Source organism: Pseudomonas sp. 10-1B (assembly GCF_000935045.1).
Classification (GTDB): Bacteria; Pseudomonadota; Gammaproteobacteria; order Pseudomonadales; family Pseudomonadaceae; genus Aquipseudomonas.
On the sequence record NZ_JYKS01000001.1, the window covers coordinates 113,120 to 170,790 of the forward strand.

Annotated in this window: 48 protein-coding genes (2 of these 48 running past the window's edge); 42 read left to right on the forward strand and 6 right to left on the reverse strand. The window is 64.7% G+C overall.

What is annotated here, in order from left to right; all coding sequences use genetic code 11:
* Nucleotides 1–418: the start of an enoyl-CoA hydratase/isomerase family protein gene (locus TZ03_RS00495; protein WP_051094958.1), read on the reverse strand. It extends 653 nt beyond the left edge of the window; the window shows 418 of its 1,071 coding nt (coding positions 1–418); its start codon is at nt 416–418; the stop codon falls past the left edge of the window.
* 384 nt (nt 419–802) lie between these two features.
* Here TZ03_RS00495 and mdcA point away from each other — a divergent pair, with 384 nt between their 5' ends.
* The 35 genes from mdcA (at nt 803) to TZ03_RS00665 (ending at nt 41,290) form a co-directional block, all read left to right on the forward strand.
* Nucleotides 803–2,464, forward strand: a complete 1,662-nt coding sequence (gene mdcA / locus TZ03_RS00500; RefSeq protein WP_051094959.1) for a malonate decarboxylase subunit alpha — start codon at nt 803–805, stop codon at nt 2,462–2,464.
* On the forward strand, nt 2,464–3,420 hold the full coding sequence (locus TZ03_RS00505) for a triphosphoribosyl-dephospho-CoA synthase (RefSeq protein WP_051094960.1): 957 nt from the start codon (nt 2,464–2,466) through the stop codon (nt 3,418–3,420). Before mdcA ends, TZ03_RS00505 begins: the two co-directional genes overlap by 1 nt.
* A 1-nt stretch (nt 3,421) precedes the next feature.
* Nucleotides 3,422–3,721, forward strand: coding sequence for a malonate decarboxylase subunit delta (locus tag TZ03_RS00510; protein WP_051094962.1), 300 nt, complete (start codon nt 3,422–3,424; stop codon nt 3,719–3,721).
* On the forward strand, nt 3,714–4,562 hold the full coding sequence (locus TZ03_RS00515; protein WP_051094964.1) for a biotin-independent malonate decarboxylase subunit beta: 849 nt from the start codon (nt 3,714–3,716) through the stop codon (nt 4,560–4,562). Before TZ03_RS00510 ends, TZ03_RS00515 begins: the two co-directional genes overlap by 8 nt.
* The gene (gene mdcE, locus TZ03_RS00520; protein WP_051094967.1) at nt 4,559–5,350 is read left to right on the forward strand and encodes a biotin-independent malonate decarboxylase subunit gamma; all 792 of its coding nucleotides are present in this window, start codon (nt 4,559–4,561) and stop codon (nt 5,348–5,350) included. Before TZ03_RS00515 ends, mdcE begins: the two co-directional genes overlap by 4 nt.
* Nucleotide 5,351: 1 nt before the next feature.
* Nucleotides 5,352–5,966, forward strand: coding sequence for a malonate decarboxylase holo-ACP synthase (locus TZ03_RS00525; RefSeq protein ID WP_051094969.1), 615 nt, complete (start codon nt 5,352–5,354; stop codon nt 5,964–5,966).
* The gene (mdcH, locus tag TZ03_RS00530; RefSeq protein WP_051094971.1) at nt 5,963–6,883 is read left to right on the forward strand and encodes a malonate decarboxylase subunit epsilon; all 921 of its coding nucleotides are present in this window, start codon (nt 5,963–5,965) and stop codon (nt 6,881–6,883) included. Before TZ03_RS00525 ends, mdcH begins: the two co-directional genes overlap by 4 nt.
* A 237-nt stretch (nt 6,884–7,120) precedes the next feature.
* Nucleotides 7,121–7,543: a malonate transporter subunit MadL gene (madL, locus tag TZ03_RS00535; protein WP_051094974.1), complete on the forward strand. Its 423-nt coding sequence runs from the start codon at nt 7,121–7,123 to the stop codon at nt 7,541–7,543.
* 2 nt (nt 7,544–7,545) lie between these two features.
* The gene (gene madM / locus TZ03_RS00540; RefSeq protein WP_051094975.1) at nt 7,546–8,310 is read left to right on the forward strand and encodes a malonate transporter subunit MadM; all 765 of its coding nucleotides are present in this window, start codon (nt 7,546–7,548) and stop codon (nt 8,308–8,310) included.
* A gap of 372 nt (nt 8,311–8,682) precedes the next feature.
* Nucleotides 8,683–14,535, forward strand: coding sequence for a manganese-oxidizing multicopper oxidase MnxG (gene mnxG, locus TZ03_RS00545; protein ID WP_051094976.1), 5,853 nt, complete (start codon nt 8,683–8,685; stop codon nt 14,533–14,535).
* Nucleotides 14,536–14,553: 18 nt separating this feature from the next.
* Nucleotides 14,554–16,530, forward strand: a complete 1,977-nt coding sequence (locus TZ03_RS00550; RefSeq protein WP_051094979.1) for a cytochrome D1 domain-containing protein — start codon at nt 14,554–14,556, stop codon at nt 16,528–16,530.
* Nucleotides 16,527–17,183, forward strand: a complete 657-nt coding sequence (locus tag TZ03_RS00555) for an SCO family protein (protein ID WP_051094982.1) — start codon at nt 16,527–16,529, stop codon at nt 17,181–17,183. The genes TZ03_RS00550 and TZ03_RS00555 overlap by 4 nt, the downstream gene beginning before the upstream one ends.
* Nucleotides 17,180–17,845, forward strand: a complete 666-nt coding sequence (locus tag TZ03_RS00560) for an SCO family protein (protein WP_051094985.1) — start codon at nt 17,180–17,182, stop codon at nt 17,843–17,845. The genes TZ03_RS00555 and TZ03_RS00560 overlap by 4 nt, the downstream gene beginning before the upstream one ends.
* A gap of 5 nt (nt 17,846–17,850) precedes the next feature.
* Nucleotides 17,851–19,560, forward strand: coding sequence for an ABC transporter substrate-binding protein (locus TZ03_RS00565; protein ID WP_051095384.1), 1,710 nt, complete (start codon nt 17,851–17,853; stop codon nt 19,558–19,560).
* Between the two features lie 12 nt (nt 19,561–19,572).
* Entirely contained in the window at nt 19,573–20,223 is a 651-nt protein-coding gene (locus tag TZ03_RS00570) for a SurA N-terminal domain-containing protein (protein ID WP_051094987.1), read from the forward strand.
* Between the two features lie 239 nt (nt 20,224–20,462).
* Nucleotides 20,463–20,996 carry a response regulator gene (locus tag TZ03_RS00575; protein ID WP_051094989.1) on the forward strand — a complete coding sequence of 178 codons (534 nt, stop codon included), beginning with the start codon at nt 20,463–20,465 and terminating at the stop codon, nt 20,994–20,996.
* 183 nt (nt 20,997–21,179) lie between these two features.
* Nucleotides 21,180–22,853, forward strand: a complete 1,674-nt coding sequence (locus tag TZ03_RS00580) for a GspE/PulE family protein (protein ID WP_051095387.1) — start codon at nt 21,180–21,182, stop codon at nt 22,851–22,853.
* On the forward strand, nt 22,837–23,616 hold the full coding sequence (locus TZ03_RS00585; protein WP_051094991.1) for a hypothetical protein: 780 nt from the start codon (nt 22,837–22,839) through the stop codon (nt 23,614–23,616). The genes TZ03_RS00580 and TZ03_RS00585 overlap by 17 nt, the downstream gene beginning before the upstream one ends.
* A gap of 1 nt (nt 23,617) precedes the next feature.
* The gene (locus tag TZ03_RS00590) at nt 23,618–24,160 is read left to right on the forward strand and encodes a PilN domain-containing protein (RefSeq protein ID WP_051094993.1); all 543 of its coding nucleotides are present in this window, start codon (nt 23,618–23,620) and stop codon (nt 24,158–24,160) included.
* A complete protein-coding gene (gene pilO, locus TZ03_RS00595) occupies nt 24,147–24,710 on the forward strand; it encodes a type 4a pilus biogenesis protein PilO (protein ID WP_051094996.1) in 564 nt (187 codons plus the stop codon). The genes TZ03_RS00590 and pilO overlap by 14 nt, the downstream gene beginning before the upstream one ends.
* Nucleotides 24,710–25,219 carry a hypothetical protein gene (locus TZ03_RS00600; protein WP_051094998.1) on the forward strand — a complete coding sequence of 170 codons (510 nt, stop codon included), beginning with the start codon at nt 24,710–24,712 and terminating at the stop codon, nt 25,217–25,219. The genes pilO and TZ03_RS00600 overlap by 1 nt, the downstream gene beginning before the upstream one ends.
* Nucleotides 25,216–27,081: a secretin N-terminal domain-containing protein gene (locus TZ03_RS00605; RefSeq protein ID WP_051095000.1), complete on the forward strand. Its 1,866-nt coding sequence runs from the start codon at nt 25,216–25,218 to the stop codon at nt 27,079–27,081. Before TZ03_RS00600 ends, TZ03_RS00605 begins: the two co-directional genes overlap by 4 nt.
* Nucleotides 27,078–27,557 carry a type II secretion system protein gene (locus TZ03_RS00610; protein WP_051095003.1) on the forward strand — a complete coding sequence of 160 codons (480 nt, stop codon included), beginning with the start codon at nt 27,078–27,080 and terminating at the stop codon, nt 27,555–27,557. Before TZ03_RS00605 ends, TZ03_RS00610 begins: the two co-directional genes overlap by 4 nt.
* 5 nt (nt 27,558–27,562) lie before the next feature.
* Nucleotides 27,563–27,937 carry a type II secretion system protein gene (locus TZ03_RS00615; protein ID WP_016713967.1) on the forward strand — a complete coding sequence of 125 codons (375 nt, stop codon included), beginning with the start codon at nt 27,563–27,565 and terminating at the stop codon, nt 27,935–27,937.
* Nucleotides 27,912–28,439 (forward strand): type II secretion system protein, encoded by a 528-nt coding sequence (locus TZ03_RS00620; RefSeq protein WP_051095005.1) that lies wholly within the window; start codon nt 27,912–27,914, stop codon nt 28,437–28,439. Before TZ03_RS00615 ends, TZ03_RS00620 begins: the two co-directional genes overlap by 26 nt.
* A complete protein-coding gene (csgE, locus tag TZ03_RS00625) occupies nt 28,436–28,837 on the forward strand; it encodes a curli production assembly/transport protein CsgE (RefSeq protein ID WP_051095007.1) in 402 nt (133 codons plus the stop codon). The genes TZ03_RS00620 and csgE overlap by 4 nt, the downstream gene beginning before the upstream one ends.
* Nucleotides 28,834–29,247 carry a curli assembly protein CsgF gene (locus TZ03_RS00630; RefSeq protein WP_051095010.1) on the forward strand — a complete coding sequence of 138 codons (414 nt, stop codon included), beginning with the start codon at nt 28,834–28,836 and terminating at the stop codon, nt 29,245–29,247. The genes csgE and TZ03_RS00630 overlap by 4 nt, the downstream gene beginning before the upstream one ends.
* Before the next feature lie 34 nt (nt 29,248–29,281).
* Complete coding sequence (locus TZ03_RS00635; protein WP_051095012.1) at nt 29,282–30,130, forward strand: CsgG/HfaB family protein; 849 nt, start codon at nt 29,282–29,284, stop codon at nt 30,128–30,130.
* A gap of 701 nt (nt 30,131–30,831) precedes the next feature.
* Complete coding sequence (locus tag TZ03_RS28060; protein WP_082056496.1) at nt 30,832–31,896, forward strand: RHS repeat-associated core domain-containing protein; 1,065 nt, start codon at nt 30,832–30,834, stop codon at nt 31,894–31,896.
* Nucleotides 31,897–32,410: 514 nt separating this feature from the next.
* A complete protein-coding gene (locus tag TZ03_RS28065; RefSeq protein WP_082056497.1) occupies nt 32,411–33,421 on the forward strand; it encodes an RHS repeat-associated core domain-containing protein in 1,011 nt (336 codons plus the stop codon).
* 578 nt (nt 33,422–33,999) lie between these two features.
* Nucleotides 34,000–35,298: a hypothetical protein gene (locus tag TZ03_RS00645; RefSeq protein ID WP_152645339.1), complete on the forward strand. Its 1,299-nt coding sequence runs from the start codon at nt 34,000–34,002 to the stop codon at nt 35,296–35,298.
* A gap of 394 nt (nt 35,299–35,692) precedes the next feature.
* Nucleotides 35,693–37,603, forward strand: coding sequence for a sigma-54-dependent Fis family transcriptional regulator (locus tag TZ03_RS00650; protein ID WP_051095017.1), 1,911 nt, complete (start codon nt 35,693–35,695; stop codon nt 37,601–37,603).
* Between the two features lies 1 nt (nt 37,604).
* Nucleotides 37,605–39,338 carry an ABC transporter ATP-binding protein gene (locus TZ03_RS00655; RefSeq protein ID WP_051095024.1) on the forward strand — a complete coding sequence of 578 codons (1,734 nt, stop codon included), beginning with the start codon at nt 37,605–37,607 and terminating at the stop codon, nt 39,336–39,338.
* Nucleotides 39,328–40,005: a peptidase S8 and S53 subtilisin kexin sedolisin gene (locus tag TZ03_RS00660; protein ID WP_051095026.1), complete on the forward strand. Its 678-nt coding sequence runs from the start codon at nt 39,328–39,330 to the stop codon at nt 40,003–40,005. The genes TZ03_RS00655 and TZ03_RS00660 overlap by 11 nt, the downstream gene beginning before the upstream one ends.
* Nucleotides 39,998–41,290, forward strand: a complete 1,293-nt coding sequence (locus TZ03_RS00665; RefSeq protein WP_051095028.1) for an NAD(P)/FAD-dependent oxidoreductase — start codon at nt 39,998–40,000, stop codon at nt 41,288–41,290. Before TZ03_RS00660 ends, TZ03_RS00665 begins: the two co-directional genes overlap by 8 nt.
* Before the next feature lie 236 nt (nt 41,291–41,526).
* On the opposite strand, the gene TZ03_RS00670 is transcribed toward TZ03_RS00665, so the two are convergent.
* On the reverse strand, nt 41,527–42,840 hold the full coding sequence (locus TZ03_RS00670) for a hypothetical protein (protein WP_051095031.1): 1,314 nt from the start codon (nt 42,838–42,840) through the stop codon (nt 41,527–41,529).
* A 134-nt stretch (nt 42,841–42,974) separates the two neighbouring features.
* The gene (locus TZ03_RS00675) at nt 42,975–44,468 is read right to left on the reverse strand and encodes an aldehyde dehydrogenase family protein (protein ID WP_051095033.1); all 1,494 of its coding nucleotides are present in this window, start codon (nt 44,466–44,468) and stop codon (nt 42,975–42,977) included.
* A 590-nt stretch (nt 44,469–45,058) separates the two neighbouring features.
* On the opposite strand from TZ03_RS00675, the gene peaA reads away from it, so the two are divergent.
* The 5 genes from peaA (at nt 45,059) to TZ03_RS00700 (ending at nt 51,395) form a co-directional block, all read left to right on the forward strand.
* Nucleotides 45,059–46,624, forward strand: coding sequence for a quinohemoprotein amine dehydrogenase subunit alpha (gene peaA / locus TZ03_RS00680; RefSeq protein WP_051095393.1), 1,566 nt, complete (start codon nt 45,059–45,061; stop codon nt 46,622–46,624).
* A 49-nt stretch (nt 46,625–46,673) separates the two neighbouring features.
* Nucleotides 46,674–48,104 carry a quinohemoprotein amine dehydrogenase maturation protein gene (gene peaB / locus TZ03_RS00685; protein ID WP_051095036.1) on the forward strand — a complete coding sequence of 477 codons (1,431 nt, stop codon included), beginning with the start codon at nt 46,674–46,676 and terminating at the stop codon, nt 48,102–48,104.
* Between the two features lies 1 nt (nt 48,105).
* Nucleotides 48,106–48,429, forward strand: coding sequence for a quinohemoprotein amine dehydrogenase subunit gamma (gene qhpC / locus TZ03_RS00690; protein WP_051095044.1), 324 nt, complete (start codon nt 48,106–48,108; stop codon nt 48,427–48,429).
* Nucleotides 48,430–48,461: 32 nt separating this feature from the next.
* Nucleotides 48,462–49,583 (forward strand): quinohemoprotein amine dehydrogenase subunit beta, encoded by a 1,122-nt coding sequence (peaD, locus tag TZ03_RS00695; RefSeq protein ID WP_051095046.1) that lies wholly within the window; start codon nt 48,462–48,464, stop codon nt 49,581–49,583.
* 138 nt (nt 49,584–49,721) lie between these two features.
* Complete coding sequence (locus TZ03_RS00700) at nt 49,722–51,395, forward strand: fatty acid CoA ligase family protein (protein WP_051095049.1); 1,674 nt, start codon at nt 49,722–49,724, stop codon at nt 51,393–51,395.
* 129 nt (nt 51,396–51,524) lie between these two features.
* On the opposite strand, the gene mobA is transcribed toward TZ03_RS00700, so the two are convergent.
* The 3 genes from mobA to TZ03_RS00715 form a co-directional block, all read right to left on the reverse strand.
* On the reverse strand, nt 51,525–52,100 hold the full coding sequence (mobA, locus tag TZ03_RS00705) for a molybdenum cofactor guanylyltransferase MobA (protein ID WP_051095051.1): 576 nt from the start codon (nt 52,098–52,100) through the stop codon (nt 51,525–51,527).
* 61 nt (nt 52,101–52,161) lie between these two features.
* Nucleotides 52,162–55,290 carry an efflux RND transporter permease subunit gene (locus TZ03_RS00710; RefSeq protein WP_051095053.1) on the reverse strand — a complete coding sequence of 1,043 codons (3,129 nt, stop codon included), beginning with the start codon at nt 55,288–55,290 and terminating at the stop codon, nt 52,162–52,164.
* Nucleotides 55,291–55,301: 11 nt separating this feature from the next.
* The gene (locus TZ03_RS00715; RefSeq protein WP_051095055.1) at nt 55,302–56,477 is read right to left on the reverse strand and encodes an efflux RND transporter periplasmic adaptor subunit; all 1,176 of its coding nucleotides are present in this window, start codon (nt 56,475–56,477) and stop codon (nt 55,302–55,304) included.
* A gap of 271 nt (nt 56,478–56,748) precedes the next feature.
* On the opposite strand from TZ03_RS00715, the gene TZ03_RS00720 reads away from it, so the two are divergent.
* Both TZ03_RS00720 and TZ03_RS00725 read left to right on the forward strand, forming a co-directional pair.
* The gene (locus tag TZ03_RS00720) at nt 56,749–57,450 is read left to right on the forward strand and encodes a response regulator transcription factor (protein WP_051095057.1); all 702 of its coding nucleotides are present in this window, start codon (nt 56,749–56,751) and stop codon (nt 57,448–57,450) included.
* A gap of 6 nt (nt 57,451–57,456) precedes the next feature.
* A protein-coding gene (locus tag TZ03_RS00725; RefSeq protein ID WP_051095059.1) for an ATP-binding protein crosses the window boundary here: on the forward strand, nt 57,457–57,671 show its 5' end (the start). The gene runs 1,084 nt beyond the window's last position; only the first 215 of its 1,299 coding nucleotides appear in the window; the start codon lies at nt 57,457–57,459; its stop codon lies beyond the right edge, outside the window.

Here is a 57,671-nt window from a genome sequence, read left to right on the forward strand (position 1 = left end):
GGCGGCTGCGCTCGGTGACCACACGCAGGTCGCAGCCCTGGGCCAGGCCCATGCCGCCACCGAGGGTGAAGCCATCCATCAGCACCAGCACCGGCTTGCGGTAGTGGTGGATGGCCAAGTCAAGGGCATATTCCTCGACGAAGAAGGTTTCATGCAGCGTTTCGCCGGCCTTGTAGCTGTCGTACAGCGAGCGGATATCGCCACCGGCACAGAAGCCTTTGGGCCCCTCGCCACGCAGTACCACGGCGCGTACCTGCGGGTCTTCGGCCCACAGGTCGAGGTGCTGGCGCAGGCTGCGCACCATGTCCAGGGTCAGGGCATTGAGACCGGCGGGGCGGTTCAGGGTCAGGTGGCCGATCTGGTTGCGGACCTCAGCCAGCACATGGTCGGTTGCCGAGGTATGAGCGTGCGCAGTCATTGCGTTCTCCCTGCTTTGTTATTGATTTTCCGAGTGAAGTCTGGAGTTCGCTGGAGGATCGCAGGATCCTGGCATGCGAATTTACCTTGCACAATCGACAAATCTGCAGGGGGATTCTGCAATTTTGCCTTGGCCGGCGATATCCACTCTAGCAAGGTTCAAGGTTGACCGGGCTGGCCCTATCGCCGGCAAGCCAGCTCCCACAGGATTACCACAGGACCTGAGTGCTGCGCCGTACCTGTGGGAGCTGGCTTGCCGGCGATAGGGCCATCAGCCCCCTTTAATCGTTAACTTGATCGTAACGATCCGCCGCTGAGCTTGATTGATAGCCCAACCCCTCGACCCTAAGGTGACCCCCACGACAGCGAACCCGTGGAGTCACCAATGACAACAACCCAGAATCCACCGCCGCAATGGTCGCGGCGGCGTGCCGAAAAGCACCGCCGCCTTGACCGGGTCCGCCACCTCGCCGATGGCGTGGTGCTGCCCACCGAACGTATCGTCGAGGCCCTGGAGCTGTTGCTCGCCCCTGGCGACCGGGTGGTGCTCGAAGGCAACAACCAGAAGCAGGCCGACTTCCTCTCGCGCTCGCTGGCCAAGGTCGACCCCGGGCGTGTGCACGACCTGCACATGATCATGCCCAGCGTCAGCCGCGCTGAGCACCTGGACCTGTTCGAACGCGGCATCGCCCGTAAGCTCGATTTTTCCTTCGCCGGCCCGCAGAGCCTGCGCATCGGCCAGTTGCTGGAAGACGGCCTGCTCGAGGTCGGTGCCATTCACACCTATATAGAGCTGTACTCGCGGCTGCTGGTCGACCTGATCCCCAACGTCACCCTGGTGGCGGGCTTCATGGCCGATCGGGATGGCAACCTCTACACCGGCCCCAGCACCGAAGACACTCCGGCGCTGGTGGAGCCTGCCGCTTTCAGCGATGGCATCGTCATCGCTCAGGTCAACCAACTGGTGGAGCGCGTGGATGACCTGCCACGGGTCGACATCCCGGCGTCCTGGGTGGATTTCGTGGTGGTCGCCGACCAGCCGTTCTATATCGAGCCGCTGTTCACCCGTGACCCGCGCCATATCAAGCCGGTGCATGTGCTGATGGCGATGATGGCCATTCGTGGCATCTACGAGAAACACCAGGTGCAGTCGCTGAACCACGGCATTGGTTTCAACACCGCGGCCATCGAGCTGATCCTGCCCACCTACGGCGATTCCCTGGGCCTGAAAGGCAAGATCTGTCGCAACTGGACGCTCAACCCGCACCCAACCCTGATTCCCGCCATCGAGACCGGCTGGGTCGAAAGTGTGCATTGCTTTGGCACCGAGCTGGGCATGGAGGACTACATCGCCCAGCGCCCGGACGTGTTCTTCACCGGCCGCGATGGCTCGCTGCGCTCCAATCGCATGATGTGCCAGCTGGCCGGGCAGTACGCCGTCGACCTGTTCATCGGTGCCACCTTGCAGGTGGATGGCGACGGCCATTCCTCGACCGTGACGCGCGGTCGCCTGGCCGGCTTTGGTGGTGCACCGAACATGGGCCACGACCCCCGTGGCCGGCGCCACGCGACCCCGGCCTGGCTCGACATGACCGTGCCGCAAACCCTGCTCGAACGCGGCCGCAAGCTGGTGGTGCAGATGGTCGAGACCTACCAGGAAGGCGGCAAGCCCACCTTCGTCGAAACCCTCGATGCGGTGGACGTGGCCAGGAAGGCCGGCATGCCCCTGGCACCGGTGATGATCTACGGCGACGACGTCACTCACCTGCTGACCGAGGAGGGGATTGCCTACCTGTACAAGGCCCGCAGCCTGGAGGAGCGCCAGCAGATGATCGCCGCCGTGGCCGGGGTAACCGCCATCGGCCTGCGGCATGACCCCAAGGATACCCAACGCCTGCGCCAGCAAGGCCTGGTCGCCTTGCCCGAAGACCTCGGCATCCGCCGCACCGACGCCAGCCGCGAACTGCTCGCCGCGCGCAGTATCGCCGACCTGGTCGAATGGTCCGGTGGCCTCTATAACCCGCCTGCACGGTTCAGGAGTTGGTGATGAAAGCACTCGACTTGCAACCGCATGGGCTGCTTCGCGGGCACGCCCGCTCCCACAGGAACGGTGATGCACTTGAAGCTTGCACGGCCCCTGTAGGAGCGGGCTTGTCCGCGAAGAGGCCAGCCCAGGCAACTGAAATTTCCCTGCCCGAGCACTTGGCCGACCTGGCTGTAGAGGCCCTGATCGACGAAGCCGACCTTTCCCCCAAACCTGGCCTGGTCGACCGCCGCGGCAACGGCGCCCACCCCGACATGACCCTGGCCCTGATGCACGCCTCGGCCCTGGCCCTGTGGCCATGCCTGCGCAACATGGCCGCAGCCGCCCAGTCCATCGGCCAGGTCGGCCAGCCCCTGCGTGCCGCACTGGGCCGGCTCGGCCGTGAAGGCGAAGCGGCGATGCTGGCCGCCACCGGCGGGGTGAACACCCACCGCGGGGCGATCTGGGCACTCGGCCTGCTGGTAGCCTCCCAAGCCCTCGATACCCAGGCCGACGCCAGCACACTGGCCGCCCGCGCCGGGCGCATCGCATTGTTCGACGACCCAGCCATGGCCTGCCAGGACAGCCACGGCCTGCAGATGCGCCGCCGCTATGGCACGGGCGGTGCCCGCGAACAGGCGCAACAAGGCTTCCCCGCGGTCATCGGCCACGGCTTGCCACAACTGCAGCGCAGCCGCGCCGGCGGTGCCAGCGAGCAGCACGCCCGGCTCGATGCACTGCTGGCGATCATGGCCGTGCTCAGCGACACCTGCGTGCTCTGGCGCAGCGGCCCGGCCGGCCTGGCCGCGGTCCAGCACGGTGCGCTTGCCGTATTGGCCGAAGGCGGCAGCGCCACGCTGGCCGGGCGCCGGCAACTGCGCCAGCTGGACCAGCAGCTGCTGCAACTGAATGCCTCACCGGGCGGCGCCGCCGATCTGCTGGCCGCCTGCCTGTTCCTCGACAAAGCCGGGAGCCTGTGACATGGAAACCCTGAACTTTCAATTCCCCGCCGCCGAACCGGGCCGTGGCCGCACGCTGGTGGGCTGCGTCAGCTCCGGCGACCTCGAAGTGCTGATCGAACCTGGTACCGCCGGCAGCCTGCAGATCCAGGTGGTGACTTCGGTCAACGGCAGCAGCGCCCGCTGGGCGCAACTGTTCCAACGCCTGTTCGAGGGCCGCGCCTGGCCGGCCGTGAACATCGACATCCATGACTTCGGCGCCACCCCTGGCGTGGTGCGCCTGCGCCTGGAGCAAGGCTTCGAGGAGATCGCCCATGACTGACACCGCACGTTTGCTGCGTAGCCGCAGCTTTGTCGAACTGGGCGCCCGCCAGCGCGCCCGCGCCGTGCTCGACCCGGGCAGTTTCCGCGAACTGCTGGGCCCGTTCGACCGGCTGATGTCGCCCTGGCTGCCGCGCCAGGGCATCGTGCCCCAGGCCGATGATGGCGTGGTCATCGCCAAGGGCCTGCTGAACGGCCGTAACGCGGTGGTGGCAGCCATCGAAGGCGGCTTCCAGGGCGGCAGCATGGGCGAGGTGGGCGGTGCCAAGATCGCCGGCGCGCTGGAGCTGGCCAGCGAAGACAACCGCAACGGCATCCCCACCTGCGCCGTGTTGCTGCTGGAAACTGGCGGTGTACGCCTGCAGGAGGCCAACCTGGGCCTGGCGGCGATTGCCGAAATCCAGGCCGCGATTGTCGAGCTGCGTGCCTGGCAGCCGGTGATCGGCCTGATCGCAGGCTCGGTTGGCTGCTTCGGCGGCATGTCCATCGCCGCCGGCCTGTGCAGCCATTTGCTGGTCACCCGCGAAGCCCGCCTGGGCCTCAACGGCCCACAGGTGATCGAACAGGAGGCGGGCATTGGCGAATACGACGCCAAGGACCGCCCCTTCATCTGGAGCCTGAGCGGTGGCGAGCAGCGCCATGCCAGCGGGCTGGTGGATGGCTATGTGGCCGATGACATCGAGGCCTTGCGCGAACGCTTGCTGCAACTGCTCGATTCGCCCTCCAGAGACCGCGCCAGCCAGCACGCCTGGTTCCTCGAACGCCTGGCTCGGCTGGGGCATGACTGCCCGCAACTGGATGCCGCCGCGGTACGTGACCTTTACCAAGGAGAAGCCAAATGAACCGTGCCTTGAACTGGCTGCCGGGCCTGGCCGGCGGGCAAGCCTTGCCGGGCTACCCGGCATCGCTGCGGGTAGTCGACGGCGAACTGGACAACCGCCTGGCGCGCTTCATCGCCGTGGTGCCCGATGCCACCAACCCGTTCCCCCGCGCGCGCTCGGGGGAAGTCGGCGTGCTGGAGGGCTGGGGCCTGGCCCAGGCGGTGAGCGAGGCAGTCGAGGCCGACCGCCATGGCCAGAAGCGCGCCATCGTCGCGTTGATTGACGTACCCAGCCAGGCCTATGGCCGTCGCGAGGAGGCGCTGGGCATTCACCAGGCGCTGGCCGCTGCGGTGCAGGCCTATGCCCGGGCGCGGCTGGCCGGGCACCCGGTGATCGGCTTGCTGCTCGGCAAGGCCATGTCCGGTGCCTTTCTGGCCCACGGCTACCAGGCCCAGCGCCTGATTGCCCTGGAGGATCCCGGCGTCATGGTGCATGCCATGGGCAAGGCGGCAGCGGCGCGGATTACCCTGCGCAGTGTCGAGGAGCTGGAAGCCCTGGCCGCCGAGGTGCCGCCAATGGCCTACGACCTGGACAGCTATGCCTCCCTGGGCCTGTTGTGGCGCCGCCTGGCGGTGGACAACGCTGAGGTACCCAGCGCTGCCGATATTGCACAAGTACGTGCCTGCCTGAGCGAAGCGGTGCGCGACATCGGTAGCGCGACCGACCTGTCGTCGCGGCTGGCGGGCGAAAACCGCAGCGCCTCGCGCCAGGTGCGCGAACAGCTGCGCCGCCAGTGGCAGGGTGCTTGAGATGAACGCGCCTCGGCCGCACGATCTGCTGTGGGGGATGCCTGTGTCGAGCTTGCCCGCCGATGCTCCACTGTGGGCGCAGGACGTGCTGGCCAGCGGTCAGCCGGTAGTGGTGCGCCGTGCCGTCTGTGCCGACGGCTGGGTGGCGGTCGGGCTGCGTGGCCAGGGCCGGGCACAGCGGCTGGGGGCGCTGATGCGGCTGGCCGATATCCAGCGGCTGCAAGGCCCCGACCTGTTGCGGTGGCACGCTGAAAGCCGGTGGCCTGCGTTGCAGACCCTGGCCTCGGTCACCCCGGTGCTCCAGACTAGCGGCCTGGCCTGGGGGCCGACGGGCGGGGTGGGTTATCAGATCGCCACCGGCATTGACGTTGTCCATGCCGACAGCGACCTGGACCTGCTGCTGCGTACGCCACGGCCGCTGGCCCGCGCGCAGGCGCGGGAGTTGCTGGACATCCTCGACTGCGCGCCATGCCGTATCGATGTGCAGCTGGAGACCCCGGCGGGTGCCATCGCCTTGCGTGAATGGGCTGGCTTCGCCCGCCGCGTGCTGCTCAAGTCGCCCCATGGCCCACGCCTGGTCAGCGACCCCTGGGCGGCCGTGGAGTGTGCTGCATGAGCAGCCTGTTCGCCTTCCCCGGCCAGGGCGCCCATCAGGTGGGCATGCTGCAGCGCCTGCCGGAAGGTGCCGGGCAATTGCTGGAAGAGGCCAGCGACACCCTCGGCCAGCAGGCCTTGGCGCTGGACAGCCGGCAAGCCCTGCAGGCGACCCGGGCCGTGCAGTTGTGCCTGCTGCTGAGCGGGGTGGCCTGGGCGCGCTGGTTGATGCAGCGCAGCCCCGCGCCGGGTTACGTGGTGGGGTTGTCGATCGGCGCGTACCCGGCGGCGGTGGTGGCGGGCGCCCTGGGTTTTGCCGATGCCGTGCGCCTGGTCGCACTGCGTGGCGAACTGATGCAGCGGGCCTATCCGCAAGGGTATGGCATGACGGCACTCAGCGGCCTGGACCTGGCCAGTGTCGAGCGCTTGCTGAGTGAGGCGGGCGGCGAAGTGTATGTGGCCAACCTCAACAGCGAAAACCAGATTGTCATCGCTGGTAGCGATAGCGCGATGGCCGCGGTCGCCGCCAGGGCTCGTCGCTTGGGCCAGGGCGTGGCCCGGCGCCTGGCGGTCAGTGTGCCGTCCCATTGCCCGCTGCTGGCCGGGCCTGCGGCGGAACTGGCCAGCGCTTTCGCCAGGGTCGAGTTGCAGCGGCCACGTATAACCTACCTCAGTGGCAGCAGCGCGCGGCCGGTGTTCGACCCACAGCGCCTGCGCGACGACCTGGCCGGCAACATGGCACGGGTGGTCGACTGGCGTGCTGCATTGCGCAACGCCTATGAGCGCGGTGTGCGTCTGCACCTGGAAATGCCGCCCGGCAACGTGCTCAGCGGGCTGGCCCGGCCGGTGTTCGAACAGGGCAGGGTAGTAGCTGTGGAAGGCACCCGCTGGGACAGCCTGGATGCGCTGCTGCGCCAGGAGGTGGCCGACGATCGATGATGGCAGCCGGCGGCTGTTTGGTGCTGCCTGTCAGGGCCTCATCGCCGGCAAGCCAGCTCCCACTTCGAGCGCGCTGCTCTCAAGGTCTGTGCAGTACCTGTGGGAGCCGGCTTGCCGGCGATGAGGCCCTGACAGGGCAGCACAAGACCGATGCTCACACCTAGCCGGCGAAAGCCGCATGAGTGTGTGTTTACGAAGAACAACAAGCAACTTCGACACTACCTGAGGACAATAACAATGATTATCTATGGTGTGGCACTGCTGGCGGTATGCACGCTTGCCGGCGTCATCGTCGGCGACTTCCTGGGCGTGCTGCTAGGCGTCAAATCCAATGTGGGCGGGGTCGGCATCGCCATGATCCTGCTGATCTGCGCACGCCTGTACATGCAGCGCAGCGGCGGCATGAGCAAGGAATGCGAGTTTGGCGTGGGCTTCTGGGGCGCCATGTACATTCCGGTAGTGGTGGCCATGGCGGCCCAGCAGAACGTGGTCACCGCGTTGCACGGCGGGCCGGTGGCCTTGCTGGCGGCGGTAGGCGCGGTGCTGGTGTGCGGCCTGACCATCGCCCTGATCAGTCGCAGTCACCGCGGTGAGCCCCTGCCGGCGCTGGAGGCCGGCCCCGATACCAACGCGCAGGCAGCCCCTGCAGGAGGGCGTTGAGCATGTGGCCGATCATTGAAAATGCCCTTGAACACAACGGCCTGATCACTGCCTTTGCGGTGGTAGGCGCGATCATGTGGCTGTCGGTGCTGCTGTCGAAATACCTGACCTTCGGCCGGGTGCATGGCTCGGCCATCGCCATCGTCATCGGCCTGGTGCTGGCCTGGGTCGGCGGTACCATCACCGGTGGCCAGAAAGGCCTGGCCGACATGGCGTTGTTCTCCGGCATCGGCCTGATGGGCGGGGCCATGCTCCGCGACTTCGCCATCGTCGCCACGGCGTTCGAAGTGCAGGCCACCGAAGCGCGCAGGGCCGGGGTGGTCGGGGCGCTGGCGCTGCTGCTGGGCACTGTGCTGCCGTTCATTGTCGGCGCGGCGGTGGCCTATGCCTTCGGCTACCGCGATGCGGTGAGCATGACCACCATTGGCGCGGGTGCAGTGACCTATATCGTCGGGCCGGTGACCGGTGCGGCGCTGGGCGCGAGCTCGGACGTGATGGCCTTGTCTATTGCCACCGGGCTGATCAAGGCGATCCTGGTGATGGTGTTCACCCCGGTATCGGCGCGCCTGCTGGCGCTGGACAACCCGCGTTCGGCGATGGTGTTCGGTGGCCTGGCAGGGACGGTGTCGGGGGTAACGGCCGGGTTGGCGGCGACCGACCGGCGGCTGGTTCCATACGGGGCGTTGACGGCCACCTTCCATACCGGGTTGGGCTGCCTGATGGGGCCGTCGATCCTGTACTTCTGCGTGCGCGGCCTGGTTGGCTAACGACTGTGGGAGCGGCCTTGTGTCGTGAAAGGGGTGCGAAGCGCCCCCAGGGATTTCAGCTCCGCGGCATAGATGGCTGGGGCCGCTCTGCGGCCCTTTCGCGACACAAGGCCGCTCCCACCTCGACCGCATCGACTTCAAGCCATGTGCAGTACCTGTGGGAGCTGGCTTGCCGGCGATGGGGCCAGCACAGGCCGCATGGGATTTGGCGGGCATCTGCAAGCCACCCCCCCGATTCGGGGAAAACCGCTGGGGGATCCTCCCCAATCCGTTTCGCTTTCTAGCGCAACCAACTGAAAGTAAAAGAAATTAGCATCTGGCATACACCTTGCTCCAGCTCCCCGCAGAGTTCCTGTGTCCTGGAGGTGCAGCATGTCGATGCCGCTCAAAGGTCCCGTCCTGTCATCACTCTTTCTGGCCTTGCTTGGCTGGGAAGCGACCAGCGAGGCGGCTGTACAATGCCAGCGCACGCTGGTCGCCAATGTGGTGGCGTTGGACCAGCCGCTGATGTTCAACCGCCTGGGCGCGCAAAACGCCAACGGCATGATGTTCGCCCTCCGTGAGGATGTGGTGGACGATCAGTTGGTCCCCCTGAGCAAGGGTGGAGCGGCTGTACCGGGCAAGGTCACCCTGCGTCCGGACAAGCGGCCACGGCCCATCGTGCTGCGGGTGGCCGCCGGTGACTGCCTGACAGTCAACCTGACCAACCTGCTGGCCTACCAGGCCAACCCCAACAAGCACGGCATCGACCACGATGAAACCGAGCTCGAAGGTGAGGAGGAGGGGGAGGAGGAGCCGGAAAACGAAGGCGGTGAGCACTTCGTGGCCGACGAGCAGGTCACCGACCGCCATGTGGGCTTCCAGGTCAACGGCATGCAGGCCGTCAACAGCATTGGCGATATCGCGGCCAACACTGGCCGCAACGGCAATTTCCTGGTGTCGCCAGGCAATACCCGCAGCTACACCCTTTACGCCGAACGTGAAGGCGCCTTCGCGGCAACCAGCCAGGGCGCTACCTTCGGCGGTCAGGGTGGTGCAGGCAACGTCGCCAATGGCCTGTTCGGCCAGGTGGTGGTAGTCCCCAAAGGTGGGCGTACTTACCGCAATACGCTGACCGAAGAAGAAATGCGCCTGGCCAGCACCGGGCGCACTGCCACAGGCCAGCCGGTGATCGACTACCAGGCGCGCTATCCGCAGGCCGAACCGTGGGTCAGCGAGGGCAAGGCCGGCAAGCCGATCATCGCCATGGTGGATGGCAACGAGATCGTCAACAGCGAAACCGACGCCATCGTCATGGGCCCCAACCCGGACGGCAGCTTCCCTCGCTCTACCTACCCGCTGGAAAGCGTCAACAAGCGCAACCCGGCATTGCCCAACCGCCTGGAAGCCTTCCGCGATTTCGCCTCGCAGTTCGCTGACGAAGTGGCGGCCACCCAGGCGTTCCCTGGCTACTGGGCAGACCCAGTCATGGGCCATGTACTGGAGCCGACTCGCGACTCGTTCATGATCAACTACGGCTCTGGTGGCATGGGCGCCGAAGTGGTTGCCAACCGCCTGGGCGTAGGCCCGATGCATGATTGCCTGTCGTGTGCCTATGAAGAGTTCTTCCTCAGCGCGCATACCGTGGGCGATATCGGCACCCTGGTCGATGTGCCGGCCAACGTTGGCCTGGAGCACATTCGCCCGGGCGAAGTCCCACCGGCCAGCGCCACGGGCGTGAAAGCGAGCATGGCGTTGTATCCGGCGGAGCCGGCCAACGTTCATCACAGCTACATTGGTGACTTCACCAAGTTCCGCAATACCCACAACGGCCATGAGCAGCACATCTTCCACCTGCATGGGCACCAGTGGTTGTTCAACCCCAACGACGACAACTCCGATTACATCGATGCGCAAGGCATAGGGCCTGGCGTCGGCTACACCTATGAAATCGCCAATGGCGGGGCAGGTAACCGCAACCGGGTGGCGGGTGATGCCATTTATCACTGCCACTTCTACCCGCACTTCGCCCAAGGCATGTGGGCCATGTGGCGGGTGCATGACACGTTCGAGGAGGGCACCCGCCTGGAGGTCAGCGGGCAAGGCGAGAATGGTTTCCACAGCACACCGTTTGCCCTGCGCAGCGGCAAACCAGCGGTGGGGGCTCGTGCACTGCCTGATGGCGAGATCGTCGCCGGTACGCCGATCCCGGCTATCGTGCCACTGCCTGGTAAGGCCATGGCACCGATGCCAGGCAAGGTGGTGGTGGTGCCCAAGTTGTCCGAAGCGCTGGTCGCTGCCCATGACGAAGACGATGAAGACGACGGCGACGATGAACATGCCAATGAGGCTCCCGTGCGCAAAGCCATTGGCTCGCTGGCCCTGGTCGACCGTAGCGACGCCAACCGCAACGCCGACGGCACATTGAAAAACCCTGGCTACCCGTTCTGGATCGGCGGCATGGAAAGCAGTGTCGGCAACCGCCCGCCAACCCCACCGTTGGACATGCTCGACCCCGCCTTGGCACAGCAGCTCAAGGACAGCGGCAAGGCTCTGTGGGCCAACCTGGACCCGAACCAGGTCGATGGCTGGGATGGCGGCCTTGGGCGTCACGCCCTGGACGGCGCATCCGCTGGCGGTGAAGCGGTCACCACCACCACCAAGCTTGATTTTTCCAAGGTGATACACAAGGCCAAGCCGATCTACCTGCCCGAAGAGGGCACGGATATCGAGCAGGCGGCCATGCAGTTCCATGCCCAGGCCGAGCACCCCAGCTATGCGCTGATCCCCGGTAGCCAGCCGGTGGCCAAGGCGTTCCGTACCAACGGTGCGCTGCCGACGGCGGGGGCGCCATTCTATGAGCCGTGCATGGACGACCGCGGCAAGCGCCTGACCCAGTCCTCGGGCATGGGCGAGTTTTTCAGCGGTGAAAGCCTGACGGGTATCAATTTCCGTGGCTCTTCGACCTTCACTGCCGACCGTCCGCGCATCTACAAGGGCGCCAATATCCAGTTCGACGCGGTGTACAACAAGGTCGGCTACCACTTCCCGCAGGCGCGTATCCTCGCGCTGTGGGAGGACGCCTGGCCGGTGATCACCAAGCAGCGCCCGCCAGAGCCGCTGGTGATGCGCATGAACACCTTCGACTGCACCATGTATACCCACACCAACCTGATCCCGTCGTTCTATGAAATGGACGACTACCAGGTGCGCACCCCGACCGACGTGATCGGCCAGCATATCCACCTGCCCAAGTGGGACCTGACTGCCGCTGATGGCTCGGCCAACGGCTGGAACTACGAGGACGGCATTCTGTCGCCCGGTAGCGTGGTCGAACGTGTACACGCCATCCGCGCCTTCAACGGTTGCACCGAAGGCGATACCCGCGATGGCACTGCCGCCTGCCCGAAAGCCAGGCAGCACCCGTATTTCGGCCGCTTCGGCCGGGCCGATTGGCTGGGCGCGCGCACGGCCATGCAGCGTTGGTTCGCCGACCCGCTGGTAAACGTGCATAACGTCGACCGTGGCCTGGGCACCATCTTCACCCACGACCACCTCGGCCCATCGACCCATCAGCAGCTTGGCCTGTACGCTACTGTACTGGCCGAGCCCGCCGGCTCCACCTGGTTCCATGCCGAAACCGGCGAGAAGCTGTACAACCCGGCCACCCGCCAGGATGGCGGGCCGACCTCGTGGCAGGCGGTGATTCAGACCGGTGACCACGATGGCGACGGCAAGAACGACAGCTACCGTGAGTTCTTCCTGGAGTACAGCGACTTCCAGCACGCCTATGAAGCGGGGGTGTACGTCGGTGCCGGCCCCGACGGCGTGCCCAACGCCCAGGCTTACCCGGCTACTGCCGACAGCTTCCGCTACGCCATCAACCCACCGGTACGGCAGAAAGCCTCCAACCTGCTTGAATCGGTGGTCGAGTCGCGCGGCGGCTTGAGCCCAGGTTGCCCGAGCCGGCCGTGCCCGCAGGCGATCTCGGTGGATGACCCAGGCATGTTCGTCGTCAACTACCGTAACGAGCCGCTGGCCCTGCGTGTGTTCGACCCGAACAAGGTTGGCCCCGATGGCAAGCGCGGCATGCAGGCCGACGGCCTTGCCGGCGACCTCAGCTACGCCCTGCAGAGCCGAACCGACCGCGCCATCCCGGCCATGAACCTGGCCCCTTCGGCGATCACCTCGGCTGTCGGCCCCACGGGCGGGACCACGCTGTTCCCACCGAACATCAACCAGGCCGGCAGCGAGCCGGGGGACCCGTTCACCCCCATGCTGCGCACCTACTCGGGCGACAACGTGCGCCTGCGCCTGCACGCCGGTGGGCATGAAGAGGAGCACAACATCACCCTGCACGGCGTGAAATGGCTGCAGAATGGCTCTGGCTTCGGCAACAGCTCGAATTCGGGCTGGAAGGCCTCGCAGATGATCGGTATTTCCGAACAGATGGGCTTCATGGCGCCGGTGTCGATGATTTCCAGCTCCGCGGCCACCAACGGCGATTACCTGTACTCCATGGACGCAGCGCTGGAAGGCTACTGGAACGGTATCTGGGGGGTGATGCGCAACTACACCGCACAACGCCCAGACCTGTTCCCGCTGCCGAACAACCCGCAACCGGTGGCCATGCGCAACACGGTGAACTTCGACGGCATCTGCCCGAAAACCACGGCCAACCCCAACGGCATCGGCAGCCGTCCCACGGTCAAGCGCAGCTACGAAATCGTCGCGGCGCTGGCCAACGACATCCTCGAGAACCGCAACGGCGTCAGCATCAACGACCCGGCCGGTGTCGGCCAGCATGTCGGTGGCCCGCTCAAGGCCGATGGTGGCACCCTGGTGTTCAACAGCCGCAAGACCAGCATCCCGCAGGTCACGGTTGTCGACGAAGAGGATGGCACCACCTTCACCGTGGGCGGCCACAGCGCGCCACTGCATGACCCGACCGCCGTGCTGTATGTGCGCAAGGCCGACCTCGACCCGGTCAGTGGCAAGCTCAAGGCCGGCGTACCGGTGGAGCCACTGGTGCTGCGCGCCAGCGCCGGCGACTGCATCAGCATCACCCTGGAAAACCGCCTGCCACTGGTGATGCCAGACCTGCCCAGCACGGCGGTGATGCAGAACGTGGTCAAGCGTGACCGCTTCGACAGCGAGGGCTCCACGGCCTTCAACAACAACCTGATGCGCCCGTCCAGCCACGTAGGCCTGCATGCGCAGTTGCTGGCCTATGACATCACCAAGTCGGACGGTGCCAACGTCGGGGCAAACCCGGTGCAGACCGTGCCACCGCGGGCGGGCAACAGCGGCGCCTACCCAAGCCGGGTGTACCAGTACTACGCCGGCCACCTGGAGCGTGAGGGCAAGCCGATGCTGCAACTGGGGCGCACGGTGGACAACATCAATACCACGCCGATCGAGTTCGGCGGCCTCAACCTGACACCGTCGGACTTCATCAAGCAGCCACAGAAAGGCCTGGTCGGTGGCATGAGCATCCTGCCGCAGACCGCGACCTGGACCGAGGACACTGCCAGCCGGGCCCAGGCCACGGTCAAGGTCAGTGGCCAACCCGATTACCGCGACCTGGTAACGGTGTGGCAGCGCGCGCTGAACATGCGCTGGGCTGACGGCCGTCCGGTCGAGGGCATCGCCACCGAAGGCAACGGTGTACCGGGGGATCCGAAGGACAACGGCAACATGGCCATGAACTACAAGACCGAACCGCTGTGGCTGCGCTTCGGCCTGGCGCCGGATGCGCCGTTCGGCCATGCCGATGGGTTCGGCTTCGCGGATGTGCCCAATGCCCATATGGCCTACAGCAATGCGTTGGTTGGCGGTGATCCGCAGACGCCGGTGCTGTATGCCAAGCCTGGTCAGCCGGTGCGTAGCCATGTGCTGATGCCCAGCGGTGGCAGCCGCGGGATCACCTACCAGCTGGACGGGCACTTGTGGCCACTGCACAACTACCAGGCCGAGAAGAACGACGTGGACGGCTACCCGATGAACCTGCCTGGCATCGGCTCGGTGCGCTTCGGCTACAACCCGATGGCCATGTACATCGGTGCCCAGGAAAGCGTGCTGCCGGCGGCGCACTTCAGCTTCATGCTGCCGAGTGCCGGGGGGGCCAACGCGGTGCCGGGCGACTACCTGTTCCGGGACTATGCTGCCTACGGCAACCTCTCGGGGCTGTGGGGGATTTTGCGGGTGACCAACGAGGCGCCGCCGGCAACGGCCCCGGCGCAGTAACGGAAGGGGAGCGCGTGCATGAACAAGAAGACTCGCCCGGCATACCTGGGGGTGGCATTGGGGGTTGCGCTGATCGGCCTGGGCGTGGCGTATGAAAAGCTCTGGTGCGATCCCCGCGAGCTGCTGCAGGAAGCTGCCGACCCGCAGGCCCTGCACCGGCTCAGCCGGGACGGCGTGACCGTGGAGTTCGAGGCCCGGCCGCTGGACAAGGGCGAGCTGCGTGAAGGCAGCTTCGCCAACATCCGCTTCAAGGTCAGCGACCAGGCCAGTGGCCAGCCACTGTCGGGCATGGCCCCGGGGGCGTGGATCGACCCGGCGCAGTCGGCCCCGGCGGGCGACCGCGACCAGAGCTGCAAGGCACGCGTTGCGCTGTTTCTCAAGAGCAGCATTGGCGCCCGGCCGTTGCTCGACCTGAACAGCTACTTCCTGTTGATGTTGAACAAGGACGCCAGCCTGACGGTGATCGACCCGACGGTATCGGTAGGCGGTGTGACCAGCACCCTGGCCCGCATCGACCTGCCCGGGCGGCCCATGGACTGGGCGGCCACGGGTGACGACAAGCAGGTGTTCGTGTCGATCCCCGAGCGCGGCAAGGTCTCGGTGATCGACACCGAAACCTTCACCCGCGTGGCCGACCTGGACGCCGGCGAGCAACCGCTGCGTGTGGCCCTGCAACCGGACCAGCACCGGCTGTGGGTGGGCAACAACAGCAGCGACCCGGCCAAGGGCGGGGTGACGGTGATCGACGTGCCGGGGCGCAGTACCCTGAAAACCTTCAACACCGGCACCGGCCACCACGAAATCGCCTTCAGCGCCGACTCGCGCTTTGCCTATGTCAGCAACCGCGACAGCGGCACGCTGAGCATCATCGACATCCCGGAAATGCGCCTGGCCAAGACCATCAAGGTTGGCCCGCACCCGCTGTCGGTCAGCTACTCGGCGTTGTCCCAGGCGGTGTACGTGGTCGATGGCGAAGAAGGCAGCGTGCGGGTGTTCGATGCCCGCAGCCACCAACTGCGCCACACGGTCAAGGCTGAGCAGGGCCTGGGGCCGATGCGCTTCAGCAGCGATGGCCGCTATGGCATCGTGCTCAACACCCTGGAGAACCAGGCCCTGGTGATCGACGCCAGTACCGACAAGCTGATCCACCACATCCCGGTGGCGGCCGAACCCTACCAGCTGACCTTCACCAAGGGTTATGCCTACGTGCGTGGCCTGGCCTCGCCGAAGGTCAGCATGATCAACCTGGCCAGCCTGGGCGAAGGGCGTTCGCCGATCGTCCAGAGCTTCGAGGCCGGCCCGGCGGCGCCGCGCCAGGCCGGTGACCTGCCGCTGGCACAGGGGTTGTCGGTGTCGCGCGACGATAACTCGGTGTTCGTGGTCAACCCGGTGGACAACACCACCTACTTCTACGCCGAAGGCATGAACGCACCGATGTCCGGCTACAACAACCGCGGCCACCAGGCCCGTGCCGCCATCGTCGTCGACCGCAGCCTGCGCGAGGTGGCGCCGGGGGTGTATGGCTCGACGGTGAAGATGCCTGCCGCTGGCAAGTTCGACGTGGCTTTCCTGCTCAACCAGCCGCAGATCATCCATTGCTTCAGCACCGATGTTGCCGCGGCGCCCAATACCGGCAAACGCAAGGGCGCGCATGCCGAGTTCATCGGCCTGGACCAGCCGTTGCCGCAGCACAGCGCCTTCACTGCCCGGGTGCGCATCGTCGGCGACGACGGCCGGCCACGCCGGGGTTTGAACGACCTGAGCCTGCGCTACTTCCTGGCGCCGTCGTCGATGCCGCGCAACCTGCAGTTGCAGGAAGTGGGCGAGGGCGTCTACCAGGCGGCCCTGACCCTGCCCGAAGCCGGCGCCTGGTACCTGCATGTGCAGTCGCCCTCGCTGGGGCGCAAGTTCGCCGAAGAAAACTACACCAGCCTGCGCGTCCTGCCGACCGCAGCGTCCAACGATTCCCAGACTGACGTGAGGAATGTGCGATGAACAGCAAGCATTCTTTCAGACTGCTGGCCCTGAGCCTGGCGTTTGCCAGCAACCTGGCCCTGGCCCATGCTGGCCACGACCACAGCGGCCATGCCGAGCAGCCGCCGGCAGCGCGCCAGGAAAAGACCAGCGTGCGCTTTGCCGACGTGTCGCTGCTGAACCAGGACGGCATGCCGGTACGCCTGGAGAAAGACCTGGTGGGCGATCACCTGGTGGTCATGGGCTTCATCTACACCAGTTGCACCACGGTGTGCCCGGTGGTGTCGTCGATCATGGGCAAGGTCCAGCAGCAACTGGGCGGCCGGGTAGGCGAGGAAGTTCACCTGGTGTCGATCAGCATCGACCCGCAGCGTGACGATGCCAAACGCCTGCAGAGCTACGCCAAGGCCTTCCAGAAGGGGCCGGGCTGGAGCTGGTTGACTGGCACCCCATACGCGATCACTGAAACCCTCAAGGGCCTGGGCAGCTTCAGCGCCGACCTCAGCCAGCACCCGCCGTTGATCCTGGTGGGTGACGGGCGCAGTGGGCACTGGACGCGCTATTACGGCTTCACCGACCCGGCGGTGCTGATCGACGAGATCAACCGCCTCAGCGCCCGCCGGGTGCATGCCAAGAGCACGGCGATTGCCGAACATCACGAGGTGCAACCATGAGCCAGGTAACTTCCCGTCGCGCCGGCATGCGCGGTTTCGACTGGCTGGTGCTGGGTGGCTGCCTGTGGATCCTCGCCTCGGTGGCGGTCGCCCACGACGGCCATGCCCCGCAGGCCCCGGCACCGCAGCCTGCGCCGCAGGCGATGACCAGTGGCGCAGGCACCCGCGATGCCCAGGCCTGGTTCACCGACACCGTGGTCAAGGACCAGAACGGCCGCGAACTGCGCTTCTACAGCGATGTGCTCAAGGACAAGGTGGTGATGCTCAACGTGATCTTCACCCACTGCACCGACGCCTGCCCGCTGATTACCCGCAAACTGCGCGAAGTGCGCGAGGCCATGGGGCCGCAGCTGGCTAGCCAGGTGACCTTCGTGTCGATCAGCAGCGACCCGCTGAACGACACCCCAGAGGTGCTCAAGGCGTTTGCCGAGAAGCAGGGGGTGGATGGGCCCAACTGGCTGTTCCTGACCGGCGACAAGGCCAATGTCGACCTGGTGCTCGGCCGCATCGGCCAGTTCCTGCCCAGCCCCGAGCAGCACTCGACGCAGCTGATTGCCGGTGACGTGGCCGGCAAGCGCTGGAGCAAGATCCGCCCGGATGCGCCACCCGCGGCGATTGCCCAACGCATGCAATTGCTGGCCCAGCCATTGGCAGGCCGGTGAGCATCATGCGATTCCTGTGGGATTGGCCTTGGTGGAATCAGCCATTGCGGGAGAGGTTGTTGTGGACGCGGCCTTTGTGGGAGCGGCCTTGCGTCGCGAAAGGGCTGCGTAGCAGCCCCGGCAATGGCAGCTTTAACCCAGAAAACGGGGAGCGCTGCGCGCTCCTTTCGCGACGCAAGGCCGCTCCCACAAGGCTTGCGATGTGGCTCACATGCGTGATTGGTCTAGCACCTGTCGCTTCAGCTCTGGCCCTGGACCTGACCGAACACGAACAAGCCGGCAAACGCCTCTACCGCGAGGGCCTCTCCAGCAGCGATGCGCAACTGCAGGCCCGGGTCGGCGCCAGCGACATGAGCGTGCCTGCCAGCGTGCTGCCCTGCGCCAGCTGTCACGGCAGCGACGGCCGTGGCCGCGCCGAAGGCGGCGTGCGACCGCCCAGCCTCGACTGGCAACGCCTTGCTCTGGGCCAAGGTCCGCGCCAGGTCAATGGCCGCAGCTACCCGGCCTATACCGATAGCAGCGTGGCCCGGGCCATCCAGCACGGCGTGGACCCGGCTGGCAACCGCCTGGACCCAGCCATGCCCCGCTTCGAACTGACCCTGGCCGACCAGCGCAACCTTACCGCCTACCTCAAGCGCCTGGCCCAGGAACGCGACCCCGGCGTGGAAGAGGGCGTACTGCGCCTGGGCACCTTGCTACCCACCGCCGGCCCACTGGCCGATGCCGGGCAGGTGGTGCGTGCCGTGCTGGAAGACGGCCTGGCGCAACTCAACCAGCAAGGCGGCATTCATGGGCGGCGCCTGGAACTGGTGGCGCTCGATCCGGGGCCCGACCCGGGCAGCGCCGAACAGGCCCTGCTGCAACTGCTGGAACAGGAGCGGGTGTTCGCCCTGATCTCGCCCTTGGCCCCCATGCTCGACCAACGCCTGGCAACGTTGCTGGCGCCGCAGAATGTGCCATTGATCGGCAGCACCCCGCGCAGTGGCGGCAGCGCACAGATCTTCGACCCGCTGCCTGGCTTGCCGGTGCAGTTGCTGAGCCTGGCAGGCTATGCCCGCGCGGCGCTGGGCCTGGCACCGGGCGACCTGCGTGTGGTGTATGCCGACAACGAGCAGGCGGCGTTGGCCGAACAGGTACGCGAGCGCCTGCTCCAGCAGGGCTGGGCGCCACCCGCCAGCCAGGCCTTCGATGGCCAGGCCGTGGACGGCCAGGGCATTGTCTTCCTGGGCCGCGCCCAGGCCTTTGCCGAGCTGTCGGCGGCCTTGCAGGCCGCAGGCCGCCAGCCATACCTGTTCGCCGCCTCCAGCCAGGTGGCCGGGGCCGTGGCGCAGTTGCCCGAGCAATGGTCGCAACGGGTGTTCCTGGCCTATCCGTACGTGCCCGAGGACTGGACCGAGCAGGGCCTGGCAACCCTTGCCGGCCTGCAGCAGCGCCAGGGTCTCGACCCACGGCAGGCGTCGTTGCAGGTCAACACCCTGTGCGCCCTGCGCCTGTTGAGCGAAGCGCTGAAGCAGATTGGTCGCGACGCCAGCCGCGAGCAGCTGATTGCCGCGCTGGAAGGCCTGCACGATGTGTCCACCGGCCTGACCCCGGCCCTGGGCTTCGGCCCCGGTCGTCGCCAGGGCATGGCCGGGGCCCATGTGGTGGAGGTGGCCCTGCCCGGGCCGCGCTTCACCTCGGTCACCCCTTACCGGCCGGTGCCGGACAGCCCTTGAGCGGAGGTTGCCATGCGTATTCTGTTGCTGTGCCTGATGCTGGTGCTGGCCAGGGCGAGCTGGGCCGATGTGCCAGTGGCACGGGTCAATGGCGTGGAGATCGAGCTGATGCGCCTGGAGCGCTATTTCAGCGAATACCTGGAGGCCCAGGGCCGGGCGCTGACCAGCATCCGCAACCCGACCCTGTACAAGCGCCTGCGCGACCAGGCCCTGGACGAACTGATCGACAAGGAGTTGCTGTGGCAGGAGGCCCAGCGCCGCGGCATCGTCATCAGCGATGAGCAGGTGTCGGCCCATGTCGGGGAGGTCGAAGCTGCGTTCGGCAGCCCGGCGATTTTCGAGCGGCGGCTGGCGCAGGCGGGTTTCGATAGGGCACAGTACACTGATTACACCCGGCACGAGATGGCTGCCCAGCAGGTGTATGCGCAGCTCAGCGCAGTCGACGCGCCGAGCCTGGCCGAAGTGGAGGCATTCTATGAGGCCAACCGAGAAAGACTGCAAGGGGTACAGAACCAAAGTGATAATCCTTCGGTCATACGCGAACAGGGCCTGGTCTTGGCCAGGGCCACGCTCATCGGTCAGCGGGAGGCGCAAGCGCGGCAAGCCGTACGCCAACGTTTGCGTGAGGGCGCTAAAGTGGAAGTCGCCGACCGAGGCCCCTGATGGCGTTTCCCCAATGCTGGGGAATAATGGTTTGGCAATGTGCCATTAGTTTCCCCGCATATGGGGATCTGGTTGGACATGCCTGCCTGCCGCGTTTCGGGTGCTTGATCACACCCTTTTAAAATCAATGAGTTACAGTGGTGCAACATGACTATTCACGCCTGGCACGAAGCCTGCTCAAGCCTGTACAAGGGCGCACTTCGCAGACCGGGTAACCGGGCAGTTCTTGGGAGTCGACCTTGGTGAACAGAGTATTGGTAGTCGATGACGAACAGACTCTTGCGCAGAACCTGCAAGCGTACCTGCAGGCGCAAGGCCTGGAAGTTCATGTTGCCCACGACGGTGCCAGTGGTATCGAGCAGGCTGAACGCCTGGCACCGCAAGTGATCGTGCTGGATTACCGCTTGCCCGACATGGAGGGGTTTCAGGTTCTGGAGGCCGTACGCAAGAACAGGCAGTGCCACTTCGTGCTGATTACCGCCCACCCCACCGTCGAGGTGCGTGAGCGGGCCGCCGAACTAGGCGTGAGTCATGTCCTGTTCAAGCCGTTCCCGCTGGTGGAACTGGCCCGTGCGATCTTCGACCTGATGGGCATCGAGCGCCGGCGCAGGGCCACGGACAACCCGGCTGAAGGGTTCGTCGAACGACGCCAGAACAGGAACGAATCGTTCCCCCTGCAGTTGTACGATGGTAGCTGGGTCCTGGCCGACCGCCGCCGTAATGGCGCCAAGCCCCCAGAGCCCGACGACGATCAACTGCTCACAGGGGAATAGCGGCGCCCGCACCCCTGGCCGAGCCAGCCTGCGACGCGCCCCTGAGCGGAGTCGCAGGCCATGCCAGAAGCATTCGATGCAACCCGGGAATCTGCAAAGCCTGCACTGGCCTCTTCGCGGGCATGCCCGCTCCCACAGGAATCCCAGGGTCTTCAGGTTTGCAGCGAACCTGTGGGAGCGGGCTTGCCCGCGAAGAATCCAGCACCATTGTCAGCCTACCCCCGCGAACTGCTGGCCCAGGCCCGCCTGCAAGCCGGCGACGAACGCCTGCTCAACTGCCTGGAACGCCTGGCCTGCGACACAGCTGACACTTTCACCCAGCGCCTGGGCCTGACCCTGCATTACCCAGTGCTGGACAGCCACACCCTGCTGGCCAGCACCCCACGCTTCGACAAGGTGGCCCTGGCCCAGTGCATGAAGCGCGAGTTCGTGCTGATCGAGCAGGGCGGCCAGTTGCTGGGCGTTTTCGCCGACCCCTTCGACCTCGCCCGCCTGGCCTGGATCGACGATGTGCTGCAAGGCGCACCGCTGTACCTGGCCCATGCCGCGGAGCTGGCTACCTTCCTGGCCCGCCACGAAGAAAGCTTCCATGCCGTCGATGCCCTGGACCATGACCCCGAAGCCAGCAGCGAAAGCGACCCGCTGCAACGTCTGTCGCTGGCCAGCATCAGCGAAGACCAAAGCCGTGTGGTCAAGCTGGTCAACGCCACCCTGTACGATGCCCTCAAGCTGCACGCCAGCGACATCCACCTGGGCATGACTGGCCAGGGCCTGACCATCAAGTACCGCATCGATGGCGTGCTCAACGGCGCCGGCAAGGCCAGCGGCAGCGCCTTCGCCGACCAGGTGATTTCGCGCATCAAGGTCATGGCCGAGCTGGACATCGGCGAAAAGCGCGTGCCCCAGGACGGCCGCTTCAAGGTCGCCGTGGGCGACCGGCAAATCGACTTCCGGGTGTCGATCATGCCCAGCATCTTCGGCGAGGACGCGGTGCTGCGGGTGCTCGACAAGCAGGACTTGTCCGACCGGGTCAGCGGTGTACAGCTGCAGGCACTGGGTTTTGCCGACGAGACCTTGCGCGCGCTGCGCCGGCTGGCCGCCGAACCCTACGGCATGATCCTGGTCACCGGCCCCACCGGCAGCGGCAAGACCACCACCCTGTACGCCATGATCAGCGAGATCAACCATGGCATGGACAAGATCATCACCATCGAAGACCCGGTCGAGTACCAACTGCCCGGCGTGCTGCAGATCCCGGTCAACGAGAAGAAAGGCCTGACCTTCGCCCGCGGCCTGCGCTCGATCCTGCGCCACGACCCGGACAAGATCCTGGTCGGTGAAATCCGCGACCCCGACACCGCGCAGATCGCCGTGCAGTCGGCGCTCACCGGCCACCTGGTGTTCACCACCATCCACGCCAACAACGTGTTCGATGTGATCGGCCGCTTCAGCCAGATGCAGGTCGACCCCTACAGCTTTGTCTCCGCGCTGAACGCGGTGCTGGCCCAGCGCCTGATCCGCCTGGCCTGTCCGCACTGCGCCACACCCTGTGAAGTCGATGACGACACCCTGTATGGCTCGGGCCTGACCCGTGCCGGCGTGGCCGGCTGGACGTTCGTCCGCGTACAAGGCTGCGGCCAGTGCCGCGGCAGTGGTTACCGCGGCCGCAGCGCCATCGCCGAGCTGCTGCACCTGGACGACGAGCTGCGGCAGATGATCGTCGAGCGCCGCCCCCTGTCGCAAATCAAGACACTTGCCTGCCAGCGCGGCCTGCGCCTGCTGCGGGCTTCGGCCCTGGATCTGGTCCGCGATGGCCGCACCACTCTCGAGGAGATCAACCGTGTCACATTCATCTGATCGTTTCTGTGCCGTGCTCGGCGCCGAAGGTGTCGGCTTGGGTCGCTGGCACGCCAACCACCATCAGTGGCTGGGCAGTCGCGAGTTCACCTGCGACGCCGCCCAACCAGCCTGGGAAGCCGCCGTCGCTGCGCTGGCCTCGCTGCTGGCCGAGCATGCCGTGCGCGGTGCCCAGTTGCGGGTTCTGCTGTCGGCCCGCTACAGCCGCTTCTGCCTGGTGCCCTGGAGTGATGCCATTGGCCACCCGCGCGAGCTGGACGCCTATGCCCGGGCCTGCTTCGAAAACCTCTATGGGCAACCGCTGGACGACTGGCGCATCGTGCTGTCGCCGGAGCCGGCCGGTGCTGCCCGCATCGCCACGGCGCTGCCCGAAGCCCTGTTGCAACGGCTGCAGGCATTGGGCCGGGAAAGCCGCCTGAACCTGCGCTCGGTGCAGCCGTACCTGATGGCTGCCTACAACCGCTGCTCGGCGCAGCTGCAAGCGGGTGACTTCCTGTTCGTGCTGGCCGAGCCACGGCGCAGCGTGCTGCTGCTGGCCGCTGGCGGGGCCTGGCAACAAGTGCTGGCGCAAGGCTGCGCCGACAGCGACCAGGCCCTGCAGGCGCTGATCGAGCGCACCAGCGAGCTGTACGGCGAGCACCTGCCACGGGTCTACCTGCATGCCCCGGGCCGGGGCGACGTAGCGCAAGTGGCAGCGGTACAGCTGTGCCAGCCGGCCAGCGACACCGACCCGCTGTGCGCCATGTGGCGGGCGGTGGCCTGACATGCGCCGCCTCGAACTGGAGTTCCAGCCCCGGCGCAGCGGCCCGTTGGCCTGGTCGCTGCTGGCCCTGGGCGGTGCCGTAGTCGCCGGCCTGGTACTGCTGCAGCAAAGCTTGCAGGCCGAGCAGGTCGACCTCGAGGCCCGTGTGCACAACCTGGAGCTGCAACTGGGCCGCCGCCCGGCCACCACCGCGCCACAAAACAGTGCCGCCAGCCGCGAGCAGGCCGAGCGCCTGGCGCAGATGCGCAGTGTTTCGCAGCAATTGCAACGCCCGTGGCAGCAGTTGTTCAGCATGCTCGAAGCGCAGCCGCAGGACGACGTGGCGCTGCTCAGCCTGGCCCCGGACGCGCGCAAAGGCCAGGTCCGCATCGCCGCCGAGGCGCGCAACCTGGAAGCGATGCTGCAGTACCACCAGCGCCTGGACGCCAGCGATGAACTCAGCGATGTGTCGCTGCTCAACCACGAGGTGTTGGCCGCGCAGCCCGAGCGTCCGGTGCGTTTCACCCTTACCGCCACCTGGGAGACCGGCCATGCGCGCCCTTGAATCGCTCAATAGCCTGATTCTCCAGGAACGCCTGCGCCGCGTCGGGCCGGTTGGCCTGGCTGCGGTTGCCGCAGGTCTGCTGGCCATTGGCGTGGTGTGCGCCGGGGTACTGCCGCAGTGGCAGAGCGTGCGCGAACTGCGTGCCGCCGAAGCGGACGCCAGCGTGCAGCTCGAGCGGGTCAAGCGTGGCGAGCTGAAGATCGCCATCAAGCCCGAGCAGCAGGCCCTCGACAGCCTGCGCCAGCAACTGCCGGGGCAGCCCCAGGCCAGCGAGCTGATCGAGCGGCTGTACCGCCTGGCCAGCGCCGAGCGCATCAGCCTGGCCCGTGGTGAATACGCCTTGGGTATCGACCCCAAGACGCAACTGGCGCGCTACCAGATCGTGCTGCCGGTGCGCGGCAGCTATCCGCAGATTCGCGGCTTCCTCAAGGGCCTGCTCAAGCAACTGCCGACCCTGGTGCTGGAAGACCTGGAACTGCAACGCAAACGCATCGGCGACAGCGAGCTCAATGCCCGCCTGCGCATGACCCTTTACCTGTCGAGGTCGTGATGAACACACAACGTGCAGTGATCTGGGTCGGGTTTTTGGGCGTGAGTGCGGCGCTGGCCTGGGCACCGGGGCATTGGTTTGGCCAGGAAGACGGCGTCGCGGCCTTCGCGGGCTTGCCCGCTCCCACAGGTGCAGCGGACACCGTCAAATCTGTGGGAGCGGGCAAGCCCGCGAATCGGGCAGAACAGGCCTCCAAAAATCTCTTCCCTACCCAGCAATGGAGCAAACCCAAAGCCCTGGCCACTGTCACCGAACAGCCCGTGATCGCCGCCCCGGTGGCAGCCCCGGCCCCAACTGCCCCCGAACTGCCATTCCAGTTCATCGGCCGCATGGGCGAGCGCGACGACCTGCAGGTGTTCCTGCAGAGTGGCGAAAAGCTCTACGTCGTGCGTCAGGGCGACGTGATCGAAGACACCTATCGCCTCGACCGGGTATCGGCCAGCGAACTGAACCTGGTCTACCTGCCTTTGCATCAGTCCCAGACCTTGACTGTAGGGAGCGCACCATGAAGTCGTCGAAGCTGTGCAAGCCTGCTCCGTTCCTGCTCGTGGCGCTGTGCGTGGCCATTGCCGGCTGCGGTTCCAGCGCGGTACGCAAGGACAGCGACCAACTGATGAAAGAAGGCCAGTACGAAGCCGGCATCGCCCGCCTGGAAGAAGCCCTGCGTGACAAGCCACGCGACACCGAGCTGAACATCGCCCTGGCCCACAGCCGCCAGGCCGCGGTCGAGGCGCTGCTGACCCAGGCCGATGCCGACCGCATCCGTCACGATTTCGCCGGCGCCCGCATGGGCTATGGCCGGGTGCTGACCCTGGAGCCGAACAACCGCCGCGCCCAGGAAGGCATCCGCCAGCTGGAGCTGATTCGCACCCTCGACGAGCGCGTGGCCCTGGGCCAGGCAGCGTTGCGCCAGGGCGACTTGTTCGGCGCCGAGCGCTACATGCGCGAAGTGCTGCGCCTGGACCCGCAAAACCAGAAAGGCATCGCCCTGCGCAGCGATATCGAGAACGTGCAGGCGCGCACCGCGCAGCCGTTCCCGCAGTTGCGCAGCAAGCTGGAGCGGCCGGTGACCCTGGAGTTCCGCGATGCCAACCTGAAGACCATCTTCGAGGTGCTGTCCCAGGTCGCCGGCATCAACTTCATTTTCGACAAGGACATGCGCCCGGACATGAAGGCCACCATCTTCGTGCGCGAGGTGCGTATCGAGGACGCGGTGGCGCTGTTGCTGGAGCAGAACCAGCTGCGCCAGAAGATCGTCAACGACAACACCCTGATGGTCTACCCCGACTCGCCGCAGAAGACCAAGGACTACCAGGAACTGGTCATGCGTACCTTCTACCTGACCAGCATCGATGCCAACACCGCACTGAACATGGTCAAGACCATGCTCAAGACCCGCGATGTGTTCGTCGACGAGCGCCTCAACACCCTGACCATGCGCGACACCCCCGATGCCGTGCGCATGGCCGAGAAACTGTTGCAGTCGCAGGACCAGTCCAACCCGGAAGTGGTGCTGGAAGTGGAGGTGATGGAAGTGGCCACCTCGCGCATCCTCGACCTTGGCCTGCAATGGCCCAATACCTTTGGCGTGTTGACCTCCGATGGCAAGCCGGTGAGCGTGCTCGACCAGCTGCGCGGCATCAACTCCAGCCGCATCAGCATCTCGCCGTCACCGCAGGCGAAGATCAACGCCCAGGACAAGGACATCAACACCCTCGCCAGCCCGGTGATCCGCGTCAGCAACCGGGAGCAGGCGCGCATCCACATCGGCCAGCGGGTGCCGATCATCAGCGCCACTTCGGTGCCGTCCACCCAAGGCCCGGTGATCACCGAAAGCGTCACCTACCTGGACGTGGGCCTGAAGCTTGAAGTGCAGCCTACCGTGCACCTGAACAACGAAGTGGCGATCAAGGTGGCCCTGGAAGTGAGCAACGCCACCCCGCTGGAAGCCACCCGCCAGGGCACCATCCCGGTCCAGGTCGACACCCGCAACGCCCAGACCAGCCTGCGCCTGCACGATGGCGAAACCCAGGTGCTGGCCGGGCTGGTGCGCAACGACCACAACGCCAGCGGCAACAAGATCCCCGGCCTTGGCGACATCCCTGGCCTGGGCCGGCTGTTCGGCAGCAACAAGAACGACATGAGCAAGTCGGAGCTGGTGCTGGCGATCACCCCGCGCATCGTGCGTAACCTGCCGTACCAGAGCCCGTCGGACATGGAGTTCGCCACCGGTACCGAGTCGGCCATGCAGGTACGCCAGATGGCGCCGCTGCCGCCGCTCGATGTACCCGGCAATGCGCCGACCACCGACGCGCCTGTAGTGGAAAGCCAGATGGCGATCGCCCCGCTCAAAGGGAGCCCACAGCCATGAAACGGCCACGCCGCATGCAGGGCTTCAGCCTGATCGAAGTGGTGCTGACCCTGGCACTGCTCGGGCTGCTCGCCAGCATGGCCGCGCCGCTGACCGAAACCGTGGTGCGCCGCGGCAAGGAGCAGCAGCTGCGCGAGGCGCTGTACCAGATTCGCGATGCCATCGACGCCTACAAGCGGGCGTTCGACGCCGGCTACATCGAGAAGCGTGTGGACGCCAGTGGCTACCCGCCGAACCTGCAAGTGTTGGTCGACGGCGTGCGCGATGTGCGCAGTGTCAAGGGCGCCAAATTCTACTTCCTGCGGCGCATCCCGCACGACCCGCTGCTGGCGCAGAAAGGTGACGACGCCGGTGGCTGGGGCCTGCGCGCCTACGACAGCAGCCCCGACAGCCCGCGCGAAGGCGAAGACGTGTTCGACGTGTATTCCAAGGCCCGCGGCAAAGGCCTCAACAACATCCCTTATGGGCAATGGTGACAGCCATGAAACGCAGCAAAGGCTTCACCCTGATCGAATTGTTGGTGGTGATGGCGATCATCGCCACGCTGCTGACCATCGCCATGCCGCGCTACTTCAACAGCCTGGAAAGCTCCCGCGAAGCCACCCTGCGCCAAAGCCTGGCGGTGCTGCGCGAGGCGCTGGACCACTACTACGGCGACACCGGCCACTACCCGGACTCGCTGGAGCAACTGGTGGAGCAGCGCTACCTGCGCAACACCCCGGTCGACCCGATTACCGAGCGCAGCGATGCCTGGCAACTGGTGCCGCCGCCTGAAGGCGTGGCCGGCGGTGTGGCTGATATCAAGAGCGGTGCCACAGGGAGGGCGCGTGATGGCAGTCTCTTCGCTGAATGGTAAGGCCAACGGCGGCTTCACCTACCTTGGCGTGTTGCTGCTGATTGCGGTCAGCAGCGTGGCCCTGGCCGCCACCGGAACGATCTGGGCCAGTGCCGCCCAGCGTGACCGCGAGCGCCAGCTGCTGTGGGTAGGCAGCCAGTACGCCCAGGCGCTGCGCAGCTACTACCGCGCATCCCCTGGGTTGGCCCAGTACCCGCAGGACCTGGCCGACCTGCTGCAGGACAACCGCTTCCCGCAGGCCAAGCGGCATATTCGCCGGCTCTACCCCGACCCTGTCAGTAACAGCGACGAGTGGGGCCTGCTGCGTTCGATCGACGGCCGCATCACCGGGGTGTACAGCCGCTCGGACGCCACCCCGTTCAAGCGCAGCGGCTTCAGCGCCGAATGGAGCGGTTTCGAAGGGTTGGAGCACTACAGCGATTGGCAATTCGTCGCCGAGCAGGCTTTCAGCGAAAGCGCTGGCGGCGTGCAGACCCATGCCGGGTCAGGAGACATGCCATGACCCGCCTGGCTGCGCTGTGCCTGGGCCTGCTGCTGGTGGCGGGGTTGCCCACCGCGGCCAAGGCCGGGGAAGAGGACGAGATGATGGGCTTCATCGTCGACAACACCATCTCGCACATCGGCCACAACTTTTACTACTACTTCGCCGACCGCCTGCGTGCCACCAGCCGCCTGGACTTCAACCTGGTGGTACGCGAACGCCCGGATGCCCGCTGGGGCAGCCTGGTCACCGTGGAATTCGAGCGTGAGGTGCTGTACCGCCGCTTCCTGCCACCGAACACCACCGAACTCAAAGACGAGGCGGTTGCAGCTGCCGACCTGGTCAAGCAGCAAATCATTCAACGCAAGCTGCAACGCCTGCTGCAGGACACCACCGATCTGGAGAGGGACGAGCTATGAACCACCGCATTCGCCGTTGCATCGCCGCCTGCCTGCTGGCCAGCGCATGTGCTGCCCAGGCCACGGAGCTGGTGTACACCCCGGTCAACCCGGCCTTTGGCGGCAACCCGCTGAACGGCACCTGGCTGTTGAACAACGCCCAGGCGCAGAACGACTACGACGACCCGGACCTCAAGAGCCGTAACTCGGCCTTTACCGGTACCACGGCCCTGGAGCGCTTCAGCAACCAGCTGGAGTCGCGGATGTTGTCGCAGTTGCTGGACAACATCAGCAATGGCCAGACCGGGAGCATGGCGACTGGTGCGTTTCTCATCGACGTCATCGACGATTCCGGGGCCTTGAGCATCAGGGTCACCGATCGCGCCACAGGAGAAATTTCGATCATTGAGGTCAGCGGCCTGAACCCCTGAGAGGGAAGGGCTTTTATGTTGGGGAGAGAACACCATGAAACGTCTGCTGAGCACACTGCTGATCCTCACCGCGCTGGGCCTGCAAGGTTGTGGCCTGCGCGCACCGATGCCCGCTGAACAGGATTCGGAAACCCCGACCCTGACCCCACGCGCCTCGACCTACTACGACCTGATCAACATGCCCCGGCCCAAGGGCCGGCTGATGGCGGTGGTGTACGGTTTCCGCGACCAGACCGGGCAGTACAAGCCCACCCCGGCCAGCTCGTTTTCCACCAGCGTCACCCAGGGGGCGGCAAGCATGTTGATGGACGCCCTGAATGCCAGCGGCTGGTTCGTGGTGCTGGAGCGCGAGGGCCTGCAGAACCTGCTGACCGAGCGCAAGATCATCCGTGCCTCGCAGAAGAAACCCGACGTGCCGGAAAACATCATGGGTGAGCTGCCGCCATTGCAGGCTGCCAACCTGATGCTGGAGGGCGGCATCATCGCCTACGACACCAACGTGCGCAGCGGCGGGGAAGGCGCCCGTTACCTGGGGATAGACATCTCCCGCGAGTACAGGGTGGATCAGGTGACCGTGAACCTTCGCGCCGTGGACGTGCGTACTGGGCAGGTGCTGGCCAACGTGATGACCAGCAAGACCATCTACTCGGTCGGGCGCAGTGCCGGGGTATTCAAGTTCATCGAGTTCAAGAAGTTGCTGGAGGCGGAGGTGGGGTACACCACCAATGAACCGGCGCAGCTGTGCGTGCTGTCGGCGATCGAGGCGGCGGTGGGGCATTTGCTGGCGCAGGGGATCGAGCGGCGGCTGTGGCAGGTGGCGGGGGATGTGGGGGATGGCAAGGCTACGGTGGACAAGTTTCTGAGCCAGAATCAGCAGCCTTGAGTGGCTTTGCTGGCCTCTTCGCGGGTGAACCCGCTCCCACAGGTACTGCACAGTGCTCAAGCCTTGTGTAGATCCTGTGGGACATTCTATGGTTTCTGGCAAGGGCATCAGGGTTGCTGGGTGCTCGCCACAACTGCTTCAGCGCGTGTGGCAAACACCTGTCAGCCCTGATGCGATCCCTGTGGGAGCTGGCTTGCCGGCGATAGGGCCAGTCCAGGCAAACAAGACAGTGGCTCCCCCATTGACCGCGTCAGCCGGTGAGAAATGGGGGAAGGTACCGTAGATGGGGGAGGGCTGGCTTGGGTTCTATGTTGGGGTTTCGAGGCGCCTGGCGATAGAGATTTGGCGCGGATTCGCGGGTAAGCCCCACAGGCATAGCGTGAGCCCGAAACCTGCAGAGTACCTGTGGGAGCGGGTTCACCCGCGAAGAAGCCAGCGCGGCGGCGCAGACGATACCCAAAGCATCTCAGGCTTGCGTAGACAGTTCAATTGCTGCTGGGTTAGCACGGATTCGGCAACATGAAAACTAGTGTTTTTGCCAGTGGAGAGTTTTGCAGTTGTTTGTAACTCTCTAGGCCTATGGAGGGCGGCGGCAAAAACTGAGTGCAGTGAGGGACATTAGGGATGGTCAGGTGGTATTCCAAGATCTAACGAGACGCCCTTTTTGGCGCGCAGTTAAGGCGAGTTCAAGGAGAATTCCAATGGTGCCGAATGCTTCCATCCAAAGGGCTGAATTCAGGATCAATCGTTTTTATTGCAATGGTCGTATCTCCAATGAGTTGCAGGGTGAGTCAGATATTACAGTTGCTCAACAGGGTAGTCAGCTGCTGGCTCTTCAGTTTCGCAAGGTAGGCGCGCGCGGTTCTACGTTGCTATCTGTGGATCAACAACGAAGTATCCTAAGCCGGGTTGACCAATATCAGCCCAAACGGCCTCTTGCCTATACGCCTTATGGCCATCACTCGCCAGTTTCCGGTTACCTTGGCTTCAATGGCGAGCGACTTGATTCGGTCACTTTGCATTATTTGCTTGGGAATGGCTATCGAGGCTTTAATCCGGTTTTGATGCGCTTCAATTCCTCGGATAACATGAGTCCGTTTGGGCAGGGTGGTTTGAATTCATACGCCTACTGTCAAGGAGACCCAGTAAACCTGCATGATCCAAGCGGGCATTTTGCCCTAGGAAAGTTTTTTTCGCGAATTTTCAGGGCTTTTTCTGGTAAATCGAAGCCTAAGACCGTCCCGCAGGGGACGCAGATGGGGGCGGCTCAATCAAGCACTACCGATTTGTCTATTGGTATGTCTTCATATCGAAGACCGAGGTCAAAGTCACTATCATCGCAGCCTGTTAGACCGCCCTCCGTGAATGACGTTAATGGCTGGGATTTGATCGGCTTTCATGGGAGCTCAAGCGAGCATGCCAAAAGCCTGATGTCCGGGCTTGATCCGCGAAAAATGGGAGCTAACGGCCTAACAATGGGCGAAGGGTTTTATGCATCGATTACACCAGATATTCCAGGGTTTATGGCTAGGAACAGTGTGATAGGGCGTGGCGGTGAGCCACAGATTTTTGGTGTGTACACACAAAATCAAGCCCGGCTCAAGCCGGGGCTGGATTTTAAGTTTGGTGTGCGTGGTAAGGTGCCTCAGAATCGTAATCAACTGGAGATTGTAATTCAAAAGGAAGCTTATAATCTGGTTGTTGTCCGAGTGGCAGATGTACGAAGTAAAGTGTCGCTCCCACGAGCTTACGAAGCCCCTTTCTGAATGGACGAACTGCTCGGGCTGCAGGGCCGCCAACCTTATGTTGCAGGGCGGCATCATAGCCTACAACAACTCGATCAGGTTCGGTCGCAATGCCGGGGTGTTCAAGTTCATCGAGTTCAAGAAGTTGCTGGAGGCTGAGGTGGGGTACGGCTTTGCGGGCTCTTCGCGGGTGAACCCGCTCCCACAGGGTCCCTGCTAAATCAGAAAGTTATGTGCAGTTCTATGAGAGCGGGTTCATCCGCGAAGAATCCAGCGCGGCGGCGCAGGCGATACCCCAAAGCATCTCAGGCTTGCGCAGGCAGTTTAATTGCTGCTGGATTAGCACGGATTTGGCATGAAAACTAGTGTTTTTGCCAGTGGAGAGTTTTGGCGTTATTTGTAACTCTCTAGGCCTATGGAGTATACCTCGCATCTGATTGCTGTGAAGGACATCAGGGATGGTCAGGTGGTATTCCAAGATCTAACGAGACGCCTTTTTAGACGCGCGGTTAACGCGAGTACAAGGAGAATTCCAATGGTGCCGAATGCTTCCATCCAAAGGGCTGGATTCAGGATCAATCGTTTTTATTGCAATGGTCGTATCTCCAATGAGTTGCAGGGTGAGTCAGATATTACAGTTGCTCAACAGGGTAGTCAGCTGCTGGCTCTTCAGTTTCGCAAGGCAGGCGCGCGCGGTTCTACGTTGCTAGCTGTGGATCAACAACGAAGTATCCTAAGCCGGGTTGACCAATATCAGCCCCAACCGCCTCTTGCCTATACGCCTTATGGCCATCACTCGCCAGCTTCCGGTTACTTTGGCTTCAATGGCGAACGACTTGATTCGATCACTTTGCATTATCTGCTTGGGAATGGCTATCGAGGCTTTAATCCGGTTTTGATGCGCTTCAACTCCCCGGATAATATGAGTCCATTTGGGCGGGGTGGTTTGAATTCATACGCCTACTGTCAAGGAGACCCAATAAACCTGCAAGATCCAAGCGGGCATTTTGCCCTAGGAAAGTTTTTTTCGCGAATTTTCAGGGTCTTGTTTGGTAAATCGAAGGCTAAGGCCGCCCCGCAGGGGACGCAGATGCCCGCGGTTCAATCAAACACTACCGAGTTAACTACCGGTATCAATGCGGCAGGTTTTGATTCGGTGTCCCTGCCCGCTAGCCCGCGGGGTAGTCTCTCTGAATATGATTTAATAGGCTATCATGGCAGTGTTCAAAAACATGCAGCTTCGCTGGAGGCGGGAGTTAAATCTCAAACGGGTGGGAATGATATATATGGGAGTGGTTTTTATTTTTCTCAGAGAAAATCCGTTGCGTCAGGGTTTGCTGAGCAGCGAAGTCATAGCAATCAAAGTCCGGGGCACGTGTTTGGGGTGTATGCAAAAGATTTTAATAAGTGGGTGAAGGGGGTTGACTTCGATTATTATGCAGATGGTATAGCTCTAAAAGTCAATCCGGTGGCTTTTGATAAATTAGTCATTCGGGGGCGTGTAGAAGGCAAGCTTGTTCGGAGACAATCAATTGTTGGCAGATGACCTGGTCTGAAACGCTGATCCTCGCCGCTGGCTAAGTTGCCCTCGGGAGAGACTACGGTGGACAAGTACCTGAGCCAGAATCAGCAGCAGTGCTTGGGTTTGAGGGCCTCTTCGCGGGCTTGCCCGCGAAGAATCCAACGCGGTGGTTGGCACCGGCTCTGCCGGTGTTCGCGGCTAAAGCCGCTCCCACAGGGGTGTGGATCACGAGGATGCGCTGGTGCACCTGCCCACGCTGCTCAAGGGGCATTTGCGACCAATCTCAAGGCGCGGGAGGTGGCCAAGGGCATCTGCCGTGACTGTTCAAGTGTGAGCCGTGATTGACCTCAGGGGCCTCTTCCCGAGCTTGCCCGCTCCTACAGGTACGGCGATGGCTTCAGTCTTGGCGCGAACCTTGTGGGAGCGGGCAAGCCCGCGAAGGCCGGTGTAGGCGCCACATCATTTTTATCACTGCTGATACCCCGAAGCAGCTTGGTCCAGCAGCGGCAGCCTGTCATTTCTGCCAGTAGCCGTCTCGTCCCTTCCAATGAATAAATGCCTTGGCCACCCCATATTCAAGATTAAGGCCAAGGTCCATTACCATGCGAAAAATCGCTTGCCTGCTTTCTTTATTCATCAGCGGTTGCGTCGCTGTACCGCACTCAACGACATCGAGTGTCGCCTCACTCGATGAGCGAGGCAGCCAGGCAGTCACCGAACTTAGGCGCTGGTACCAAAGCATCACCGACGACTGCGGCGGCCCGGACAAACCCGGCTACTTGTGCAGCGGCATCGCCCTGCGCACCACGGGCAGCAGCCTGGACTTCTTGCCATGGGAGCCCAGCGACAGCCAGATCACCAAGGGCAGTGTCGCGTTTTCCTGGCTACGCCAAGACAGCAACTTCGGCAAGCCATTCGGTAATCAGAACGGTTTGATCATGTATCCGACCCAGGCAGTACCTGAAGGCAAAGTTGCCAATCTGCACATGCTGTGCACCTTCCCGATCAACGCCAACACCAACCAGCGGCCCACGTTGCAAGGCTGCGGGCCGATCACGGGTTATGAGCAAACGACCGACACCTGCCAAGCGCTCGGTATAACCACACCGCAGCAATGGCTGGAGCGTTATCCGCAGGCCGGCAATTACCGTGTATGCGGATGGGACATGCGTGCGCTTGAAGGCTCCAGCGCTGAAGGTTTCCAGACGGCCATCACCGCGCGCGCTGGCCTGGCTGACGATCTGTGGAGCATCAACAACGAAGTGTTGCTGCCGGTGTGGGAAAAGGGCAAGAGTGGGACGCTGCCGGTGCATTCGTTCTTCTACGTCGAGGGGGAGCGCGAGGCATTGGCCAAGGCGCAGTACGACCAGATTCGTTACCAGCAGCATCACCAACAGCTGATCCCGGTGATGCGAGTAGCGTTCCCCGATAACAAGGCAGGCAGCGCCACGTTTACCTACGATGCACAAGACCAGGCAGTGGGACGCCCGACACCTACGCCTTCTGTCAATTTTGAGGCGCTTGCGGTCGGTCAATACCCGCAGGTCATTTCCAACGGTGTCGTGTTTCAGTTGGACCGCAGTAAGCGTGGGGTAAGCGACAATTCACACGAAGCCAGCGAAGGGCGAATCGTGGGCAAGCACCTCGAGGTGGACTCCACCATCAAGTTCGTGCTTGAAGGCGCCGGGAGGCGGCTGGTGCGGTTTTCCTGGGGGTGTAACACCTACTGCGGGATGCAGACCGAGATTGCGGGAGATTATGACGAGCTGTCCGAAGAGGGGCCGGGTGCCATGCGCTATGGAATGAAGGAATTCATCATTGATGGGCCTGAAGTGGTGGTTGTGTCTGTAGACACTGAAGAGGACGACAGCCTGCTGGTGCTGGATAACCTGGAAGTGTAGGTGCTGCCCGCCCGGTAGGGAGTTGTAGTTGACCTTGAAGGCCTCGCTACAGGTAGGCGTCTTTCGTGAGATCACGCTGTCCTGTGGGAGCGGGTTTACCCGCGAAGAGGCCGGTGCAGGCGGCACATTATATTGATCACTGCTGCAAACACCTGTCAGCCCTGATGCGGCCCCTGTGCGGGCAAGCCCGCCAAGCAGGCGACGCGTTGGATGGCGCCGGCTGCGCCGGTGATCGCCGGCAAGCCACACAGGGATTGCGCTTGCTTCATGGAGCATGCCCGGCCACCCCCAAAACCATCCACTACTAGATGACGCCCAGCCATTTCTCCCGCACACTGCGGAAAATTCCCAAGCCCGTTCCCCGCCACCTTGCGGGGCACAGCCGGAGTAGAAAATGGCGCGACAACTAATAACAAACGCCCACGACCCGCTGCACGAATCCCGCCAGGCCCGCCTCAAGCTGGCCAGCGAAGGCGAGCTGCCGCTGGGCATGCTGCGCGACGAGATCGACGCTTCCTGGCGGCGCAGCCTTGGCCATGGCCTGGATTGCCTGCAGGGCGAGCAGGTCGGCCTGGGCCTGGAGCAGGGCCATGACCTGCGCATGCTGCTGGAGCGCAACCGCCTGCTGGTCGACGCCGTTACCCCGGAACTGGACTACCTGGTCGCGCGCCAGGGCAAGGCCGGTATCGTCATCCTCGGCGATGCCCAAGCCAATGTGCTGGCCATCGAAGGGCAGAAGCACGTGCTGCAACGCGAAGGCTTGCGCGACCTGCACCCGGGCAGTTGCTGGAGCGAGTCGCTGCGCGGCACCAATGCCATCGGCACCGCCGTGGTAGAAGGCCGCCCGACGCTGATCAACTGCGGCGAACACTACCTCGACCGACTCAGTCCGTTCTCTTGCACATCCGTCCCCCTGCGCGACCCGCGTGGCGAGGTGATCGGTGTGCTCGACATCACCCGCGAAGGCGTGATGGCGCAGCCGCAGGACAGCCTGACGACGCTGATGCTGGCCGCCGGCAACATCGAAAGCCGCATGTTCGGCCTGTGCCATCCGGAGCAACTGGTGCTGGCCTTCCACAGCCGCCCGCAATACCTCAACAGTGGCTGGCATGGCCTGCTGGCGCTGAGCCTGGACGGGGAAGTGCTGGCCGCCAACGACAGCGCCTGCCAGTTGCTGCAGGTACCGCGTCATGAGCTGATTGGCCGGCGCAGCAGCGACCTGCTGGGGGAGCGCTCGCCTGCCTTCATCGCACGCCTGTGGCAGGGCGGGGTGAGCAGTGTGCAGACGGCCAAGGGCGAGTTCTACTTCCGTGCCCTGCAACTGCCGCGCCATGGCCGGATCAACGGCAGCACGCCAGCCAGCAAGCCGGCGCCGGGCAAGCAGTCGCTTGCACTCGACGCCCTGGCCGGTGGCGACCCGCGCTTGGCGCGCAACCTGCGCATGGCTCGTCAAGGCCTGGGCAATGGCCTTCCAGTACTGCTCTTGGGCGAGACCGGCACCGGCAAGGAAGTGGTCGCCCGGGCCCTGCACCAGGCCAGCCCGCGTGCGGAAAAACCCTTTGTGGCAGTCAACTGCGCGGCCATCCCCGAAGGCTTGATCGAGTCCGAACTGTTCGGCTATCGCGAGGGTGCGTTCACCGGTTCGCGCCGGGGCGGCATGGTCGGGCGGTTGATGCAGGCCCATGGCGGTACGCTGTTCCTCGACGAGATCGGCGACATGCCGCTGGCCCTGCAGGCGCGCCTGCTGCGGGTGCTGCAGGAGCGGCGGGTGGCACCGCTGGGAGCGGGTGACGAGCAAGACATCGACGTGGCGCTGATCTGCGCCACCCACCGCGACCTCAAGCGCCTGGTCCAGGAGCAACACTTTCGCGAAGACCTGTACTACCGGGTCAACGGTGTGTCGCTGCGCCTGCCGGCGCTGCGCGAACGTGACGACCTGGCCGCGATCATCCAGGGGCTGCTGGACAAGTCCGAGGCCCGTGGCGTGACCCTGGACCCGGCGCTGGCCGCGCTGCTCGAAGGCTTCGACTGGCCAGGCAACATCCGCCAGCTGGAGATGGTGGTGCGCACGGCGCTGGCCATGCGCGAGGATGGCGAGCAGGTGCTGACCCTCGACCACCTCACCGATTGCCTGCTGGACGAGCTGGCCAGCGGCACGACACCCTCTGGCAGCCTCAAGGACAACGAGCTGGAACTGATCCGCGGCGCCCTGGCGCGCCATCAGGGCAACGTATCGGCCGCAGCCGAGGCGCTGGGCATCAGCCGGGCGACGTTGTACCGCAAGCTCAAACAGTTGCGCGGCTGACGTGGGCGGCCTGTTCGCAAGGCTGGTGGAGTCCAGCGACCCTGTACTCATGCGCCAGGCATTAGCCTGGCTGTATGGTTTCGTGCGCCCGCATCGGCGCGCCATCGGCCTGTTGCTGGGCTTGTCGCTGGGCGCCTCGCTGCTGGCCCTGGCGCAACCCTGGCTGGTCAAGACGCTGATCGACGACGGGCTGCTGGCCAAGGACTACCAGACCCTCTGGCACATGGCGGCGATCATGATCGTTGCCGGCTTGCTCGGCACCGTGCTGGCTGGGGTGAACCGTTACCTGCATACGCGTTTGTCGGGGCGTATCCTGTTTGCCCTGCGTGATGACCTTTACCGTCACCTGCAGCAGCTGTCGCCGACGTTTTACGGGCGACGGCGCACTGGCGACATTCTTTCGCGGCTGGATGGCGATGTGGCGGAGATCCAGCGCTTTGCCGTGGACTCGTTGTTCTCGGCCGTGTCGGCAGTGATCGGTCTGGTGGGGGCAGTGACATTGATGCTGATGCTGTCGTGGCAGCTGTCGCTGTTGCTGGCGCTGCTGGTACCGATCGAAGTGCTGTGGCTGCGCTGGATGCGGCGCAAGGTGGAGCGCGAAGTGCGCAGCCTGCGTGAACGTTCGGCGGATGTGTCGTCGTTCCTGGTCGAGACGCTGCCAGCGATGAAGTTCATCCAGGCAACTGGTCAGCAGGGCCGCGAGGCGGGGCGCCTGGATCAGCTGGGCCAGGGCTACATGCGCCAGTTGCTGAAAGTGCAGGTAACCGAATTCTTCACCCAGGCCATCCCCGGCACGCTTACCTCGTGGTGCCGCGCCTGCGCGTTCCTGGTCGGCGGCTGGTGGGTGATCCAGGGTACCTGGCAGCTGGGTGCGCTGATCGCCTTTTCTACCTACATGGGCATGGCCGTCGGGCCGGTGCAGAGCCTGCTTGGCCTGTACGTGGCGGTGCAACGCATGGCAGTGAGCCTGGGGCGGGTGATGGAGCTGAAGCAGGAGGCGGTGGCCGTGCACCAGGCGGCCAACCCGCAACCCATACCCGGCGGCCCCGGTGAATTGCGCCTGGAGGCGCTGAGCTTCGCTCATGAAGGGCGCCAGGGCGCGGTACTGAATAACGTGCAGGTGTGCGTGCCGGGTGGACTCAAGGTGGCCATCAGCGGTGCCTCCGGGGTGGGTAAGTCGACCCTGATCGACCTGTTGCAGCGCTTTTACGACCCGGACGCCGGGCGCATCTTGCTGGACGGCACCGACCTGCGCGAGCTGGACTTGGCGGCGTTGCGCCGGCGTATCGCGGTGGTCAGCCAGGACATCGTGCTATTCCGTGGCACCCTGGCGCAGAACCTTGCTTATGGTGTGCCCGAGGCCAGTCGTGAAGAGCTGGAGCGAGTGGTACGCCTGGCGCGCTTGGACAGCCTGGTCGAAAGCCTGCCGCTGGGGCTGGACGGCCTGTTGGGCGAGCGCGGCCAGCAGCTGTCCGGTGGCCAGAAGCAACGCATCGCCATCGCCCGTGCCGTGCTGCAGGCCCCGGCGATTCTGGTGCTGGACGAAGCCACTTCGGCAGTCGACGAAGCCACCGAGCGCGAAGTGATCGCGGCCATCGACCAGCTGTTCGCCGGCCGCACGCGCATCTTGATCAGCCACCGCGTGTCGACCCTGGCCGATGCCGACCTGCATCTGCAGTTGCACGATGGCCAATTGAAGGTGCTGCCGCAGGAGGTAATCAGGCATGGCCACTGAGCTGCGCGTTGGCATCATCGACAGCGGCTGCTCGCCGGAGCAGGCCAGCGATTTGCTGGATTCACGCCGTTTCTGGCTGGAAGATGGCCAGTTGCGTGAAGGTGAAATGCTGCCCGACCAGCTAGGGCACGGCAGTGCGGTACTCACCGGCTTGCAGCGTGAGGCCGGGCCGGTGCCGGTGTTGATGGCCCAGGTATTCAGCGCCCAGGCCAGCACCAGCGCCTTGCAGGTGGCCGCCGCGCTGCTGTGGCTGGTGGAGGCGGGGGCGACGCTGGTCAACCTCAGCCTTGGCCTGCAGCAGGACCGCCCGGTTTTGCACCAGGCCTGCGCCGAGGCTCTGGCCGCAGGCGTGCTGCTGTGCGCTTCGAGCCCGGCACAAGGTGGGGCGGTGTACCCGGCCAGCTATGCCGGGGTGATCCGTGTCACCGGTGATGCCCGCTGTGCACCGGGCCAGTGGTCGTGGCTTGGCACTCGGCAGGCGGACTTTGGCGGTTATGTGGGGGCGGGCGGCAGGGCGGGGGCGAGCCTGGGCTGCGCGGCCCTTAGTGGCCGGATTGCCGCGTTGCTGCATGAGCAACCGGCCATGGACCGCCTGCAGGTGCATGACTGGTTGCGCCGCCATGCGGCGTTCACCGGTCCTGAGCGACGAGGTGCCAGCCATGTCTGAGCCATGCATCGTGGTGCTGGGCGCCGGCCCTGCGGGTGCCGCCACGGCCATTGGCTTGCGGCGCCTGGGCTACGCGGTCACGGTGGTATCCGAGTGGCGCCGGTTCGCAGCGGTCGAAGGGGTATCCCAGCGGGTGCTGGAAGGCTTGCGTCACGCAGGCCTTGGCGGTGCCTTGAGCCAGGCGGCCATGCCGGCTACCAGGCAAGTGCACTGGAACGGCCAGCACCTGCAGATGAACCAGGAGTTTCTGCTCGACCGACAACGGTTCGACCGGGTGCTGCGCGACGATCTTCGGCGTGCGGGCGTGAGCATGGTCGAGGGGCGCGTGCGTGAGGTGGTGCACGAGGGCTGTCATCGTGTTCGTCTGGACGATGGGCAGGTACTGGTCGCTGATTTTCTCGTCGAGGCCCGCGGCCGCCAGGCACCGCTGGCCGCAGACCGTTTGCGCGGGCCGGAAACGGTCAGCCTGCTGAATGTTTGGCAGGGTAGCCCCGACACACCAGCGTCGGCGGTGGAAAGCCTGGAGGATGGCTGGGCGTGGATGGCGCGGCTGGAAGATGGCCGCTGTTACTGGCAGGTTACCCTGGACGCCGCCGGGTTGCCGGGCAAGGCCGGCTTGGCTGACTACTGCGCGGCGCGGCGTGCCGGCAGTGCGCTGGTGGCCGAACTGTTCGATGCCCAGGCCCTGGTGCCGGCACAGGTGCATGCGCGCAGCAGTACCGCGATTCTGGCCGGTGAATGTGTCGGGCAGGACTGGATACGGGTGGGCGATGCCGCGATGGCGGTGGACCCGTTGTCAGGCAATGGGATTTTCCAGTCGCTGTCTTCGGCGCTGCAGGCGCCGGTGGTGATCAACACCTTGCTGCGCAGGCCCGAGCGGGCGGGGCTGGCGCGGCGGTTTCATCAGCAGCGGGTTGAGCAGCTGTTCTTGCGCTTTGCCCGGATTGGGCGGGACTTCTACGGCCAAGAGCAGAGCCGGGCGGGGCAGCCGTTCTGGGATCGGCGCCAGGGCTGGCCGGATGCGCAGCCGTTGCATCAGGCTGCGGATTGGCATGCGGTACGGGTCGAGCGGCGGCCTGTACTGCGTGATGGGCTGGTGGATGAGGCCGAGGTGGTGGTGACGGCGGACCAGCCGTTGGGGGTGTGGCATTTGCAGGGGGTGGAGCTGGCGCCTGTGGTGCGGGCGTTGCAGGATGATCGAGCACTTGAGGCAGTGTTGTCGGGCCGGCCGAAAGAACAGCAGATGATGGTGAGGCGGTGGTTGCGAGAACAGGGTTTGGCTTGAGATTGCCGGGGCCGCTTTGCGGCCCTTTCGCGACACAAGGCCGCTCCCACTTCGACCGCATAGGCCTCAAGCCCTGTGCAGTACCTGTGGGAGCTGGCTTGCCGGCGATGAGGCCAGTCCGGGCAATACAAGACAGTTGTTCCCACAGTTTATCGCACAAGCCTGAAGGGGCGCGCTGTCCTTGTGGGAGCGGCCTTGCGTCGCGATGGGCTGCAAAGCAGCCCCAGGATTTCAAATCAGAAGAAGGTCCCTACGATCAACTGCATATAGGTCCCGGTATCCCGCCCACCCAACTGCGTGCCACCATTGGCCGCACTGCGCTCCGGCTTGTAGAACCCCAGCACCGGGCTGATCAGCAGGTGGTCGTTGACCATCCATTCCACATACAGGTCCAGCTCGCGCCCGCCGAGGTTGCCCTGGTCGGTGTCCAGCGTGTCGAAGTCGAAGTACAGCGCGCCGACGGTCAGGTTGTCCCGTGGCTTGGCCTTCAGCCCCACATGGTGCACCTGGCTGTTGCTGTTGAACGGCCCGGCATAGTTGGCCGCCACTTCACCCTGGAACCAGGTGCCGTAGCCACGGCTCAGGCCGTAGAACAGCGGGTCGAAGTTTTCCGAGAAGCGGCTGTAGCGGTAGGTCGCGGTGGGTGACCAGGGCAGTTCGGAGAAGGTCCAGTTGCCCTCCAGGTACCAGGCGTTCTCGCGCCCGCCGGTCCTGTCCTGGGTCACGTACTCGGCGGCCAGTTCCAGGTCTTTCACACCCAGGTTGCCGCGCCCGCGCAGGCTGGCGGTGTCCATGCCGTCGCGGTGCTCCAGGCCCATGATCTGTGCGTAGCGTTGGTCCACATCGAGGCCGCGAATCCAGCTTACGCCCACGGTGCCGGCGTCGGCGACGTGTTCCAGGTTGGCCACCGCCAGCGAGGTGTCGGCCTGGTAGTGGTTGTCGGACTTCAGCCACATCAGGTCGCCGCGCCAGCCTTGGTTGCCACCCAGGCGCAGTACCGCCGTGCGGTCGAAGGCCTTGCGCGCGGCCAGGTAATAGGCGCCGCCGCGGTCGAAGTTGGCACCCAGGTCGACCTTGCCCAGGTTGACCGGGTCGCCCTGGATCAGAAAACCGTCACCCAGGGTTACCAGCTGGCGCCCGCCGGAAATATCCACGCCGTCCTCGCCCAGGGCGGGGAACAGATTGGCCGAGCGCCAGCCCAGGTACAGGTCTTCGACAGCGGTGCGGCGCTCGTCGCCCAGGGTCAGGCCGGCGGCATCGCCGTCGCCCCAGGTGGCGGAGCTGACCAGGTTGAAGGCGCCATAGAGCGTGCCGGTATCAGCCAGGGCCTGGCTGGCGCTGAGGCCATATTTGACGTAGCCCTCTTGCCAGGCCGTGCTGCCGGGCTGGCGGTTGCCGGCCTGGTCGAAGCTTTCGTCGCTGTGGAATACGCCGAACAGGGCTTCGAGGTCGGCGTTGAGGGTGGTGCCGTTTTGGTTGTACAGCTCGTAGGCTTGGGTGACGGGTGCAGCGAACAGCAGGGCCAATGTGCAGGCGAGTGTGTGCCTCATGGTGTACTCCATGTTTTTGTTGTTTTTGGATTGCCTGTGCTGGCCTCTTCGCGGGCAAGCCCGCTCCTACAAAGGAATGCGATACCTGATGTAGGAGCGGGCTTGCCCGCGAAAGGGCCGGACCAGGCTGAAGATCAGAGCTTGATCAACACCGACTTGAGCTCGGTGTAGTGCTCGATGGCAGCCGCACCCATCTCGCGGCCGACGCCAGACATCTTGTAGCCACCAAACGGCAGCGCCGGGTCCAGCGCACTGTGGCAGTTGACCCACACCGAGCCCGACTTGATGCGCGGGATCATGCGGTGCACGGCGGCCAGGTCGTTGGACCAGATGCTCGCCCCGAGGCCATAGGGGTTGTCGTTGGCCATGCCGATCACTTCGTCGATGTCATCGAACGGCATCGCCACCAGCACCGGGCCGAAGATTTCTTCCTGCACCAGGCGGTGGCGCTGGTCGACATCGACGATCACCGTCGGCTTGACGAAGTAGCCCGGGCCGAAGCCTTCGCCACCGCAGGCAATGGTCGCGCCCAGTTCGCGGCCCAGTTCGATGTAGCCGGTGACGCGGTCCTGTTGCTTGGCCGAGATCAGCGGGCCCATTTGCACCGCCGGGTCCAGCCCGCTGCCCAACTTCATGCCGTTGGCGATGCTGGCGATGTCGGCCACTACGTTGTCGAAGTGCTTGCGGTGCACATACAACCGCGAGCCTGCGCAGCACACCTGGCCCTGGTTGAAGAAGATCGCGGTGGCCGCGCCGGCGGCGGCTTCCTGCAGGTTGGCGTCGGGCATGACGATGGTCGGCGACTTGCCGCCGAGCTCCAGGGTAACGCGGGTCATGTTGTCCATGGCAGCCTTGCCGATCAGCTTGCCGACCTCGGTGGAGCCGGTGAAGGTCAGCTTGTCCACGCCAGGGTGGCGGCTGAGCGCGGCGCCGGCATTCAGGCCGGTACCGGTGACCACGTTGAACACGCCCGCCGGGTAGCCGGCTTCGTCTACCAACTCTGCCAGCTTGAGCACGCTCAGCGGGGTTTCATCAGCGGGCTTGAGCACCACGGTGCAGCCGGTGGCCAGGGCTGGGCCAAGCTTCCAGCAGGCCAGCAGCAGCGGGAAGTTCCAGGCGACGATGGCGCCGACCACGCCGACCGCCTCACGGCGCACGAAACCATGGAACTGGTCATTGGGCATCAACGGCATCGAGGCCTCGACGGTGCTACCCTCGATCTTGGTAGCCCATCCCGCCATGTAGCGCAGGAAGTCGATGGCCAGTTGCACGTCCATCACCTGGGCCACGGCGGCGCTCTTGCCGTTGTTCAGGCATTCCAGTTCCGCCAGCTGCCGGGCGTCGCGCTCCATCAGGTCGGCGAGGCGCCACAGCAGGTTCTGCCGTTCACGTGGGCGCAGGCGGCTCCATGGCGAGTCGTCGAAGGCCTGACGTGCGGCGCGTACGGCACGGTCGACATCTTCGGCCTCGGCGGCGGGCACTTCCCCCAGAACCTCGCCGGTGGCCGGGTTGCGGAACGAGAGGGTGCGACCGCTGGCGGCGTCCTGCCAGTCGGCGCCGATGCGCATCTTCAGCTTGCGTTCGAGAAAGGCGCGGGTGGCGGGCAGGATGGGCAGTTCGGAAAGCATGGGGCTGTGCCTCTTGTCATTGGATGTGACGGGCACTGGCGCAATGGCCGTGCCAAGGTCGGTAGATGGCCGCAAGGCATTGAGTGGGTTGAGTTTTGTCTTGATGCAGGGTTGCGATTGCAGGGTTGCGCTGTTGCACATTGAGACGCTGTGAGACGGTGGTGAAACAGTGGCTTTCAAGGGCCAATCGCCGGCAAGCCAGCTCCCACCTCGACCGCATAGGCCTCAAGCCCTGTGCAGTACCTGTGGGAGCCGGCTTGCCGGCGATGAGGCCAGTCCAGGCAATACAAGACAGTTGCTCCCACAGGTTAACCACTGTCTTGAATACCTGTGCTGTACCTGTGGGAGCGGGCAAGCCCGCGAAGGCCTGCGCAGCAGGCCCCTGTCTCAGGATGAAACACCCTGTCGCGAAATGGCACGCTGCAATTGACCATCCTTGTTGGCAGTAAATCCCGGAAAACCAGCTAAAAGGTTGAAAGGAAACGCTTTTACAGCACCTGGCACAGTTCCTGTATCGCAACCGTCACATGCACACCTGCTGTACCAAAGCGTGCGAAAACGATAAGAACAACAACCGTGGAGGTCTGACCTTGAAGACGACTCGACTCCGGCGGCATGCGGGCAAACTGGCGCTGGTCGCCGCCGCGCTGCTGAGCACCCAGGCCATGGCGGCCGAGCAGGGCCCGAGCCTGTTGCAGAACAAGTGCATGGGGTGCCATATCCCCGAAGGCAACGATACCTACAGCCGCATCAGCCACCAGCGTAAAACGCCGGAAGGCTGGCTGATGAGCATCGCCCGCATGCAGGTGATGCACGGCTTGCAGATCAGTGATGACGACCGTCGCACCCTGGTCAAGTACCTGGCCGACAAGCAAGGCCTGGCGCCCAGCGAGACCGATGGCGTGCGCTACGCCATGGAGCGCCGGCTCAATACCGTCGAGCACTTCGACACCCAGCTTAGCGAGACCTGTGGCCGCTGCCACTCCGGTGCCCGCGTCGCCTTGCAACGGCGCCCGGCCAAGGAATGGGAACATCTGGTCAACTTCCACCTCGGCCAATGGCCGTCCCTCGAATACCAGGCCCAGGCGCGTGACCGCGACTGGCTGCCGATCGCCCTGCAGCAAGTGGTGCCCGAGCTGGCCAAGCGTTACCCGCTGGAAAGCGCCGCCTGGGCCGAATGGCAGAAGGCCAAGCCCAAGGCCGACACGCTGCCGGGGCAGTGGGCGTTCAGCGGCCATATGCTGGCCAAGGGCGATGTACGTGGGCTGATGAGTGTCACGGCCGAGCAGGGCGATACCTTCAAGGTCGAGGTCAAGGGCAGCTATGCCGACGGCACGCCGTTCAACGGCAGCGGCACGGCGATCCTCTACAACGGCTATGAATGGCGCGGCAACGTCAAGGTCGGTGATGCCAACCTGCGCCAGGTGTTCGCGGCGCTGGATGGCGAAATGCAAGGCCGCATGTTCGAGGCCGAGCACGATGAGCGTGGCCTGGACTTCACCGCGGTGAAGGAGGGCAAGGCTCGCCTGCTGGCGGTGCAGCCAGCGTTCATCAAGGCCGCTGGCGAAAGCGAGATCACCCTGGTCGGCAGCGGCCTGTCCGGCAAGCCTGACCTGGGCGCCGGGGTGGAAGTGACCGAAGTGCTGGAGCAGACCCCGACCCTGGTGCGGGTCAAGGCCCGTGCCGCGGCCGATGCCAAGCCTGGCCAGCGCGAGGTCGCGGTGGGCACGCTCAAGGGCGCAAGCCTGGTGGTCTACGACAAGGTCGAGGAAGTCAAGGTAGTGCCGGCGTTCTCCATCGCCCGCATCGGTGAGAACGGCGCTTCGGTGCCGAAGGTGCAGGGCCGCTTCGAAGCCGAAGCCTGGGGCAAGGACGCCGATGGCCAGCCGCTGCGAATCGGTTACCTGCCGGCCAGCTGGAAGGTCGAGCCGTTCAACGAGCGTGCGGTCGAGGACGACGACGTCAAGTTCGCCGGGCAGATGCAGGCCGATGGCGTGTTCGTGCCAGGCGGTGCCGGCCCTAACCCTGCGCGCAAGATGATGACCAACAACGCCGGCAACCTGAAGGTCATCGCCACCTTGGCCGACGGCGGCCAGACCGGCGAAGGGCACATGATCGTCACCGTACAGCGCTGGAACAACCCGCCGCTGCCGTAACGGCAGCTTGCGATGTGTTCTCCAACGGATCGATTATCGGGAGGTCGCCATGGGCGCACTACTGAACCTGGTCGAACGCAACCTGCATGAAGTGCAGGTCGATGCCGACCGCATGCTGTTCCATATCCCCAGCAGTTCGCTGTTCACCACCGACGCGGTGACCGGCGGTATCATCGACACCCTGCGCCAGCAAGGCTGCTCGGCCGAGGAGCTGATGCAGCGCCTTGGCCAACAGTTCGCCGGCAGCGATATCCAGGACACCCTGCGCGAGCTGATCGCGCTGGAGCTGGTCAGTGACGGCTCGCCACTGACCCCGGAAATCGCCCTCAAGCAGGTCGAGCGCACCGCGCTGAACACCGTGGTGCTCAACGTCAACACCGGCTGCAACCTCAGTTGCACCTATTGCTACAAGGAAGACCTGGACAAGCCGTCAGCGGGCAAGAAGATGAACACCGCCACCGCCGAAGCCTCGGTGGAGATGCTGCTCAAGGAGTCGCCCGACGAGCAGCGCTACAGCGTGGTGTTCTTCGGTGGCGAGCCGCTGTCCAACCGGCCGTTGATCGAGCACATGGTGGCCTACTGCGAGCGGCGTTTCGCCGAGGCGGGCAAGCAGGTGGAATTCATCATGACCACCAACGCCACGCTGCTCACCGAAGAGATCATCGACTGGCTCAATGCCCACCGCTTTGGCCTGTCGATCAGCATCGACGGCCCCAAGACCGTGCACGACCGCAACCGCATCACCGTGGGCGGGCAGGGCACCTATGACGTGGTGCGGCGCAAGGCCGACCTGCTGCTGTCGCGCTACACCAGCCGCCCGGTGGGCGCGCGGGTGACGCTGACCCGTGGCATCACCGACGTCGAGACCATCTGGGATCACCTGTTCAACGAGTTGGGCTTCGCCGAAGTAGGCTTTGCCCCGGTCACCTCCGGCGACATGGCCAACTTCAACCTCACCGGTGACGAGCTGGTGCAGGTGTTCGCCAACATGAAGGCGCTGGGCCGGCGTTACCTGGAAGCGGCGCTGGAGCACCGCAACATCGGCTTCTCCAACCTGCACCAGCTGATCACCGACATCCACGAAGGCCACAAGAAGGCCCTGCCGTGCGGTGCCGGGCTGAAAATGCTGGCAGTGGACCACGAGGGCGAGTTGAACCTGTGCCACCGCTTCACCGGCTCCAGCCTGCCGACCTTTGGCAACGTGCACCAGGGTGTGAAGCAGGCGCAGCTCAACGACTTCCTGTCGCAGCGCCTGGACCGCAGCAACACCGGCTGCGACAGCTGCCGCATCCGCAACCTGTGCTCCGGCGGCTGCTACCACGAAAGCTACGCCCGCTACGGCGACCCGCAGCACCCGACCTACCACTATTGCGAACTGATGCGCGACTGGGTCGACTTCGGCATCGAAGTCTACAGCCGCATCATGGCCGCCAACCCGGCCTTCATCGATCGCTACATCACCCCGCGGAAGGCGCACTGACATGAAGCACTTGAAGCCCCTGAACAACAAGGCGCGCATCCTCGAGCAGGCCGCCGCCGAAGACCGCGTCGAAGAAGTCATGGCCATGAGCGCGGTGGCCGGCTGCACCGCCACCACCGACCCGGGCTGGGAAGTGGACGCTTTTGGTGGCGTCAGTTCGCTGTGCCAGCCGATGGAGGCCGACCTGTATGGCTGCTCCGACCCTTGCTGGTGGCCAGCCCAGGTGCCGGACATGATGAGCACCTACCAGGACTGGAACGCCCAGGCGAGCAACTCCGCGGACGACTGGCGCAACCTCGGCACCGTGTTCCCGAAAGACAAGTGACCGGCCCAACAAGAATGACAAGGGGAAACCGCATGAAAGCTGGACGCTGCGCGCAACTCGCGCTCACCATCGCCGCCACGGCCTGCGCCGGGCTGGTACAGGCCGACGACACTGGGCCGGCGCTGAAGGCTGGTCACGAATACATGATCGTGACCAACTACCCGAACAACCTGCATGTGGTCGACGTGGCCAGTGACACGGTCTACAAGAGCTGCGTCATGCCCGACAAGTTCGGCCCCGGCACCGCGATGATGGCGCCGGACAACCGCACCGCCTATGTGCTCAATAACCACTACGGCGACATCTACGGCATCGACCTGGACACCTGCAACAACACCTTCCACGCCAACCTGTCCAGCGTGGCGGGTGAAGTCGGCAAGTCGATGTATTCGTTCGCCATCAGCCCGGACGGCAAGGAAGTGTATGCCACGGTCAACCCGACCCAGCGCTTGAATGACCACTACGTGGTCAAGCCACCACGGCTGGAGGTGTTCAACACTGCCGATGGCCTGCAGGCCAAGCCGGTGCGCACCTTCCCGATGCCGCGCCAGGTGTACCTGATGCGCGCGGCGGACGATGGCAGCCTGTATGTCGCCGGGCCGGACATCTACAAGATGGACGTGAAGACTGGCAAGTACACCGTGGCCTTGCCGCTGCGCAACTGGAACCGCGAAGGCTACAGCGCCCCGGACGTGCTGTATTTCTGGCCGCACCAGAACCCGCGCCACGAGTTCTCGATGCTGTACACCATCGCCAAGTTCAAGGATGAAAAGCAGGACCCGAACGAGGCCGAGTTGCTGTACGGCTACCTGAGCGTCGACCTGCAGACCGGCAAGACCCATACCCAGGAGTTCGCCGACCTGACCGAGCTGTACTTCACCGGCCTGCGCTCACCCAAGGACCCGAACCAGATCTACGGCGTGCTCAACCGCCTGGCCAAGTACGACATCAAGCAGCGCAAGCTGATCAAGGCGGCGAATCTGGACCACACTTACTATTGCGTGACCTTCGACAAGAAGGGCGACAAGCTGTACCTGGGCGGCACCTTCAACGACCTGGCGGTGTTCAACCCGGATACGCTGGAGAAAGTGAAGAACATCAAGTTGCCGGGTGGTGACATGTCGACCACTACGCCGCAGGTGTTCATCCGTTAAATCGGTGTGTGGTTCTTCGCGGGCTCGCCCGCTCCCACAGGTACAGCGCAGATTCCGAATGCTGTGATATTCCTGTGGGAGCGGGCGAGCCCGCGAAGAGGCCGGTACAAACTACACAAGAACAACAAGAGAACGCCCATGCCCCAGCCAAGCTATTCCCAGGGCAACCCAGACAAAGCCCTGCTCAGTCAATGCATCGGCGACGCCTTCGACACCACCGTCGCCCGCTTCCCGGACCGCGAAGCCCTGGTGGTCTGCCACCAGGCCCTGCGCTACACCTGGCGGCAACTGGCCGAAGCCGTCGACCAGCACGCCCGTGCATTGATGGCGCTGGGCGTGCAACCCGGCGACCGTCTGGGTATCTGGGCACCCAATTGCGCCGAGTGGTGCATCACCCAGTTCGCCAGCGCCAAGGTCGGCGCGATCCTGGTCAACATCAACCCCGCCTACCGCTCCAGTGAGCTGGACTACGCCCTCGGCCAATCCGGCTGCCGCTGGGTGATCTGCGCCGACGCGTTCAAGACTTCCGATTACCATGCCATGTTGCTGGGCCTGGTCCCGGGGCTAGCAAACGGCCAGCCGGGTGCCTTGACCTGCGAGCGCTTCCCCGAGCTGCGTGGCGTGGTCAGCCTGGCCGCCGCGCCACCGCCGGGCTTCCTCGCCTGGCAGGAACTGCAGGCCCGTGCCGCGGCCGTGAACCATGAAGCCCTGGCCGAGCGCCAGGCGCAACTGCGCTGCGACGAGCCGATCAACATCCAGTACACCTCGGGCACTACCGGCTTCCCCAAGGGCGCCACCCTCAGCCACAGCAACATCCTCAACAACGGCTACATGGTCGGTGAAAGCCTCGGCTTGACCGAGCACGACCGGCTGGTGGTGCCGGTGCCGCTGTATCATTGTTTCGGCATGGTCATGGCCAACCTTGGCTGCATGACCCACGGCAGCACCCTGATCTACCCCAACGATGCCTTCGACCCGCTGGCCACGCTGCGCGCGGTGGCGGAGGAAAAGGCCACTGCGTTGTATGGCGTACCGACCATGTTCATCGCCGAACTGGACCACCCGCAGCGCGGCGAATTCGACCTGTCCAGCCTGCGTACCGGGATCATGGCCGGCGCTACCTGCCCGATCGAGGTGATGCGCCGGGTGATCGGCGAGATGCACATGGCCGAGGTGCAGATTGCCTACGGTATGACCGAGACCAGCCCGGTGTCGCTGCAGACCGCTGCCACCGATGACCTGGAACGCCGCGTGACCAGCGTCGGGCGCACCCAGCCACGGCTGGAGAACAAGGTGATCGATGCCGACGGCAACAGCGTGCCGCGCGGCGAAATCGGCGAGCTGTGCACGCGCGGCTACAGCGTGATGCTGGGCTACTGGAACAACCCCAAGGCCACGGCCGAAAGCATTGATGAAGATGGCTGGATGCACACTGGCGACCTGGCGGTGATGGACGAGCAGGGCTATGTGCGTATTGTCGGGCGCAGCAAGGACATGATCATCCGAGGCGGCGAGAACATCTACCCGCGTGAGCTGGAAGAATTCTTCTTCACCCACCCGGCGGTGGCCGATGTGCAGGTGATTGGCGTGCCGTGCAGCAAGTATGGCGAAGAGATCGTCGCCTGGGTGCGGCTGCATCCGGGGCATGTGGCCAGCGAGGAGGAACTGCGCGAGTGGGCGAAGGCACGGATCGCGCACTTCAAGGTGCCCAGGTACTTCCGCTTCGTCGATGAGTTCCCGATGACGGTGACCGGCAAGGTGCAGAAGTTCAGGATGCGCGAGATCAGTATCGAGGAGCTTTCTGCCAATTGATGCATGGGCAGTGCCGGCCTCTTCGCGGGCTTGCCCGCTCCCACAGGTACTGCGCAGGCCTTGAAAACAGTGGAAACCCTGTGGGAGCGGGCAAGCCCGCGAAGAGGCCGGTGCAGATAGCAGGTAATCTCAGCCTTGCAGCAGCTCCGGGCTGTTGAAATTGCTCAACCGATGATCCCCCTCGGTGCATTCCAGCCCTTGCACCGCTTCGCGCAACAAGGCCTTCTGCAAACTCCGCTCACCCTCTGCCCAAGCCTGCTCCAGCAGCGGCAACAGCCGGCGTGGCAGCACGCTGAACATCGGCTGCCAGTAGCCGCCCTGGCGCACCATCGCTGCGCTGTCACTCGCCACCGCCAACCGCAGCAGGCCTTCGATCAAGGCCCGGTCAACCAGCGGCGCATCGCAGGCCAGCAGCACCACCCAGTCATGCCGTGCCACCCGCAGCCCGGCAATCACCCCCGCCAGCGGCCCGGGGAAGTCCGCCTCGGCATCGCCCACCAACTGGTCGGCATACGCCCGGTAGGCCTCCTGGTTACGGTTGCAGGAAATCACCAGGTCATCGCTCAACGGCCGTACCACACGATGAATGTGGGCAACCAGCGGTTCGCCTCGCCAGTCGACCAGGCCCTTGTCGCGGCCGCCCATGCGCTGGCCGCGGCCACCGGCAAGAATGAGGATGGAACAGGAGGACAATGCATCAGGCATGAAAAAGGGTTCCGGGCAGTCATTGCCGGGAACCCTCCCATTTCCTGCTGGGCTTGTCCACTCAGCTTTCGCTGGTCACTGGGGCCGTGTTGGCATCAGGCACCTGGCGGCGGCCGGACATGCGCATCACCACCACGAAGAACACCGGCACGAACACCACCGCCAGGGTAGCGCTGAGCATGCCGCCGATCACCCCGGTGCCGATCGCCTGCTGGCTGGCCGAGCTGGCGCCGCTGGCGATGGCCAGCGGTACCACGCCAAGGATGAACGCCAGCGAGGTCATCACGATCGGCCGCAGGCGCAGGCGCGCGGCCTGCACCGCGGCATCGGCGGCATCGACGCCCTGGTCGACCAGGCTCTTGGCGAACTCGATGATCAGGATGGCGTTCTTCGCCGACAGGCCGATCAGGGTGATCAGGCCGACCTTGAAGAACACATCGTTGGGCATGCCGCGCAGGGTCACGGCCAGCACTGCACCAAGTACCCCGAGCGGCACCACCAGCAGCACTGCGGTCGGGATCGACCAGCTTTCGTACAGCGCCGCCAGGCACAGGAACACCACCAGCAACGACAGCGCCATCAGCATCGGCGCCTGGCTGCCGGACAAGCGTTCCTGCAGCGACAGGCCGGTCCATTCCAGGCCGGCGCCGGCTGGCAACTGCGCCACCAGGCGTTCGATTTCGGCCATGGCCTCGCCCGAGCTGTAGCCGGCCGCCGGCTCGCCAGAAATCGACACCGCCGGGTAGCCGTTGTAGCGGGTCAGTTGCACCGGGCCGCTGACCCACCTGGCCTGGACGAATGCGCCCAGTGGCACCATCTTGCCGCTGTTGTTGCGCACGTGGATCTTCAGCAGGTCTTCGACCTGGCTGCGCTGGTCGCCTTCGGCCTGCACCACCACCCGCTGCATGCGGCCCTGGTTGGGGAAGTCGTTGACGTAGCTGGAGCCCACCGCCACATCTAGCACCGTGCCGATATCGGCGAACGACACACCCAGGGCGTTGGCCTGGCGGCGGTCGATTTCCAGCTGCACCTGTGGGCTTTCCGCCAGTGAGGCTTCGCGCACGTTGTTCAGCACCTTGCTCTTGCCGGCATTGGCCAGCAGCGCGTCGCGTGCGGCCATCAGCTCGGTGTGGCCCATGCCGCCGCGGTCCTGCAGGCGGAACTCGAAACCGGTCGACTCGCCCAGACCGTCGATTGGCGGTGGCAGCACGGAGTAGGCCACGGCGTCCTTGAGCTGGGTGAAGGCCAGGGTCGCGCGGTCGGCGATCGACTGGGCACTGTCGTCGGCGCCGCGTTCGGACCAGTCCTTGAGCGTGGTGAAGGCCAGCGCCGCGTTCTGCCCGCTGCCGGAAAAACTGAAGCCGAGGATCAACGTGGTGTTGCCTACCCCTGGTTCTTCGGCGTTGTGCGCCTCGATCTGCGCGGCCACCTGTTCGGTACGCATGCGGCTGGCGCCTGGCGGCAGCTGGATGTCGGTGATGGTGTAGCCCTGGTCTTCGGTGGGCAAGAACGCCGTGGGCAATTGGCTGAAGCCATAGCCCAGTACCGCCAGCAATACCGCGTACACCAGCAGGTAGCGACCGCTGCGCTTGAGTGCCTGCACTACCCAGCGCTGGTAGCCGTTGCTCATGTCCTCGAAGCGCCGGTTGAACCAGCCGAAGAAGCCTTTGCGGTGGTGATGTTCGCCCTTGGCCAACGGTTTGAGCAGGGTGGCGCACAGTGCCGGGGTCAGGCTGAGGGCGAGAAACGCCGAGAACAGGATCGATACCGCCATCGACAGCGAGAACTGCTGGTAGATCACCCCCACCGAGCCTTGCATGAAGGCCATGGGCAGGAACACCGCCACCAGCACCAGGGTGATGCCGACGATCGCCCCGCTGATCTGGCCCATGGCCTTGCGTGTGGCCTCCTTGGGCGGCAGGCCTTCCTCGGTCATGATCCGCTCGACGTTTTCCACCACCACGATGGCATCGTCGACCAGGATGCCGATGGCCAGGACCATGCCGAACAGGGTCAGCACGTTGACCGAGAAGCCCATGGCCAACATGACGGCGAAGGTGCCCATCAGCGCCACTGGCACCACCAGGGTCGGGATCAGCGTGTAGCGCAGGTTCTGCAGGAACAGGAACATCACCGCGAACACCAGCAGCATGGCTTCGAACAGGGTGTTGATGACCTGTTCGATCGACACCTTGACGAACGGCGAGGTGTCGTAGGGTATGTCGTACTTGACGCCTTCCGGGAAGTAGCGCGCCAGCTCCTGCATTTTCGCCCGCACCAGGGTGGCGGTTTCCATGGCGTTGGCACCCGGCGACAGCTGCACGCTGAAGGCGGTGGCCGGCTTGCCGCTCAGGCGGGTGCCGTACTGGTATTCCTGGGCGCCGATCTCGACCCGGGCGACATCACCGATGGTGACCGTGGAGCCATCCGGGTTGGCGCGCAGGACAATGGCGGCGAACTCCTCAGGGGTGCTCAACTGGCCCTTGACCACCACGTTGGCGGTGATTTCCTGGGTGCTACGGCTGGGCAGGTCGCCGATGCTGCCAGGGGCGACCTGGGCGTTCTGCGCGGCGATGGCCTCGGCCACGTCGTTGGGCGTGAGGTTGAAGCCGATCAGCTTGCGCGGGTCGATCCAGATGCGCATGGCACGTTCCGAACCGTACAGCTGGGCCTTACCGACGCCCTTGAGGCGGCGGATTTCGTCCATCACGTTGCGCGCGAGGATGTCCGCCAGGGCGGTTTCGTCGAGCTTGCCGTCCGCGGAGGTGAGGGTGGCCAGCAGCAGGAAGCCGGTGGACACCTTTTCCACCTGCAGGCCTTGCTGGGTGACCGGGCGCGGCAGGCGCGACTCGACCACCTTCAGGCGGTTCTGCACATCGACCTGGGCCAGGTCCGGGTTGGTGCCCGGGGCGAAGGTAGCGGTGATGGTGGCGCTGCCCAGGCTGCTCTGCGACTCGAAGTACAGCAGGTTGTCGGCACCGTTGAGCTCCTGCTCGATCAGGCTGACCACGCTTTCGTCCATGGTCGCCGCCGAGGCGCCCGGGTACACGGCGTAGATTTCCACCTGCGGTGGGGCCACGTTGGGGTACTGGGCCACTGGCAGTTGCGGGATGGCCAAGGCACCGGCCAGCAGGATGAACAGCGCGACCACCCAGGCGAACACCGGGCGGTCGATGAAAAATTGCGGCATGGATCAGGCCCTCACTGGCCAGTGTGCTGTGCGATGGGCGGAGCCCCTGAGGCGTTGTCGACCTGCACCTGGTCACCGGCCTTGACGTGCTGCAGGCCCTCGACCACCACCCGCTCGCCGGGGGCCAGGCCCTCGCTGACGATCCAGCGGTCGCCCTGGGCGCTGCCCAGTACTACCTGGCGGTCGCTGACCCGAGCCTGCTGGTCGACCACCAGCACCTTGGGCACGCCGGCGCTGTCCCGCAGGATGGCCCGCTGCGGCACGCTCAGGCCCTTGGGCTGCACGGCCTGTTCCAGGCGCACACGTACGTAGCTGCCGGGCAGCAGGTCGAGGTCCGGGTTGGGGAACTCGCTGCGCAGGGTGATCTGGTTGGTGCTGGGGTCGACGCTGATGTCGGAGAACAGCAGCTTGCCTGGCAGCGGGTAGGCGCTGTCATCGTCCTGGATCAGCGTGGCGCGGGCCTGGCCGTCGCCCACCTGCTGCAGCTCGCCGGCTCGCAGGGCGCGGCGCAGGGCGTTGAGCTCGCGGGTCGATTGGGTGACGTCCGCATGGATCGGGTCCAACTGCTGGATGGTCGCCAGCGGGGTGCTCTCGTTCTGCCCGACCAGCGCGCCTTCGGTGACCTGGGCACGGCCTATACGGCCGGAAATCGGTGCGGTCACGGTGGCGTAGCCGAGGTTCAGTCGGGCCCGCTCCAGGGCCGCCTTGGCTTCGGCAACTGCGGCATCGGCCTGCAGGAAGCTGGCCTTGGCGTTGTCGTATTCCTGGCGGCTGACGGCCTTGTCGGCGACCAGCTCGCGGTAGCGCTGCTCTTGCAGGCGCGCCTGGTACCGGGTGGCTTCGGCCTTGGCCAGGGTGGCGCGGGCGCTGTCGTGGTCGGCCTTGAACGGCGCCGGGTCGATCAGGAACAGTACATCGCCCTGTTTGACGTCGCTGCCTTCACGGTACACCCGCTTGAGCACCACGCCGGCGACCCGCGCGCGCACTTCTGCGGTACGCGGGGCCAGGATGCGGCCACTGAGTTCGCTGCTGATGGCCAAGGGCTGCAGTTGCAGGGTTTCCACCCGTACTTGCGGGGTGGGTGCCTGTTCGTCTTGCTCGGCGCTGTCGCCGCAGCCGGCCAGGGACAGGCTCAGAAACGCCAGAAGCGCCACTGGGCGCAGGCGAAGGGAGAGGGTAGTAGGCATGCGGATCTTCCGATGATGACCGGGTATATGCTACGGCAGGCATTGCTGGGCGGCTGTTAATACCTGTAGGGCGAGTGTGAAAAAATGTGAAGAACAAGCCTGTGGTGTTGCAGTGTTCTATATCCTGAGTATTCCTGTGCCGGCCTCTTCGCGGGCTTGCCCGCTCCCACAAGGACCGCACAGTATCTGAAATCTGTGCTGTACCTGTGGGAGCGGGCAAGCCCGCGAAGAGGCCGGCAAGGTCCAACACAACCTAGATTCCCAAGCACCTATGCCGAATATTCTCCTGGTCGAAGACGACAGCGCCCTGTCCGAGTTGATCGCCAGCTACCTGCAACGCAACGACTTCCACGTCCAGGTGATCGCCCGTGGCGATCATGTGCTGGACGAGTACCGCCGGCAAAAGCCCGACCTGGTCATCCTCGATCTGATGTTGCCGGGTATCGATGGCCTGCAGCTGTGCCGCCTGCTGCGCCAAGAGTCGCAGAGCCTGCCGATCCTGATGCTGACTGCCCGCGACGACAGCCATGATCAGGTACTGGGCCTGGAAATGGGCGCCGATGACTATGTGACCAAACCCTGCGAACCGCGTGTGCTGCTGGCTCGCGTGCGCACCCTGCTGCGCCGCAGCAGCGTCAACGAGCCGCGCCTGGACAATGACCTGATCCTGATCGGTGGCCTGCGCATCGACCTGGCCGAGCGCACGGTCAGCTGGCGCGGCGAAGAAGTGGAACTGTCCAGCGGCGAGTACAACCTGCTGGTGGTACTGGCACGCAATGCCGGCGAAGTGCTGAACCGCGACCGCATCCTGCAGCAGCTGCGTGGCATCGAGTTCAACGGCACCGACCGCTCGGTGGACGTGGCCATCTCCAAGCTGCGGCGCAAGTTCGACGATAATGCCGGTGAAGCGCGCAAGATCAAGACCGTCTGGGGCAAGGGCTACCTGTTCAGCCGTGTCGAGTGGGAGTGCTGACCGCCCATGCTCAAGATCCTGGTGCGGCTGTACCTGGTGATCATCGTCGCCTATGCCGGTGCGCTGCTGTTCATCCCTGACACCATCGTCGGCCTGTTCCAGGACCGTTTCATGGCCTACAACCTGGACCAGGCCAAGGGTGTGCAGTCGTTGATCGTGCGCCAGTTCCACCAGGCCCCGCGCGAACAGTGGCCGGCGGTGGAGCAAGAGCTGGCCAGTGC

Bases quoted from the DNA above. Each gene is read 5' to 3' on its own strand.
- mdcA (WP_051094959.1), top strand. From the start codon at position 803: ATGACAACAACCCAGAATCCACCGCCGCAATGGTCGCGGCGGCGTGCC.
- TZ03_RS00505 (WP_051094960.1), top strand. From the start codon at position 2,464: ATGAAAGCACTCGACTTGCAACCGCATGGGCTGCTTCGCGGGCACGCC.
- TZ03_RS00510 (WP_051094962.1), top strand. From the start codon at position 3,422: ATGGAAACCCTGAACTTTCAATTCCCCGCCGCCGAACCGGGCCGTGGC.
- TZ03_RS00515 (WP_051094964.1), top strand. From the start codon at position 3,714: ATGACTGACACCGCACGTTTGCTGCGTAGCCGCAGCTTTGTCGAACTG.
- mdcE (WP_051094967.1), top strand. From the start codon at position 4,559: ATGAACCGTGCCTTGAACTGGCTGCCGGGCCTGGCCGGCGGGCAAGCC.
- TZ03_RS00525 (WP_051094969.1), top strand. From the start codon at position 5,352: ATGAACGCGCCTCGGCCGCACGATCTGCTGTGGGGGATGCCTGTGTCG.
- mdcH (WP_051094971.1), top strand. From the start codon at position 5,963: ATGAGCAGCCTGTTCGCCTTCCCCGGCCAGGGCGCCCATCAGGTGGGC.
- madL (WP_051094974.1), top strand. From the start codon at position 7,121: ATGATTATCTATGGTGTGGCACTGCTGGCGGTATGCACGCTTGCCGGC.
- madM (WP_051094975.1), top strand. From the start codon at position 7,546: ATGTGGCCGATCATTGAAAATGCCCTTGAACACAACGGCCTGATCACT.
- mnxG (WP_051094976.1), top strand. From the start codon at position 8,683: ATGTCGATGCCGCTCAAAGGTCCCGTCCTGTCATCACTCTTTCTGGCC.
- TZ03_RS00550 (WP_051094979.1), top strand. From the start codon at position 14,554: ATGAACAAGAAGACTCGCCCGGCATACCTGGGGGTGGCATTGGGGGTT.
- TZ03_RS00555 (WP_051094982.1), top strand. From the start codon at position 16,527: ATGAACAGCAAGCATTCTTTCAGACTGCTGGCCCTGAGCCTGGCGTTT.
- TZ03_RS00560 (WP_051094985.1), top strand. From the start codon at position 17,180: ATGAGCCAGGTAACTTCCCGTCGCGCCGGCATGCGCGGTTTCGACTGG.
- TZ03_RS00565 (WP_051095384.1), top strand. From the start codon at position 17,851: ATGCGATTCCTGTGGGATTGGCCTTGGTGGAATCAGCCATTGCGGGAG.
- TZ03_RS00570 (WP_051094987.1), top strand. From the start codon at position 19,573: ATGCGTATTCTGTTGCTGTGCCTGATGCTGGTGCTGGCCAGGGCGAGC.
- TZ03_RS00590 (WP_051094993.1), top strand. From the start codon at position 23,618: ATGCGCCGCCTCGAACTGGAGTTCCAGCCCCGGCGCAGCGGCCCGTTG.
- pilO (WP_051094996.1), top strand. From the start codon at position 24,147: ATGCGCGCCCTTGAATCGCTCAATAGCCTGATTCTCCAGGAACGCCTG.
- TZ03_RS00600 (WP_051094998.1), top strand. From the start codon at position 24,710: ATGAACACACAACGTGCAGTGATCTGGGTCGGGTTTTTGGGCGTGAGT.
- TZ03_RS00605 (WP_051095000.1), top strand. From the start codon at position 25,216: ATGAAGTCGTCGAAGCTGTGCAAGCCTGCTCCGTTCCTGCTCGTGGCG.
- TZ03_RS00610 (WP_051095003.1), top strand. From the start codon at position 27,078: ATGAAACGGCCACGCCGCATGCAGGGCTTCAGCCTGATCGAAGTGGTG.
- TZ03_RS00615 (WP_016713967.1), top strand. From the start codon at position 27,563: ATGAAACGCAGCAAAGGCTTCACCCTGATCGAATTGTTGGTGGTGATG.
- TZ03_RS00620 (WP_051095005.1), top strand. From the start codon at position 27,912: ATGGCAGTCTCTTCGCTGAATGGTAAGGCCAACGGCGGCTTCACCTAC.
- csgE (WP_051095007.1), top strand. From the start codon at position 28,436: ATGACCCGCCTGGCTGCGCTGTGCCTGGGCCTGCTGCTGGTGGCGGGG.
- TZ03_RS00630 (WP_051095010.1), top strand. From the start codon at position 28,834: ATGAACCACCGCATTCGCCGTTGCATCGCCGCCTGCCTGCTGGCCAGC.
- TZ03_RS00635 (WP_051095012.1), top strand. From the start codon at position 29,282: ATGAAACGTCTGCTGAGCACACTGCTGATCCTCACCGCGCTGGGCCTG.
- TZ03_RS28060 (WP_082056496.1), top strand. From the start codon at position 30,832: ATGGTGCCGAATGCTTCCATCCAAAGGGCTGAATTCAGGATCAATCGT.
- TZ03_RS28065 (WP_082056497.1), top strand. From the start codon at position 32,411: ATGGTGCCGAATGCTTCCATCCAAAGGGCTGGATTCAGGATCAATCGT.
- TZ03_RS00645 (WP_152645339.1), top strand. From the start codon at position 34,000: ATGCGAAAAATCGCTTGCCTGCTTTCTTTATTCATCAGCGGTTGCGTC.
- TZ03_RS00650 (WP_051095017.1), top strand. From the start codon at position 35,693: ATGGCGCGACAACTAATAACAAACGCCCACGACCCGCTGCACGAATCC.
- TZ03_RS00660 (WP_051095026.1), top strand. From the start codon at position 39,328: ATGGCCACTGAGCTGCGCGTTGGCATCATCGACAGCGGCTGCTCGCCG.
- TZ03_RS00665 (WP_051095028.1), top strand. From the start codon at position 39,998: ATGTCTGAGCCATGCATCGTGGTGCTGGGCGCCGGCCCTGCGGGTGCC.
- TZ03_RS00670 (WP_051095031.1), bottom strand. From the start codon at position 42,840: ATGAGGCACACACTCGCCTGCACATTGGCCCTGCTGTTCGCTGCACCC.
- TZ03_RS00675 (WP_051095033.1), bottom strand. From the start codon at position 44,468: ATGCTTTCCGAACTGCCCATCCTGCCCGCCACCCGCGCCTTTCTCGAA.
- peaB (WP_051095036.1), top strand. From the start codon at position 46,674: ATGGGCGCACTACTGAACCTGGTCGAACGCAACCTGCATGAAGTGCAG.
- qhpC (WP_051095044.1), top strand. From the start codon at position 48,106: ATGAAGCACTTGAAGCCCCTGAACAACAAGGCGCGCATCCTCGAGCAG.
- peaD (WP_051095046.1), top strand. From the start codon at position 48,462: ATGAAAGCTGGACGCTGCGCGCAACTCGCGCTCACCATCGCCGCCACG.
- TZ03_RS00700 (WP_051095049.1), top strand. From the start codon at position 49,722: ATGCCCCAGCCAAGCTATTCCCAGGGCAACCCAGACAAAGCCCTGCTC.
- mobA (WP_051095051.1), bottom strand. From the start codon at position 52,100: ATGCCTGATGCATTGTCCTCCTGTTCCATCCTCATTCTTGCCGGTGGC.
- TZ03_RS00710 (WP_051095053.1), bottom strand. From the start codon at position 55,290: ATGCCGCAATTTTTCATCGACCGCCCGGTGTTCGCCTGGGTGGTCGCG.
- TZ03_RS00715 (WP_051095055.1), bottom strand. From the start codon at position 56,477: ATGCCTACTACCCTCTCCCTTCGCCTGCGCCCAGTGGCGCTTCTGGCG.
- TZ03_RS00720 (WP_051095057.1), top strand. From the start codon at position 56,749: ATGCCGAATATTCTCCTGGTCGAAGACGACAGCGCCCTGTCCGAGTTG.